Raw genomic sequence first — 54,400 nt, forward strand, 5'->3', positions numbered from 1 at the left:
AGAATGTCGGCTCCTATGCCATTGGCAAGGGCGACCTTTCGGCCGGCGGCAACTACACCATCGCCTATACCGGCTCGAACCTCGCCATCACGCCGGCGGCGCTGACGGTGGCGGCGAACGCCGCCTCGAAGGTCTATGGCGCCCTCGACCCGACGCTCGGTTACACGGTGAGCGGCTTCAAGTTCTCCGACAGCGCCGCGCTGCTGACCGGCGGCTTGAGCCGCGATGCCGGCGAGAATGTCGGCTCCTATGCCATTGGCAAGGGCGACCTTTCGGCCGGCGGCAACTACACCATCGCCTATACCGGCTCGGACCTCGCCATCACGCCCGCGGCGCTGACGGTGGCGGCCAATGCTGCCTCGAAGGTCTACGGCAACCTTGATCCGACGCTGGGCTACACGGTGAGCGGCTTCAAGTTCTCCGACGACGAGATGCTTCTGTCTGGAGCCTTGAGCCGCGCAGCGGGCGAGAACGTCGGCAATTACGCCATCGGCCAAGGCACCGTGTCGGCCGGCGACAACTACACGATCGCCTACACCGGCGCCAACCTCACCATCACCCCGGCGACGCTGATGGTCGCGGCTAACGCGGCCTCGAAGGTCTACGGCAACCTCGATCCGACGCTGGGCTACACGGCGAGCGGCTTCAAGTTCTCCGACGACGAGACGCTTCTGTCTGGAGCCTTGAGCCGCGCAGCGGGCGAGAACGTCGGCAATTACGCCATCGACCAAGGCACCTTGTCGGCCGGGGGCAACTATACGATCGCCTATGCCGACGCCGACCTTGCCATCACGCCGCGGGCGATCACCGTGACGGCGGACGACCATAGCCGCTTGCAGGGCCAGCCCGATCCGGCGCTGACGTGGACGGTGACCGGCGGCAGCCTGGCTTCCTTCGACACCGTCGCCGGTGTGTTCGGCGGGAACCTCGTACGCGATCAGGGCGAAGCGGCCGGGACCTATGCCGTTAACCAGGGTTCTCTCGGCACCAATTCGAACTACGCCCTGACCTTCGTCGCGGGCACCTTCACTATCGAGCCCGCTCAGGTCGCGGCGCAATACACCAACGCGCAGGTGCTCGAACGGCAGGGCGACCGGAGCGCGCCGCCGTTCCTGTCGCCGCTGCTCCTGTCGTCCCTGCTCCTGCCCGAGGCTGTCGATGGTGGTGCGACCGGAACATGCTCCACGGGTGTCCTCGGTCCGGAATGCGTTGCTTTCACCCATCCCGCCAATCGTGATCTTGGCCCCTACATGCGCGTGACGGAATAGGACCGCGAAATGGTGAAGATCAATATCAAGGGCGCATTGGTACGCGCCCTGGCGGCAAGGCTCGCGACGTTCCTTTTCCTGCCCGCTCTGTCCCTGCCGGCCTTCGGGCAGTCGGCGCTGGAGCGCAACCTTCCCGAGCAGACGGCGCCGAGGCCAGCAACCGTTTCGGTGGGAGAGGAGGACTATGGCAAGGGCGACGATACTCCCCTGGGTGTCACTGTCGCCGGGGTGCGGCTGATCGGCCAGGACGAGGCAGTGCAGACCGCTGCCCCCCGTGGTGTCACCGTTGGCACCGTGCCCGGCATCGCGCCCCAGGCCGCTATTGCGGCGCTTTCGCTGTTTGTCGGCAAGCCCCTGACGAAAGCGCTGATCGTGAGCATGCAGCGCGAACTGGCGGGCGTGTGGCGCAAGGCCGGTTTCCCCTTCGTCTCGGTGACCGTGCCACCACAGGAGATCACGTCCGGCGTGCTCACCTTGCGCGTCGTAGAGTTCCATGCCGGAAAGATCGCCGTCGAGGGGATGGCGGTCGAGCGCAATCTTGCCGGGCACGTCAGGCTGGTGCCGGGCGATCGCATCGACGCAGACGCGCTGGAAGAAGATCTCGGTTGGCTCAACCGCAACCCATATCGTCACGTCGAAGGCGCGTTCGCGCCGGGCGACGCCCTCGGCGCCAGCGACTTCACCCTGAAGGTGACCGAGGACAAGCCGTGGTCCGTCTTCGCCGAATACGCCAACACCGGCAGCGAGGCGACCGGCCGTGATCGCTGGTCGGTGGGCGGCGGAGCCTGGATCCCCGAACTGAACGATATGACCGTCTCCTATCGCTTCACCCGCTCGGGAGAGTTCTGGCACGATGGCGGTTTCGGCTCGCTCGACATTGCGCGACCGGGCTATCTCAGCCATGCCGCGCGCATCGATCTTCCGACATGGCCGCGCCAGGCCCTGTCGATCGCGCCGAACTTCGTCGAGACCAATGAAGTGATCGGGGGCACACCGTTCTCCTTCGACAACAGAACCTTCGAACTGCCAATCCTCTATAGAGGTGCGCTCTCAAACCTTTTGCCCGGCCGCCACTGGGGCGATGTCTATTTCGGCGTTGAACCCAAATGGGTAAAGCGCACCACCGCCTTTGGCGGCAATGAGGTTGCCAGCGGCACAGCTGGCCTGTTCAACATCGTGCTGGGCTGGGCTGGCGAATTCAGCGATGCCCATGGCAACACCACGATCGACGCCCGCATCAAGGCCAATCCCGGCGGCGTGGTGGGCAACAATACCAGCGCCGACTGGGCAGCCTTCACCGGTGGCCGTGTCACCGACGCGACCTATGTGATCGGTGGCCTCGACATCACGCGCAGGACAAGGCTGCCGCATGACTTCTTCTGGGTCAGCCAGCTTTCGGGATTGATCTCGAATCAAGCGCTGCCTGACACCGAGCGGATTAGCCCCGGCGGTTATTATGCCGTTCGCGGCTACAACATAGACGACCGGGGAGCCGATACAGGCTTTGTGTGGCGCAACGAACTGCGTCTGCCAGCCTTTTCGTTGCTGGAAAAGGCTGGAATGGGATTGGCCGACGGTGTTTCTCCTTTTGCCCTCGTCGATTTCGGTCATGGCTACGACTTTGCCGCCCATGGCCATCCGACGCTTGCCAGCACCGGCTTCGGCCTGGATTACGCAATTGGCCGCGGTTTCCTGGCCAACTTCACCGGCGCCGTCGCGCTGAATGATGCGGGGCAAACCCGATCGGGCGATTGGACTTTCAACGCCAACCTGCGCATCGCCTATTGATTTGCAGGCAGCGGCAATCTCCGTCGATGGACTTTGAGGCCCTTCAAACGCCTTCCTTGCCGATCGAATAGCAACCAACCTTTGGGTCTGATCGCCTAACCAGCTGAGTTTCCTGTGTTTTTCGTGGTGATCCCGACAGGAATCGAACCTGTGACCTACAGATTAGGAATCTGCCGCTCTATCCTACTGAGCTACGGGACCACGCGGCCAGACACATAGCCGCTTCGGATCGTTTCGCCAAGGGGCCGGCCGCATGCAATTCGGCCGGCTCCTTGCGCGGCGGGCCTCAGGCGGCCAGCGCGGTTTCCGCCAGTTTCACCCAGTAGCTCATGCCGTGCGGGATGGCTTCATCGTTGAAATCGTAGGCTGGGTTGTGAAGACCGGCTGTGTCGCCATTGCCGATGAAGATGAAGGCGCCGGGGCGGGCTTCCAGCATGTAGGAAAAATCCTCGCCGCCCATCACCGGCTGGATGCCGCGGTGGACATGGCTGTCGCCCGCGACATCGGCCGCCACGTCGCTGGCAAACACCGTCTCTTCGGCGTGGTTGAAGGTGACGGGATAATTTGCCTGGTAGTCCACTTCGATCCTGGCGCCGAACGCGGTCGCCAGTCCGTCGCAGATCGCGCGGATGCGCTCTTCGGATTTCTTGGCGATCTCCTTGCGCAAGGTGCGCACGGTGCCGGCGATCTCGGCCGATTCGGGAATGATGTTGTAGGCGTCGCCGGCATGGAATTTGGTCACCGATACCACCACGGCCTCGACCGGATCGGTACTGCGCGAGGCGATCGTCTGCAGCGCCCCGACCAGTTGGCTGGCGATGACGATCGGGTCGATCGTGCCATGCGGCATCGCGGCGTGGCCGCCGCGGCCTTTCACGGTGATGGTGAATTCGGCCGTCGCCGCCATGATCGGGCCCGGCCGGATGGCGAACTGGCCGACAGGCAGGCCCGGCATGTTGTGCATGCCGAACACTTTTGCGATGTCGAAGCGCTCCATCATGCCGTCCTTGACCATTTCGTTGCCACCGCCGCCGCCTTCCTCCGCCGGCTGGAAGATCACCGCCACGGAGCCGGCGAAATTGCGCGTCTCGGCGAGATATTTGGCGGCGCCCAGCAGCATCGCCGTGTGGCCGTCATGGCCGCAGGCGTGCATCTTGCCGGGAACGGTCGATGCATAGGCCTTGCCAGTGATCTCGTTGAGCGGCAGCGCGTCCATGTCGGCGCGCAGGCCGATGGTGGCGCCTTCGCCCTGGCGGCCGCGGATGATGCCAACGACGCCGGTCTTGCCGAGGCCGGTGACCACATCGTCACAACCGAACTCCGTCAGCTTTTCAGTGACGAAGGCGGCCGTCTTGAAGACGTCGAAATTGAGCTCCGGCGTCTGGTGCAGATGCCGACGCCAGCCGGCAACTTCGTCCTGCATTTCAGCGGCGCGGTTCAGGATTGGCATGATGGTTCCATTTCGTGGTTGGAGCAGCCAGGCTTCAGCCTGGTGTCTTGCAACTGGGCCCAGTGTTCTGCAATTGTGCCCGTTTTGCAATTGTGCCGGGTGTTTTGCAATTGTGATTGTCGGGTGCTTTGCCATGTTGGCGTCACATAGGGTAAATAGCACCGCAACGATGCGGTCCGTTTTTTGAGGGACGGACTCCTTATGCTGGCGGTCACGTAACGAAATCTTACGGAGCCAGGGGCGATCAGGGCAAGAGGCGATTTCGGATTCGATCATGCGGCACAGGCATTTCCTCAAACTATTCCCGGCTGGCGCAGTCGTGCTGTCGGTCCTGGTCGGGCCGGCGCTGGCCAATCCGGTGGTGGTCTTCGACCTGAAGAACGGCCAGATCCTGCAGCATCAGGATGCGTTCAAGCGCTGGTATCCGGCCTCGCTCAGCAAGCTGATGACCGCCTATGTGACCTTCCGGGCGATCGCGGCCGGCGAAGTCCAGCTTGATTCGCCGATCAAGGTGACCAAGCACTCCGCCGGCGAGCCGCCGAGCAAGATGGGTTTCAAGCCGGGCTCGGTGATGCGGCTGGACAATGCGCTGAAGATGATGCTGGTCAAATCGGCCAACGACATCGCCATGGCGGTCGGCGAGAATGTCGGCGGCTCGCAGGCCGCCTTCGCCGAGAGGATGAATGCCGAGGCGGCCCGGCTCGGCATGAACGGCACCCATTTCGTCAATCCGAACGGCCTCTACTCGCCCGACCAGTACACCACGGCACGCGACCTTTCGGTGCTGGTGATGGCGATCCGCCGCGAGTTCCCGCAATATGCGCCGTGGTTCTCCATCGAAGGGCTTGCGGTCGGCAAGAAGGCGATCCCGAACTACAACCTCCTGATCGGCCGCTATCCCGGCGCCGATGGCATGAAGACAGGCTTTGTCTGCCCCTCCGGCTTCAACATGATCGGTTCGGCGACGCGCAATGGGCGCACGCTGGTCGCGGTTGTGCTTGGCGAGAAATCGGCGGTCAGCCGTGCCGAGACCGCGGCAAGACTGCTCGACCAGGGATTTGACACGCAAGCCGCCGGCTCGGCCACTGTCGCCACCCTGGCGCCCTACGGTGACACGGTCTCGCCCAACGACATGCATGACGAGGTCTGCAAGAAAAAGACGCCTGAGGAGCAGTCCGAGGCGCCGCCGGCCGCCGCCGCCAAGGACGTGCCGAAATCGCCCTACCAGAAGAAGCTCGACCACGTGCCGACGCTTGTCGCCGTCGGCCTCGGCGGCGCCACAGGTCCGGCGCCGAAGGCGATGCTCGACCAGGGCGGCCAGGAATATGCCGACGTGCCGATTCCGAGCTGGCGGCCGGATCGGCCGGCGCCAACCGGCGCCGGTCCGGCCGTTGCCGGTTCCGCCGCGCAAGGCGATCAGCCGGCCAAGGTCGCGAACTAACCTGATGAGCGGATTCCCGATCCCTGTCTCGGTGCTGACCGGCTTCCTTGGAGCCGGCAAGACGACATTGCTCAACCGGCTCCTGAAAGATCCGGCGCTGGCCGATACGGCGGTCATCATCAACGAGTATGGCGAGGTGGCGATCGATCATCTGCTGGTGGAGCAGGCTTCCGACGGCATCATCCAGCTTTCGGACGGCTGCCTGTGCTGCACAGTGCGCGGCGAACTGGTCGACACGCTGGCCGACCTCGTCGACCGGCTGCAGACCGGCCGCATCGGCCGGCTTGCCCGCGTCATCGTCGAGACCACGGGCCTTGCCGACCCGGCGCCGGTGCTGCAGTCGATCATGGCGCATCCGGCGCTCGTCCAGGCCTTCAGGCTCGACGGCGTCATCACGCTGGTCGACGCGGTCAACGGCAATGCCACGCTCGATGCCCATGTCGAGGCGGTCAAGCAGGTTGCCGTCGCCGACCGCATCGTGCTCAGCAAGGTCGACCTGGCGACCGATGCCGGCGATCTCGACACGCTGCGGACGCGCCTGCGGCAGATCAATCCGGGCGCCGAACTGCTTGATGCCGGCAATTCAGCAACAGGCGTGGCGGCGCTGTTTGATTGCGGCCTCTATAATCCCGCCACCAAATCCGCCGACGTGCGGCGCTGGCTCGGCGAGGAAGCGGCGCATGACCATGGCCACGGCCACCACCATGACGGTCATGACCACGGGCATAACCACGATCATGATCACGGCCATCGCCACGATCAGCGCGTGCGCTCCTATTCGCTCGTCCATGATGGTCCGGTGCCGTTTTCAGCCATAGAAATGTTCCTCGATCTCTTGCGTTCGACGCATGGCGAGAAGCTGCTGCGAATGAAGGGCGTGATCGAGCTCAGGGAAGATCCGTCACGCCCGCTGGTCATCCACGGCGTGCAGAAGATCCTGCATCCGCCGGCGCGCCTGCCGGCCTGGCCCGACGGCCAGCGTGGCACACGGCTGGTGCTGATCACGCTCGATATGCCGGAAGACTATGTGCGACGGCTGTTCGCCGCCTTCACCGACCAGCCGTCGATCGACACGCCGGATCGGGCGGCGCTGGAAAACAATCCGCTGGCGATCGCCGGGCTTTGAATTGCTACGATCGCTGTTCGCCGCGCACGATCAGGAAGCGATGACCACCGGAAACGGCCGACGTTTCCACCAGATGATGGCCGCTGTCGGCACAGAATGCCGGTATGTCGATGACGGCCAGCGGATCGGTGGTCTCGAGCCAGAGTCGACTGCCCGGCTCCATCCCTGCCAGGCGCTTTTTCGCCTTGAGCACGGGAAGCGGGCAGTTCAGGCCCTTCAGGTCATAGATGGCGGTATCCACCAAGATCAAGCTCAGCCGCCGAACATGCCGAGCAGCTTGTTCTTCAGCTTTGTCACCCGGCTTTCATCAGCGCTTGCGGCCTGCGTTTCGGTGACCGGCGCGGCATCCGTGGGGGCCGCGATGGTGGCGGTGGCGACGGGAGCCTCCTTGGCGGCCTTGGCAGCTTCCTTTGCAGCAACGGCTTGCGCCTTGGCCGCTTCCTTTTCGGCCAGCGCCTGCGCCTTTGCGGCTTCCTTGGCCTGCTTGGCGGCCTCTATGGCGGCGAGCCGCTGCTCCTCGGCCTTCTGCTTGGCGGCTTTCTCGGCATCCAATGCCGCCATCTTGCGGCCGGCCGGCGAATCGATGCGACCCATGCGCGCCGTCTCGGTTACCGAGCCGTCGGAATTGAGCGACGGCGGATCGATCGGCACGCGCTCGCCGCGCGCCCGTCGCTTCGACCAGTCGGAGACGATGCTGGCTTCCTTGATGCCGGCAATGGTCGGCTTGGGCGGCGGCACGCTTGCCCTGAGCGCGCTGTTGAAGGCAGCGTCATAGGTGCTCTGGTAGGCGTTGTAGGCGCTCTTCAGCGAATCCGGCTGGGTGGTCGCCGGGCACGGCCCGGTCGGATCGAATGTCTGGCCGTCGGCGGCGACCTGGTTGAAGACGTAGCGCTTTTCGCAGACGTCGACCTTCGGGGGCACCTTGGTGATCTCGAAATTGTCGTAACCGACCTTCAGCATCTTCCAGAATTCATAGTTCGGGTCATTGCGATAACGCGCCATATTGGCGGCGGTCATGCGGAACGGGAAAGCCTGGATCTGGAATTCGGTCTGGCCGCCCTGGAAGGCGTCGCGGCCGAAGGCATAGATCTGCTCGATCTGCGCGTCGGTCATCGAGTAGCAGCCCGACGACGAGCAGGCGCCGTGCACCATCAGGTTCTGACCCGTGCGACCGTTGGCGCGGTCATAGGCGTTGGGAAAGCCTATGTTGAAGGACAGGTGATAGTTCGACCTGGGATTCATCTGCGACGGACGCACCGTGTAGAAGCCCTCCGGCGCCTGGCGGTCGCCCTCGGTGTATTTGGGCCCGAGCTTGCCCGACCATTTGCAGATGTCATAGGAAGCGACGAGACCGTAGCGGCCGTCTGTCTTGGCCTTCCAAATCTCCAGCTTGCCCTCTTCCTTGAAGATGCGCGCCATCACCGAAGAGGTGCGCACCATGCCCTTGGCCCTCATGTCGGCCAGGATTTTGTCCGGCAGCGGCTTGTTGGCTTCCGGGGCAAAGTCCTTCATCGACGAATCATTGCAGCCGGCTACGACTATCGAGGTGATGAGGACTCCGGTGCGGGCGAGCTTGGCAAACATGGATACGGCTATGTCTTTTCCCTCGGGCCAATGGCTTCAAAATGCCGGGCCCGCATGCTGAACACCCACGGACCGTAAGCCCGTTAACCTTGAAAATTCCTTACCGCAAGCCTCGGCCAACGCCTCACAGCAATTTCATTGAACCGAATGCGACGGCATTTTTGTGGCGGAATCGTGCCTTCCCGCCACTTTGCGGTGTCGGTGTCCATCGTGACCAGTCGCTAGAGGCTGCGGCCCATGGCCAGGTATTTCTCGCGGCGCTGTTCGCGGAAGTCGGTGTTGGCGCCGGCGAATTCCTTCATCGTCTTGGCGATGAGGTCGCCGGTCGCGGCAATCACTGTTTCGGGGGCGCGCTGGGCGCCACCCATCGGCTCGGGGATGATGGCGTCGATGATCTTCAGTTCCAGGAGATCCTGCGCGGTGATCTTCATGTTGGTCGCCGCGTCCTTGGACCGCGTGGTGTCGCGCCACAGGATCGAGGCGGCGCCCTCCGGAGAAATCACCGAATAGATGGCGTGCTCGAGCATGTAGACGCGGTTGGCGGTGGCGATGGCGATGGCGCCGCCCGAACCGCCTTCGCCGATGACCACCGAGATCGACGGTACTTTCAGCGCAAGGCAGGCCGAGGTCGAACGGGCAATGGCTTCGGCTTGGCCGCGCTCCTCGGCACCGACGCCGGGATAGGCGCCCGCCGTGTCGACCAGCGTCAGGAGCGGAATCTTGAAGCGGTCGGCGAGTTCCATCAGCCGCACGGCCTTGCGATAGCCCTCGGGACGTACCGAGCCGAAATTGTGCTTCAGGCGGCTTGTCGTGTCGGAGCCCTTTTCCTGGCCGATGATCGCGACTGGCTCGCCGCGGAAGCGGGCAAAGCCGCCGACAATCGCCTGGTCCTCGCCGAAATTGCGGTCGCCGGCGAGCGGCGTGAAGTCGCTGAACAGGCCTTTGATGTAGTCGACGCAGTGCGGCCTGTCGGAATGGCGCGCCACCTGCACCTTCTGCCACGGCGTCAGTGCCTTGTAGAGATCGCGCAGCGCGTCGCGCGATCGCTTCTCGAGCCTGGTGATCTCATCGGCGACATCGACCGCCTCGCCGTTCTCGGCAAGCTTTTTGAGCTCAAGGATCTTGAGTTCAAGATCCTGCACCGGCTTTTCGAAATCGAGGTAATTGTACATGCTTGAGCGGACCGATACGTCGGAAGGCAAGGACCGCGGAACCCTTGAAACCAGGGTCCCGGGCGGTGAAATGTCGTCCTCACATAGCGATATGAGGCCTAGTCGGCAAGCGGATGATGATCGTTGACCAGCCGCACCAGCCGCTCCTCCAGCACATGGGTGTAAATCTGTGTCGTCGATATGTCGGCATGACCGAGCAGCTGCTGCACCGCCCTGAGATCGGCGCCATTCTGCAGGAGATGGCTGGCGAAAGCATGGCGCAGCACATGCGGCGATATCTTGCCCGAAGCGATGCCGGCCCGCGCCGCCAGTCCTTTGAGGTCGCGGGCAAAGACCTGGCGCGAGAGGTAGCCGCTGTCCGATGCGGCCGGAAACAGGAACGGGCTGTCGGCGAAGGCCGGCACCCCGGCCCGGGCGGCCAGCCAGGTCCGCATCGCCGCGCGCGCCTTGGCCGACAGCGGCACCATGCGCTCCTTGTCGCCCTTGCCGCGCACCATGAAGAAACGGTCGTCGCGCCGCGCCACCGTCACCGGCAGGCCGACAAGTTCGGACACGCGCAGGCCCGTGGCGTAAAGCACCTCGACCAGCGCATGCAGGCGCAGGGCCGCCAGCCTGTCGCTATAGCCCAGCCCGGCATCGCCGGCTTCGGTCGCGGCGCGGTCGATCAGCCGGCCGGTCTCGGCCTCGCTCATCGTCTTGGGCAGCGGCCGACCTTTTTTCGGGCTGTCCAGCGTGCCGGTCGGGTCGTCGCCGCGCAGACCCTCGGCATAAAGGAATTTGAAGAACTGGCGGATCGCCGACAGTTTGCGCGCTTGCGAGGTCGGCGCGAAGCCGCGCGCGGCGATGTCGTCGAGATAGGCGCGGATATCGGCGGCTGTCGCACCGGCAAGCCCGCCATCGATCTCGCGCGAAGCGTCTTCGAGGTCGCGCCGGTAGGAGGAAAGCGTGTTTTCGGCAGCGCCCCGCTCGGCGCTCATCATTTCCAGGAAGGCCTCGATGCGGGCGGCGCTGTTCATCCTAGGGATCAGTTTCTCGGGTCAATTCTTCTTGGGATTCAGCTTGTCCGGGGGGATGCGCACGCTCATCTCCGCTTTTTTCGGCTCGACGAACATCACCAGTGCGAACATCGTACCATAGGCAATGCCGGCCAGAATCGCGAGGGTCACGACAAAGCGAAACAGTGTCGGCATCAATTTTCGCTCGTCTTCTTGTTCTGCGTTTCCAAACCCTGTGCCCTTATGGGACGCCAATCCGGCCAATTCAAGGAAGAAGCGGAGGCCTGTTAGCAACTTCTGATGCAGGCCCCATCCGCCCATATCGGGCTCCGGGCGCTCGGCACGCTTGACGCAAACCGGCTTTTCATGTCGATACGCCGGCAAAGAGGGCCCAAGAAACAGCTGATGAACGCGCACCAGGCAAATCCTCCAGGCGAGACCCATGCCGCGCTGCTTGGCCGGCTGGGCGGCAGGTCCATTGTCTTTGTCGGCCTGATGGGCGCCGGCAAGACGGCGATCGGCCGCAAGGTGTCGACCATGCTTTCGCTGCCCTTCATCGATAGCGACCAGGAGATTGAAAGCGTTTCGCGCATGACTGTGCCGGAGCTGTTCGAGCGCTATGGCGAGACCGAGTTCAGGGCGCTGGAGCAGCGTGTCATCCTGCGCGTGCTGGAAAATGGCCCGCAGGTTCTGTCGACCGGCGGCGGCGCCTTCATGAACGCGCAGACGCGCGAGGCCATCGCGGCCCATGGCGTGTCGGTGTGGCTGAAGGCCGACCTCGACCTTCTGATGGAACGGGTCTCCAAGAAGCAGAACCGGCCGCTGCTGAAGAGCGCCGATCCCCGCGCCGTGCTGGAGCGGCTGATGGGGGAGCGCTATCCGGTTTATGCGACCGCTGATGTCACCGTGCCGACCCGCGACGACCGCAAGGAGATCATCGCCGCCGAGGTGCTGGCCGCGCTGTGCCGGCATTTCGGCATCGAGGAAATCGCAGCGACGGGCGAGGTCGAATCGTGAGCGTGCCCGTCACCGTCGAAGTCGGACTTGGCGACCGGGCCTACGACATATTGATCGGTTCCGGTCTTCTGTCGCGCGCCGGTGAGGAGATTTCTCGCCGGCTGCCGGGCACGCGCGCCGCAGTCGTCACCGACGAGAATGTCGCCGCCGCGCATCTCGATACGCTGAAGGCCGGGCTTGAGAAGGGCGGCATCCAGCCCACCGTCATCACAATGCCACCCGGCGAGAAAACCAAGAGCTTCGCCCATCTCGAAGAGGTGGTCGATGGCGTTCTGGCAGCCAGGCTGGAGCGCGGCGACGTCGTCATCGCGCTTGGCGGCGGCGTGATCGGCGATCTCACCGGTTTTGCCGCCGGCATCGTGCGGCGCGGCATGAATTTCGTGCAGATCCCGACCTCGCTGCTGGCGCAGGTCGATTCCTCGGTCGGCGGCAAGACCGGCATCAACAGCCCGCGTGGCAAGAACCTTGTCGGCGTCTTCCTGCAGCCCAAGCTGGTGCTGGCCGACACTGAAGTGCTCGACACGCTGCCGATCCGCGAATTCCGCGCCGGCTATGCCGAACTCGCCAAATACGGGCTGATCGACCGGCCGGAATTTTTCGCCTGGCTGGAAGCGAACTGGAGACAAGTTTTCGCCGGCGGGCCGCAGAGGGCACAGGCGATTGCCGAGGCCTGCCGGGCCAAGGCCGATGTCGTCGCGCGCGACGAGTTCGAGACCGGCGACCGCGCGCTGCTCAATCTCGGGCACACGTTCGGTCACGCGCTCGAAGCCGCCACGCAGTATGATGGAGCCCGCCTCGTCCATGGCGAGGGGGTCGCCATCGGCATGGCGCTGGCGCATCGGTTCTCCTCGCGACTCAATCTGGCCAGTCCCGACGACGCGGCGCGCGTCGAGACGCATCTGCGCGCCGTCGGCCTGCCGTGGCGGATGTCCGATATTCCAGGTGACTTGCCCGATGCCGAGGCGCTGCTTTCCTTCATCGGCCAGGACAAGAAGGTATCGCGCGGGGCGCTGACCTTCATCCTGACGCGCGGTGTCGGCCAGGCCTTCATCGCCAAGGACGTGCCTGCTTCGGAAGTGCTGTCCTTCCTGAGGGAAAACCATCCCCCCAGCCGGAAAGCCGGCTGAGATGGACAACGAGACGGGCTGGATCGTCGTCGCCGTCCTGGCCATCGTCATCCTGCTGGTCGTTGCCGTGCGCACGCGTCTTCTCGCAATGTTCGGCTATGAGCTGTCGCGGATCGAGCCGCAGCGGTCGAGCCAGGACGAATTGCGTGGCGCGGTGGACGATTTCCGCCGCGACGGCCAGGTGGTGCGCGAGGACCGCGACCGAGTCGGCGGCCTGTTCGATCTCGAAGAGCTCGAAGTCTCCGATATCATGGTGCACCGCACCAACATGCGATCGGTGAATGCCGACAATGCGCCGGAAGCGGTTGTGCGCGAGATCCTGCAGAGCCCACACACGCGCATGCCGTTGTGGAAGGGCTCGCTCGACAATATCGTCGGCGTGCTGCACGCCAAGGATCTGTTGCGCGCGCTGAACGAAGTCGGCAATGATTTTTCCAGGATCGACGTGATGAAGATCGCCTCGAAACCCTGGTTCGTGCCCGACACCACGACGCTGCAGGAGCAGCTCAACGCCTTCCTGCGCCGCAAGGCGCATTTCGCCATCGTCGTCGACGAATATGGCGAGGTCGAGGGACTGGTGACCCTGGAGGACATCATCGAGGAGATCGTTGGCGAAATCGCCGACGAGCACGATGTCGACATACAGGGCGTCAAGCAGGAGGCGGACGGCTCCGTTGTCGTCGACGGCACGGTGCCGATCCGCGACCTGAACCGGGCGCTCGACTGGAACCTGCCAGACGAGGAGGCGACCACCATCGCCGGCCTCGTCATCCATGAGACACAGTCGATACCAGAGGAGAAGCAGGCCTTCACCTTTCACGGCAAGCGCTTCATCGTCATGAAGCGCGACAAGAACCGGATCGCCAGGATCAGGATCAGGCCGGTCGCATAGCACCGCGGCAGGCCACGTTACCGATCCTTCATTGGAACTTCGCGTCGTCCCGGTGCATTTTGCGCCGGGCGGTCAGGAGAAGATGATGATCGATCGGCGAACCCTGTTTTTGGCCTCGATGGCGGCTTTTCTGCCGGCCACGGCATTCGCGCGCCAATCCTCGCTCTCTCCCAAAACCTTCGATTACGGGCCGGCCAAGCTCGACATCTACGCGCCCGACGGCGCGAACGGACTGCCAGTCGTCTTTTTCGTCCACGGCGGCGCCTGGGAATTCGGCAAACGCAGCCAGGTGGGCGCCAAGCCGGCATTCCTGCTCGCCAACGGTTTCTGCTTCGTTTCGATCGACTACCGCATGCTGCCCGAGGCCGATGTCGCCACCCAGGCCGCCGATGTGGAAAAGGCCTATGCCTATGTCAGGGCCAACATCGCCGGGCATGGCGGCGATCCCAAGCGCATTGTCGGCATGGGCCATTCGGCGGGTTGCCATCTGATTGCCTTGACCGGCATGCGCGGCGGGCTGCCCGGCGTCGCCGGCCTGCTCCTTGACGACACCAGGGCCTATGACCTGGCGGCGCTCGAGAAAAATGGCGGCATGGTGCGGGCCTATGCGCGGGTCTTTTCCGATCGCTCGCAATGGGCGGCACTCTCGCCGGCCAGCTATGTCGACGGCCGCAAGCATCCGCCGACCTTCATCGCCTATTCGCGCGCCGAGGGCCGTGGCGAGGAGTCCAAGGCCTTTGCCGAGCGCCTGCGCGCCACGGGTACCGAGGTGACGCTGTTCGACGGCAGTGCCTATACGCATATGTCGATCAACCGCGATTTCGGCGAGGATGGTGACGCGCTGACCGCCGCCGCCCTGGCATTCCTGAAATCCGCGGCCGGCTGATCGCCGGCGACTTCCGCTCGTCCACTCCGGCAACTGGATCATGCCAAAAGCGGCGGCGGGATATTGCCGCGCGGACATCCACGGGTGCAATTGCTCCATCTGTTTGACGCAATCCGCAGCGCTACGCGCCTTTCCCGGGATTGCTCCTGACCGCGAATGGGAGAAAATTGCATGAATGGTGCCGATGTGCTGTGCGACGTGCTGCTGGCCAATGATGTGACGGTCTGCTTCGCCAATCCGGGCACCTCCGAGATGCATTTCGTTGCCGCGCTCGACCGCAAGCCGCAGATGCGTTGCGTGCTTGGCCTGTTCGAGGGCGTCGTGACGGGGGCGGCCGACGGCTATGCGCGCATGACCGACCGTCCGGCCGCGACTCTGCTGCATACTGGTCCGGGCCTGGCCAATGGGCTGGCCAACATGCACAATGCGCGCCGTGCCAGGACGCCAATGATTAACATCGTCGGCGACCATGCTTCCTACCACCTGCCCCTCGACGCGCCGCTCACCAGTGACATTGAAGGCCTTGCGGCGCCGATGTCCAACTGGGTGCGCCGGATCGAAGGACCAGCGGATGTCCAGCCGGCCACGGAAGCCGCCTTCCGCGCCTCGCTGACGCCGCCGGGGGTCACCACGCTGATCCTGCCGGCTGATGCTGCCTGGGGCGACGCCAACCCTGCCTCGCCGGGCAAGGTCGTGCTTTCTCCGCCGGCGGTCGACATGGATGCCGTGCGCGAGGCTGCCGCCGCGATCCGTGCCGCGCCGGGGCGGGTCGGCATGATCGTCCGCGGGCGTGCGGCGCGGGCCGATGCGCTCGAGATCGCCGGCCAGATCTCGACAGCCTGCGATGTCCGCCTGTTCAGTGAGGTGCTGATCGCGCGCATGCAGCGCGGTCGAGGGCGCGTGGCACCGACCCGCATTCCCTATCCGATCGATGCGGCGACGACGTTGCTGATGGATATCGATGTCCTGGTGCTGGTCGGCGGCAGCGAGCCGGTCGCCTTCTTCGCCTATCCGGGAAAACCGGGGCGGCTAGTTCGCGACGACTGCCAGGTGCTGACACTGGCCGCCCATGGCGATGATCTGCAGGCGGCGCTCGGAGCGCTTCGTGATGAACTCAGTGTCAAGCCGTCGCAGCAGACGGTGTTCGCGACCGCCTTTCCCGACGGGGCAGCGCCGCGCGGCCAACTCACGGAAGACGCCATCGCGCTGTCGGTAGCGCGCAAGCTTCCGGCCAATGCGATCGTCTGCGACGAGGCGGTCACTTCGGCCAGGCGTTTCTTCGCGCTATCGGCCTTTGCCGCGCCGCACGACTACATGATGGGCACCGGCGGATCGATCGGCGGCGGCATTCCGATGGCGACCGGAGCGGCCATCGCCTGTCCCGACCGCAAGGTGATCAACCTGGAGGCCGATGGCAGCGGCATGTACACGGTGCAGGGGCTGTGGACGCAGGCGCGGGAAAATCTCGACGTGGTGACGATCGTCTTTTCCAACCGCACCTACGCGATCCTGCATGGCGAGATGAAGAATGTCGGCGTCAACGCGATCGGCGAGAACGCCAGGCGCATGCTCGACCTCGACCATCCCGCGCTGGACTGGGTGTCGCTGGCCAAGGGCATGGGGGTGGAGGCGGCGCGCGCCGACACATGCGAGCGGTTCGACGCGCTTCTGGACAGTGCCCTGTCGCGGCGCGGCCCGTTCCTGATCGAAGCCGTGATCTGATTGTCCAACCGATGGGCGGGCGGGTCCGACCTACCAGCGCGTCTTCTCACCGGGCGCTGCCGGTTCGATCGCCAGCGCGTGCACGCCGGCCTTCAGTTCATCGGCCAGCAGTTCGTTGACGGCGCGGTGGCGGTCGATGCGGCTCATGCCGGTAAAGGCGGTTGAGACGACGCGGACGCGAAAATGCGTCTCGCCGGTGCCGTCATAGGTGCCATGATGGTCGGAGCCGTGGTGGTGGTGGCCGGCGTGGAGATGACTTTCGTTGATGATGACCAGCCGGTCCGGCGAAAATGCCTTGTTGAGCTTGTCTTCCATGGTTGCCTGTATGGACATTGCCGTCTCCCTTCACCACATATGGCTGGCGTACCAGCCCTGGGGCCGCTGTTTCGCAACTAAATCCGCCATTCGCCTGCATTAAGCCGCGATTCAGCGGTTAGGGCGATGATCGCGAAAATGTCAATTCTTGTTTCGCATCTGCGAACGCCCCATAAATGGGTGAGATGAAGCCGTATCCCAAATATTTCGAGAAGATTCGCGTCCGCCCGGACAAGGACGCGGAGCTGAAGTCGCACTCGCCGATCTGCCAGTGGGACGGCTGCAAGGAGCCGGGCACCCATCGCGCGCCGGTCGGACGCATGAAGGAGGGCGAGTATTTCCGCTTCTGCTTCGACCATGTGCGCGAGTACAACAAGGGCTTCAACTATTTCTCCGGCGTGCCGGATACCGAGGTGGCGCGCTTCCAGAAGGAAGCGATGACCGGCCACCGGCCGACCTGGAAGATGGGCGTCAACGGCGCCTCGACGCGCACCTCTCCCGGGATGGCGTCGCCCGATATGGCGCAGATGCGCTCCGGCCGCGCCGGCTACTACAACCGCATGCGCGACCCGTTCGACCTGTTCAAGGGACCGAAGGATCCGCGCGAGGCGCGCGAGCGCAAGGCCAAGCCGCTTGAGGCCAAGGCGCTGGAAACGCTTGGCCTTGATACAAAGGCGACTGGCAAGGATATCAAGGCGCGCTATAAGGAACTGGTGAAGCGTCACCATCCGGATGCGAATGGTGGCGACAGAGGTTCGGAAGACCGGTTCCGCGATGTGCTGCAAGCCTATCGCGTGCTCAAACAGGCGGGCCTGTGCTGAGCGACCCTATGGTTTGTGTCGTTTTCCAACTTTCATAAGGTTGGAAAAGGCTTTAAGACCGCCCCCGAACAAAATCGATTGCCGGCGAAACGGGACGTTTCGCCCGTGGAGACGTTGAGAGATATGAACAAGGTCGATCGCGACATCGCCAACCTGCCCGACACGACGGTGTCGGTTAAGGAGAAATTCGGCTTCGACTCCAAGATGGTGGTGCCGGCCTATTCGGTGACATCAGAACATGTGCCTGACGTCGATCCGGACTATCTGTTCGACAAGGCAACGACGCTGGCGATCCTCGCCGGCTTTGCCTACAACCGCCGCGTCATGGTGTCGGGCTATCACGGCACCGGCAAGTCGACCCATATCGAACAGGTCGCGGCCCGCCTCAACTGGCCCTGCGTGCGCGTCAACCTCGACAGCCATGTCAGCCGTATCGATCTCGTCGGCAAGGACGCGATCGTCGTCAAGGACGGGCTGCAGGTCACCGAATTCCGCGACGGCATCCTGCCCTGGGCCTACCAGCACAATGTCGCGCTCTGCTTCGACGAATATGACGCCGGCCGCCCGGATGTGATGTTCGTCATCCAGCGCGTGCTGGAATCCTCGGGCCGGCTGACGCTGCTCGACCAGAGCCGGGTCATCCGCCCGCATCCGGCGTTCCGCCTGTTCTCGACCGCCAACACGGTCGGCCTCGGCGACACCACCGGCCTCTATCACGGCACGCAGCAGATCAACCAGGCGCAGATGGACCGCTGGTCGATCGTCACCACGCTGAACTACCTGCCGCACGACAATGAAGTGAACATCGTGCTGGCAAAGGCCAAGCACTATCGCGACGGCAAGGGCAAGGACATCGTCAACAAGATGGTGCGCGTCGCCGACATGACGCGCTCGGCCTTCATCAATGGCGATCTGTCGACCGTGATGAGCCCGCGTACGGTCATCACCTGGGCCGAGAACGCCGAGATCTTCGGCAATATCGGCATGGCGTTCCGGCTGACCTTCCTCAACAAGTGCGACGAGCTCGAGCGCTCGGTGGTGGCCGAGTTCTATCAGCGCGCCTTCGGCGAGGATCTGCCCGAGAGTGCCGCCAACGTGGTGCTGGGCTAAGCAGAGCCTCGATGGCGGGTCCGGGCGACAACACGCGCAACAAGTCCAAGACGGGGTCTGAAGCCGACAGCTTCAAGCGCGCCGTCACCGTCTGCATGCGCGCCATTGCCGGCGACAAGGACATGGAAGTCGGCTTCGCCAAGGATCGGCCGGCGCTTGCCGGCAGCCGCGCGCGTTTGCCGGAACTGCCCAAAAAGGCCTCGAAGACCGATATCGCGATCACCCGCGGGCTCGGCGATTCCATGGCGCTGAAGCGCGCCTGCCACGATGCGCGCATCCACACCAAGCTGGCGCCGGAAGGCAAGGCGGCACGCGCTATCTATGACGCGGTCGAGCAGGCCCGCGTCGAGGCGATCGGCAGCCGCGCCATGCAGGGCGTCGCCGACAATATCGGCTCGATGCTGGAGGATAAATACGCCAAGGCCAACCTCGTCGACGTCAAGGACAAGGCCGATGCGCCGATCGAGGAAGCGCTGGCGCTGATGGTGCGCGAGAAGCTGACCGGCCGGCCGGTCCCGAAGAGCGGCGAGCGGCTGGTCGAACTCTGGCGGCCCTGGGTCGAGGAGAAGGCCAAGGCCGACCTCGACGGGCTGTCGGCCAAGCTCGACGACCAGCAGGCCTTCGCCCGCGTCGTGCGCGAAATGCTCGCCTCCATGGAAATGGCCGAGGAACTCGGCGACGACCAGGAGACGGAAGACTCCGAGGACAATGACGACAACCAGCCGCAAGGCGAGGAGCAGAGCGAGGAGGGCGGCGAAGAGGATTCCGGCTCCGAGCAGTCGCAGTCCGAGGATGCCGAGGCTTCGGCCGATGACGAGCAGTCGTCGGAAACCGAAGCCTCCGACGCCACCGCCGACGACCTGTCCGACGATGACGACGCCGATGCCGAGACCCCCGGTGAGGCTAGGCGCAACGACAATCCCTTCACCAATCTGCCGAAGGAAATCGACTACAAGGTCTACACCACCGCTTTCGACGAGACGGTCGGCGCCGAGGAGCTTTGCGAAGAGGAAGAGCTCGACCGGCTGCGCGCCTTCCTCGACAAGCAACTGGCCAATCTGTCGGGCGTGGTCGGGCGGCTCGCCAACCGTCTGCAACGCCGGCTGATGGCGCAGCAGAACCGGTCCTGGGATTTCGACCTGGAAGAGGGGTACCTCGATCCGGCGCGGCTGGTGCGCGTCGTCATCGACCCGATGCAGCCGCTGTCCTTCAAGCAGGAACGCGACACCAAATTCCGCGACACGGTTGTGACGCTGGTGCTCGACAATTCGGGCTCGATGCGCGGCCGGCCGATCACTGTCGCCGCCACCTGCGCCGACATATTGGCGCGCACGCTGGAACGCTGCGGTGTCTCGGTCGAGATCCTCGGCTTCACCACGCGGGCGTGGAAGGGCGGGCAGGCGCGCGAGAAGTGGCTGAAGGACGGCAAGCCGCCGAACCCCGGCCGCCTAAACGATCTGCGCCACATCATCTACAAGTCCGCCGACCATCCGTGGCGGCGGGCACGGCGCAATCTCGGCCTGATGATGCGCGAAGGCCTGCTCAAGGAAAACATCGACGGCGAGGCGCTGCTGTGGGCGCACAACCGGCTGATCGCCCGGCCAGAACAGCGCAAGATCCTGATGATGATCTCTGACGGCGCGCCGGTCGACGATTCGACGCTGTCGGTCAATCCGGGCAATTACCTTGAGCGGCACCTGCGCGCTGTCATCGAACTGATCGAGACGCGCTCGCCGGTGGAATTGCTCGCCATCGGCATCGGCCATGACGTCACGCGCTATTACCGCCGCGCCGTCACCATCGTCGATGCGGAGGAACTGGCCGGCGCCATGACCGAGCAGCTGGCCTCGCTGTTTGCCGAAGAAAGCGTACGCGACACGCGGCGCGGCGGCATGCGGCGCGCCGGATGATCCTTTCGCGGGGCGGGTTTCGGCAGACGCTTTTCGCTGCCATCGCCATGCTTGCCGGCGTGGCTTCGGCGCCAGCCGGTGCGGCTGGGCCGGCCCCGGTTGAGCCCATCGAGATTTCGGCCCGCCCGATCACCGAATTCCGCATTGGCCGGGCCGACAGGCAGTTCGGTCCGCTCGAATTCGTCGGCGGGCTGGAAATGACCTCGAAATCGCGCGATCTCGGCGCGCTGTCTGCCTTCCGCTTTCTGAAAGCGGGCAGCGATTTCATCGGCGTGGCCGACACCGGCTACTGGTTCTTCGGCACGGTGGCTCGTGATACCGACAGGCGACCCGTGGCCATCCAGAACTTCCGCATGCAGCAGATGGTCGACCAGGGCGGGCAGCCGATCGACGAGAAATGGGAAGTCGACGCCGAGGGCCTTGCGGTCAAGGATGGCATCGCCACGGTCGGTTTCGAGCGCAACCACCGCGTATCCCAGTTTAGGATCGACCCGACCAATATGAAGGCGCCATACCGGCAACTCGATTTCCAGGTGCCGGCGCGGGAGTTGCGCCAGAACCGCGGCTTCGAGACGGTCGCCCATGCCAATGCCAATGGCCAGCACGAAGGCGGTCTGGTCGTGGTCTCGGAAAAGAGCCTGGACAAGGCCGGCAATATCTATGCCGCTATCATCGAAGGGCCGCGCAAGGGCGTCTTCACCGTCAAGCGCAACGACGATTTCGACATCACCGATGGCGCCTTCCTGCCGGATGGCGACCTCTTGCTGCTGGAACGCAGTTTCACCATGGCGGGCGGGCTCAAGATGCGGCTAAGGCGCATCCATGGCGAGAGCGTCGAGAAGGGCGCCGTCGCCGACGGGCCGGTGCTGCTGGACGCCGACATGGGCTACCAGATCGACAATATGGAAGGTCTCGACGTCTGGACCCGCGATGACGGCGCGCTGATGGTGTCGCTGATCTCCGATGACAACCACTCGATCCTGCAGCGCAACCTCTACCTGGAATTCGTCCTCCACCAGGATTGAGCGCGGCCATACACGGCTTTTCGCTCACCCTCAGATGAGGCGGGCCCAGGCTTTTCGCCTGTACTGATCTGCGGCCGTTGCCGCTCGTTCTTCCTCGCGTCCTCGCCGCAACCTTCCGCTTTCGGGGCGTGGGAGGGTGTCAGGCTTTGTCAAGATACTTAAGTCAAGACTTGACAATTGCCGCCGCCAGGGCAATACTCAAGTCCATGCTTAACTATTCCGAGATCGACAGCATCCTTCGCGCTCTTGTCGAGCCGACCCGTCGCCAGATCCTGGAACGGTTGAGCCGCGGACCCGCCACCGTCAGTCAGCTGGCGGAGCCGTTCGGCATGACGTTTGCCGCCGTGCTGCAGCATCTGCAGGCGCTGGAAGCCTGCGGGCTGATCCGCAGTGAAAAGATCGGGCGGGTGCGCACCTGCCGGATCGAACCGGGTGGGCTTGCCCCGCTCGCCGACTGGATTGCCGAACGCCGCATACCGGCGGAACGCCACCTCGACCGGCTCGGTGAAATTCTGGCCGAGACGGACCAACCGCCTCCGAAAAACCAGGAACAGCAAAAGGACGAGAAGCAATGAACCAGATCGCCCCCGTGAAGGACGAGCATTCCGTCATCCACTCCACATTCACCATCGAGCGGACCTACCCGCAATCGCCGGCCAAAGTCTTCCATGCTTTTGCCGACAAGGCGACGGTGCGGCGCTGGCGGGTCGAAGGCGACGGTTTTACAATCGCCGAATTCAGCTTCGATTTCCGTGTCGGCGGTGGCGAGGTGTCGCGCTTCAGTTATGGCGGCGGCCCGGAGGTCAGGCTCGACGCCCAGTTCCAGGACATCGTTCCGGACCAGCGCATCGTGTTTTCCTACCGGATGGCGATCGGGCCGCAACCAATGTCGGTGTCGCTGACCACCGTCGAGCTGACGCCTACAGGCGATGGCACAAGGCTAACCTATACCGAGCAGGGCGCCGTCTTCGATGGTGTCGATTCCGCCAAGGGGCGGGAGGAGGGGACGCGCGGGCTGCTGGAGGCCCTTGCAGCGGAACTTCAGAGGTCAAAAACCTGACGCGGCGTGACGACGGCTTTGGTCAGGAGCCGTTGGCGGCGATCCAGATGACATGGCGCGCGCCACGCTTGCCGTTGGCGCGCGTGTTGACCTCCTCGACAGCGAAACCCGCCTGCTTGAGCCGCCGCGTGAAACCTGTATCCGGCCCCTGCGACCACACCGCCAACACGCCGCCTGGTTTGAGAGCACTGCGCGCGGCGCCAAGGCCCGCGAGGCTGTAGAGGGCGTCATTGCCCTTGTGGACGATGCCTTCGGGGCCATTGTCGACATCGAGCAGGATCGCGTCCCAGGCCGCTGGCCCGGACCGTATCGAGTGCCCGACATCGGTCTCCTGGACGGTGACGCGGGGATCGTCGAGACAACCGCCAAACACGTCCGCCATCGGGCCGCGCGCCCAGGCGACCACGGCGGGCACCAGTTCGGCGACAGTGACGCTGGCATCCTTGCCGAGTTCGGCAAGAGCAGCGCGCAGCGTGAAACCCATGCCAAGGCCGCCGATGAGGATCCTCGGCTGCCGATGGCCCGAAATCCTCTGGCATGACAGTTTCGCCAGCGCTTCCTCTGAGCCGCTGAGGCGGCTGTTCATCAGCTCGTTGGTGCCGAGCATGATCGAGAATTCGCTGCCGCGCCGCTTGAGGCGAAGTTCCTGCGCGCCGTCCGGAGTCTTCGCCGAATCGAGCTGGATCCAAGGTATCATGGGCTTTGTCTGACCATGATCTTTTCCGAAAACCGGTGGCCACCTTCCAGGAGCATGGTCTAAGCCGCCACCGCCGGCTGGCTCCAGCGGGCGGCGAGCAGCCGGTAGGGGATAAGCGCGACCACGGCAATGATCAATTTCACCGAAAGATCGCCCAGCGCCCAGGAAACCCAGCGCATGGCCTCGATATGGAAGACGCCCATCAGCGGCGCCGTTTCGAGCGCAAAGCTATCGTTCGGGCCAGCAAAGGCGAAGGCGGCCGAGAAAGCGACGGTGAAGAAGACCATCGTGTCGAACACCGATCCGACCAGCGTGCCGACGATCGGCGCCCGCCACCAGCTTTGCCGGCGCAGCCGGTTGAACACGGTCACGTCAAGCAATTGCGCGGACAGGAACGCCGCGCCTGAAGCAGCGGCGATGCGCGCCAGCCGGTCCGCGGCGGTCTCGAATTCGATCAGGCCATGGCGGAACAGGAAGGGCGGGACGAGGATCGAGCAGACCACCGCCGTCATGAAGCCGACAAAGACGATCCGGCGCGCCACGGCAGGCCCGTAGCGGCGGTTGGCGAGGTCGGTGACGAGGAACGAGAAGGGATAGGTGAAAGCGCCCCAGGTAAGCAGGTCCGCCAGCGACAGGCCGCCGATCTGGCCCTGCATCGGGAACTGCACCAGAATGTTCGACGCCACGACGACAAGCGCCATGGCGGCCACGAAGGGCAAATATCGCGAGAAGGAAGTCATTTTTTTATCCTGGGTAATGGAACCAGCGGAGCATCTGCCCATCGGGCGGTGCTCGCTTCGTAGCTGAGCATCGGATTGTCGAACCTTGCGGATCCATCCGACGCCCGCGGCCAACGAAATCTTGGCCAGAGGCCAACAAGAGGTCGGCCAGGGCGGTCGTCCCCCGCCTTTATCCGACGTTACGCGGCAGCCTGCTCGGCAAGCTTCTTGGCGATCTGCTTCTTCAGCAGGCGCGCGCGCTGCGACAATTCCTTGGCATCGGCCTTGGCCAGGAAGGCATCGAGGCCGCCGCGATGTTCGACCGAACGCAGCGCGTTGGCCGAGATGCGCAGGCGCACATTCTGGTTCAGCGCTTCCGAGATCAGCGTCACATTGACGAGGTTCGGCAGGAAGCGACGCTTGGTCTTGTTGTTGGCGTGGCTCACATTGTTGCCGGTCTGGACTGCCTTGGCAGTGAGTTCGCAGGTGCGGGACATAATTCTAACCTTCAGTTCTCTCGGGACCTGCCAAACCCTTGTGCCCACGCCGGGTGGCGCGCGGTTCTGGTCAGGCGGCCTTATGGAAAAAGTTGGCGTTCCATAGTTGCATTTCACCGGGGCGTCAAGCTCCGGCTTCCCCACGGAAGCGCCCGGCATTTCATATTAAGGCCGGATTTCACCCTATAAGCGGTCTTACAGGGACATGCCAGACCGGAGTTGCCCGCCTCCGGCCGAAAATCAAGGATCCGATCCCGCCATGCCTCGTTTGTCTCACGCACTTGTTTCGGTGCTTGCCATCGCCTTGCCGTCGGCCGCGTCCGCTGCCTCGCCGCAGTCCTTCAAAGGAGAATATACGGTCTCGTTCCTTGGCCTCACGATCGCAAGATCGACCTTCTCAAGCCATTATGAGAACGGCGCCTACGCGATCGACGGTACCGTGACGGCGGCCGGCCTCGCCAAGCTGTTCGACGACACGCGGGGTACGATCTCGTCCAAGGGCACGATTTCGGGCCAGAAGATGGTGCCGCAGGCATTTCGTGCCGATTACACCTCCGGCAAGAAGGCGTCCGCGATCGACATCCGCTTTACCAATGGCAACGTGACCTCGACGCAGGTCATCCCAGCGCCCGGCAAGCGCGACCCCAATGCCTGGGTGCCGATCGGTGCCGGCGACCTCGCCGCGGTGCTCGATCCAATGGCGGCGACCGTCATCCATGCCGACAGTCTCGACCAGGTCTGCGGCCGCAAGGTCAAGTTCTATGACGGCGAGATGCGCGCCGACCTGACGCTGACCTACGCCTCGAAAGGCAAGATCTCGGTGCCGGGCTACAAGGGCGATACCATCACCTGCCAGATGGGTTTCGAGCCGGTGGCGGGCTATCGCAAGGGACGCAAGGCGCTCAACTATCTCAAGAACAAAAGCCGCATGATGGTGACGTTTGCGCCGCTCGGCCAAACCGGAGTATATGCGCCGATCCACGCCACGGTCGGAACGCAGATCGGTACCTTGACCATCAGCGCCGGGCGTTTCGAAGCGGTACAATAGGCACGCCACCGGAAACAGAAGAGGGCGCGCCACGGGAGAAAAAATGGGGCGCGCAACACTGATCGGCTTTTCGGCGGTCGCCATGTGGGCGCTCTTGGCGCTGCTCACCGACGCATCCGGCAAGGTGCCGCCGTTCCTTTTGTCGGCAATCACCTTCTCGATCGGTACAGGGGTCGGTCTTGTCGCGCGTCTCCTGATGCCAACCGCCGACAGGAGCCAGAAGATACCACCCCAGGTCTGGGTCATCGGTATTGCCGGCCTGTTCGGCTACCACTTTTTCTATTTCACCGCCTTGCGCAACGCGCCGGCGGTGGAGGCGAGCCTGATCGCCTATCTGTGGCCGCTGCTGATCGTGCTGGGCTCGGCGCTGATGCCGGGCGAAAAACTGGCGTGGAACCATGTCGTCGGCGCGCTGCTCGGCCTCGCTGGCACCGTGCTCATCGTGACCAAGGGTGGCGGGTTGGCCTTCGACGCGCGCTACACGTTCGGCTACACCATGGCAGCCGTCTGCGCCCTGCTGTGGTCGTCCTATTCGCTCCTGTCGCGGCGCTTTCCGTCGGTACCGACCAGCATCGTCACCTGGTTCTGCGGGGCGACCGCCGTGCTGTCGCTCGTTTGCCATCTGGCGTTGGAGCAAACGATCCTGCCGGACGGCGCCGGCCAGTGGCTGGCGGTGCTTGGCCTTGGCCTGATGCCGGTGGGGGCTGCCTTCTATGCCTGGGACATCGGTGTCAAGCGCGGCAATATCCAGGTGCTGGGCGCGGCGAGCTATGCGGCGCCGCTGCTGTCGACACTGGTGCTGATCGCGGCCGGCGTCGCCGAGCCATCGCTGCGCATCCTGGCCGCCTGCGTGCTGATCACCGGCGGCGCGGCACTCGCGGCGAAGTCGCTGTTCCTGCGCAAGCCGGCGGCGATTGAGGGCGAGGCCGGCGCATCCGAAAGCGGAGCCGGGGCATGACGATGCCGTTTGCCGGCGGCATCGACGCCAACGCCAATGCAACGCTTATCTTTTCGCTGGTGGCGGCGGTGATCTACGCCTTCTCCTCAGGCATGGCGCCGACGCTCGCCCGCTCGGCGGCAAAGACGCTCGCGGTCGCGATGCTTGCCGTGTTGGCGGCGCTGCAAGGTGGCCCGCTGCTGCTGGTCGCCGCTCTTGCGCTCAGCGCCATTGGCGACGCGTTCCTGTCGCGCGACGGCGAGAAGGCGTTTCTCGGCGGTTTGGCCAGCTTTCTCGTCGCCCACATCGTCTATATCGCGCTGTTCCTGCGCAGCGGTGGCGGGCTGGCACTGCTTGGCGCAGAATCCTGGCGTGGGGCGATTGCCCTGGCATTGGCGGTATTCGTGATCGTCATGCTGGCCGCGCTCTGGCGCCGCGTCGGCCCCAGCCTGCGTGTTCCGATCGCCTGTTATGTCCTGGCGATCCTGGCGATGGGCATGGCGGCACTGACCACCAACAGCGCCTGGGTCATCGGCGGCGCGGTGCTGTTCATTGCATCGGACGGGCTGCTGGCCACGGAGAAATTCTTGGTCGCGGCGATCTCGCCACATCGCGGCTGGATGCGTTTGGCCGTCTGGGTCTTGTACTATGCCGCCCAGGTCGCGATTACGCTGGGTTTCCTGCTGGGTTAGGATTCCAGCCCGGCGCCGCCAGTTCGAAGGCGGCGAAATCAAACCCCGGCGCGACGGTGCAGCCGACCAGCGTCCAGTCGCCCAGGCTGCGCGCCGATTGCCACCAGCCGGCCGGCACGACGATCTGCGGCCGTTCGCCCGCCGCGAGTTCGATGCCCAGCACCTGCTCGATCACGGCTGCGCCTTCTTCCCACATCGACAGCGCCAGCGGCGCGCCGGCGTGGAAATGCCAGACCTCGGCGGCGTCCCTGACCCGATGCCATGCCGAAAGCTGGTGCTGTTCCAGCAGGAAATAGATCGCGGTCGAATGGCCACGCGCACCGCCGGCTTCGTCGCGAAATGTCTCCGCGTACCAGCCGCCTTCCGGATGCGGTTTCAGCCCAAGCAAAGCGATGATTTCCGCGGAACTCGTCATGGGGTCGACGATACCACCAGGCTTAGAAATTGTCCTTGCGCTTGCGGATTTCGGCGAACACCTCGGCATCCCCGGCCTTTTCCATGCCGAGATGCTTGCGGATCGCAGGATCGTGCCAGCGCAGGAAGGGATTGGTCGACAGTTCCTCGCCGATCGTCGTCGGCAGTGTCGGCTTGTTCTCGACCCGCAGTGCCTCGATCCTGGCTGCGCGCTCCCTCAATGCCGAATTGGTCGGGTCGACGGTCAGCGCGAAACGGGCGTTGGCGAGCGTATATTCGTGGCCGCAATAGATTGTCGTCGCGGCGGGAAGCGCGGCCAGTTTCTTCAGAGAATCATACATCACAGGCGGTTTGCATTCGAACAGCCGCCCGCAGCCGAGCGCGAACAGCGTATCGGCGGTGAACGCCACCTGCGATGCCGGCAGATGATAGGAGACGTGCCCGGCGGTATGGCCGGGGGTGGCGATCACCTCGATGCGCTCATCGCCGAGATGAAGGATTGAGCCTTCCTCGACGGTCTCGTCGATGCCGGGGATTTTGGCCTTTTCCGCCTCCGGGCCGACGATGCGCAGCTTGAAGCGCTCCTTCAGCGCCAGATTGGCCTCGACGTGATCCATATGATGATGCGTGGTCAGGATCATCGTCGGCGTCCAGCCGGTGCGCTTGATCGCGGCCAGGATCGGCGCCTCCTCGGGCGCGTCGATGATCGCGGTCTGCCCGCTCCTGGGGTCATGCACCAGCACGCCGAAATTGTCCGTGCGGCACATGAACTGCTCGATTTCGACCGCCATCGCATCTCTCCTTTTGTCGCCGCAGACATAGGGCGCCAGAGGACGGATGTCATCCATGGGATGACGAATGTCATTCCCGTGGACGATGAATCTCATCCTAGTATGTCGGGCGCCTCAGGGCCCTTTGTTGAATCCGGCCGATATCACGGCTACATCCCTGACATGCATTCCGACATCGTCGACCTTCGCTCCTTCTACTCGACAACGCTCGGCCGGTTCGCCGAACGCTCGATCACCATGGCTCTGTCCTCGATATGGGCCGCCGTGCCAAACGAGCGCCTGGTCGGTCTCGGCTATACCTTGCCCTGGCTGGAGCGTTTCGGCTCCGATGCCGAGCGGGTCTTCGCCTTCATGCCGGCGACGCAGGGCGCCGTGGTCTGGCCGGCAACAGGGCCGACGGCGACCGCGCTGGTCTTCGACGAGGAACTGCCGCTGGTCGATTCCTGCATCGACCGCATGTTGCTCGTCCATTCGCTCGAACATGTCGAAAACCCGCGCGAGACGCTGAACGAGATCTGGCGGGTGCTGTCGCCCGCCGGGCGTGTCGTCATCGTAGTGCCGAACCGGCGCGGGGTCTGGGCGCGCTTCGAGCACACGCCGTTCGGCAATGGCCGCCCTTTCTCGCGCGGGCAGCTGACGGAACTGCTGCGCGAGGCGAATTTCACGCCCGCGGCGTGGTCGGATGCGCTGTTCTTCCCGCCATCGCGGCGACGCTTCATGATGCGTTTCCACAACGTGCTGGAGCGCTTCGGCCGGCGGCTGTGGCCGATCTTTTCCGGTGTCATCGTCGTCGAGGCGCAGAAGCGGCTCTACCAGGGCGTGCCGGTGGTCCAGCGCGCGTCTCGCCGCGTCTTCGTGCCGGTGCTGTCGCCGCATGGCGCGACACGGCTCGGCCGCCGGGCCGAGGCCGGAGGCGCGGCAACGTCGGCTCGCCAGGTGAAACCTTCGTGATCAGCGCGGAAACTTTCCTCGCGCGGCATTTTTCCGGCCTATCTGTCGTGCACGGGCGGCGGCCGTCGGCTCTCTTCATCCGGTTTCAGCATCGCACCTGAACGCAAGGACTTCTGATATGGCTGATCAACTGGACAATCAGGCCACCGTTCAGCCGGTCGCCGTGGCCAGCAGCCTGCGCGATCAGGTCGCGACGATCAAGCAAGCGCTGGTGGTATCGCCGGTTCGCAGGTGGTTGCTGTGGACATCGGTCGGCATCATGGCCGTCATCGTCGCGACATCGATCGGCCAGGTCCTGCTCAATCGCTGGAACCAGCCCTTCTACGATGCGCTGGCGCGCCGTGACATGGCGGCCTTCCTGCACCAGCTCCTTGTCTTTGCCATGATCGCCGGTGGGCTGCTGGTGCTCAATATCGGCCAGACCTGGCTCAACCAGATGATCCGGCTGAAGCTGCGCGAGGCGCTGACGCTGGACCTGATCGACCAGTGGATGCGGCCGGCGCGCGCCTTCCGGCTGGCCAACGCCGGCGCCATCGGCGTCAATCCCGATCAGCGCATGCAGCAGGACGCGGCGCATCTGTCGGACCTGTCGACGGACCTCGGCGTCGGGCTCCTGCAGTCGCTCATCCTGCTCGTCTCCTTCGTCGGTGTGCTGTGGGAACTGTCCTCAGGTTTCGTCTTCCACGTCAACGGCTGGTCGCTGGCCATACCGGGCTACATGGTCTGGGCCGCGTTTCTCTACGCCGGCACCGCCTCCTGGCTGAGCTGGCTGGTCGGGCGCCCGCTCATCAGCCTGAACAGCGACCGCTACACGCGCGAAGCGGAGCTGCGCTCCTCGATGGTGCGCGTCAACGAGAATGTCGATGCCATCGCGCTCTACCATGGCGAGGACGATGCCAGGCGGCGGCTCGAACTCGACCTCGGCACGGTGCTGGGCGCCATGCGGCGCATCTATACCGCCCAGATCAACCTCTCCTGGGTGACCGATACCTATGGCTGGATCACCGTCGTGGCACCGATCCTGGTCGCTTCGCCGGTCTATTTCTCGGGCGATATCAGCTTTGGCGGGCTGATGATGGCGGTCGGCGCCTTCAACCAGGTCCACTCGTCGTTGCGCTGGTTCATCAACAATATCGGCAGCATCGCCGACTGGCGCGCCACGCTGATGCGCGTCGCCGATTTCCGTATCGCGCTCAATGAAACCGATGTGCTGCACGACACCGAAAAGCGCATCACCTTCGACCAAAATGCCAATGGCAGCCTGACCTTCGAGAAGCTCGAAGTGGCCTCGCCGGAGGGCTGCACAAAACTCTCCGACGAACATGTCGAAATCCGCCCCGGCGAGCGCGTCATGATCACCGGCGAGCCGGGCGCTGGCAAGACGCTGTTCTTCCGCGCCATCGCCGGGCTTTGGCCCTGGGGCGGCGGAAAGATCGGCCTGCCGGCGGGAGAAACCCTCATCTTCGTGCCACGTGTCCCGTATTTGCCCGCGGGCACCCTGCGCGAGGTGCTCAATCACGCCAACGGGCATGCGCCCGCGAGCGATGCCGACATTTCGGCGGTGCTGGCCGAGGTAGGTCTTGAACGGCTGTCGTCGTCGCTCGACCGTGTCGGGCGGTGGGACCATGAGTTGGGTGATGACGAACAGCGCTTGCTGGGCGTGGCCAGGCTCGCCCTGCGGCAGCCGAAATGGGTGATCATCGACGAAGCGATGGATGCGTTCGATGGACCCGCGCTGCGACGCGTGCTGGCGATGCTGGAAAAGCACCTGACGGGAGCCACGATCATCAATATCGGGCGCGGCCAGCACAACAATCAGTTCTTTCCGCGCGGTTTGACGATCGTGAAGGATTCCGCTGCGCCGGCGCTGAAACCCGCCCGTGTCAGGGCCGGCGCCATCGATCCGCCACCCGCCGTTCGCCGCAAGAAGTAGGCTGTTTCTCCGGCTGCCTGCGCAAAACCTTATTTTGCCGTGATCGCGGCGGAAGATTTTCAGGGGAAACAACCCTGGCGCCGCCATGTTTGATGCTCTTCTGATTGCCTGTCTCACCTGCGCGCAGGCTGCGCCCATTGCCTCGCCACCGGCGCTGGCGGTCGATGTCGAACTGGTCCTGGCGGTCGACATCTCGTTGTCGATGGATGAGAAGGAGTTCGCGTTGCAACGCGCCGGCTATGTCGAGGCGCTGCGGCATCCCGACTTCATCCAGGCCGTCCGGTCCGGCAATACGGGCCGCATCGCGCTCGCCTATTTCGAATGGGCGGGCACCGTGCGCGATGACGCGATCATCGGCTGGCAGATCATCGATAGCGCGCAAAGCGCCAACAGCTTTGCCGACAAGGTGGCGGCGCGCCCGTTCCGGAGTTTTCGCGGCACCTCGATTTCCACCGCGCTTGCCTTCGGTGCCGGGCTTTTCGACAGGACGAACTTCGCCGGCGAACGCAGCGTCATCGATATATCGGGCGATGGTCCCAACAATATCGGGCCGCCGGTCACCGCCACGCGCGACGCGGCCATCGCCAAAGGCATCGTCATCAACGGCCTGCCGATCCTGATCAACCCGTCGCCGACCTTCAGCCATCTCGACCAGTATTATGCGCAGTGCGTGACCGGCGGGCCTGGCTCCTTCGTGCTGCCGATCCACGCGGCCGCCGAATTTTCCACCGCCATCCGGCGCAAGCTGATCCTCGAAGTGAGCGGCATTCAAGACAAGGCCGAGATCATTCCCGTCGAAGCGGACGCGCCGATCGACTGCCTGAAGGGCGAACGGGACAGGCGATTCCTGTCGGATCCCTATTTCCCGGAACTCGACCGGTAGGCTTGGCGGAGCCGGCCGGGCGCCGTGAAACGCCGATTTTGGGCCTCCACGCCCCAATAGGGATGCGGTTTCGCTCGCGCTCAAGGGTGATTCGTGCGCGGTGGATCGATGTCGGCCTATTACCTCAGGCGTAATCGAGTCTCGTCACTCCCTTTGGCAATCTGCAGCCACGAGGTCGGCAAATCGGCCTCGCTCGACAAGGGAGTTACGTCATGGCCGCTTACGCCGTTGCCCATATGCGCCAGGTCAGTATGGGTCCGCAGATCGTCGAATATCTGTACAGGATCGATGCCACGCTGGAACCTTTCAGCGGCCGCTTCCTGGTCCATGGCGGCAATCTGGAGGTGATCGAGAACGATTGGCCGGGCAACCTCATCATCATCGAGTTTCCCGACCGGCGGCAGATGCGCCGGTGGTATGATTCGCCCGCTTATCAGGCAATACTGGCCCTGCGCACGGACAATTCCCAATCCGATGTGGTGTTCGCCGACGGTGTCGACCATCCGCACAAGGCCACGGATGTCCTGGGCTAGACGTTCCGTGCCTTACCGCTTCAGCAAGAACACCGCCTGCTGGCCGAAGAAATTCCAGAACCACCAGGGCATCGACAGGCCGATCCTCTGGCCGGCGGCGTCGAGCGCGGTCGCCTTTTCCACCGTCGCGCCAAGTTCCTCGCACAGGTTGACGAAGTCACGGATGGTGCAGAAATGGATGTTGGGCGTGTCGTACCAGGAGTAGGGCAGGTCCTGGGTCACCGGCATGCGGCCCTTGACGAACAGCGACAGGCGCACCCGCCAATGGCCGAAATTGGGGAAAGAGACGATCGCCCTGTTGCCGATCCTGAGCAATTCGTCGAGCACCAGTTTCGGGTTGCGGGTCGCCTGCAAGGTCTGCGACAGGACGACGAAGTCAAAACCCTTGTCGGGATAGAATTCGAGATCCTTGTCGGCATCGCCCTGGATGACAGAGAGGCCGCGCGCCACACATTCGTTGACGCCGCGCTGCGACAGTTCAAGCCCGCGACCGTCGACCTGTTTGGTTTCCTGCAGCAATTCAAGCAAGGAGCCGTCGCCCGATCCCACGTCGAGCACGCGCGACTGTGGCGGGATAAGGTTGGCGACGACCTCGAGGTCGACGCGCTGGCTGCCGTTGACGCTCATGATATCGCCTCCTGTGTGGCGCATGATCCCGATCCTGAAAGTCCGCGACGTTCCGGGGTCATGCGCTCAGCCCTCTGGCGCGGGCCGCCGAGCCGATGAAGCCGTTGATGGCGGCGAACAGTTCCGGCTCGTCGAGCAGGAAGGCGTCATGGCCGCGATCGGTCTCGATCTCGACGAAGGATACCGAGGCGCCGGCGGCGTTGAGCGCGTGCACGATGGAGCGGCTCTCCTCGGTCGGAAACAGCCAGTCCGATGTGAACGACACCAGGCAGAAGCGGGTCTTGGTGCCGGCAAAGGCATCCGCCAGCCTGCCGCCATGATCGGCGGCGAGGTCGAAATAATCCATCGACCGCGTCATGTAGAGATAGGAGTTTGCGTCGAAGCGGTCGACGAAGGTCATGCCTTGGTGGCGCAGATAGCTTTCTATCTGGAAGTCGGCGTCGAAGCCGAAAGTCAGGTGGTCGCGATCCTGCAGATTGCGGCCGAATTTACGGTGCAAAGCTGCTTCCGACAGATAGGTGATGTGGGCCGCCATGCGCGCCACCGCCAGGCCCTTTTCCGGGCGCTTGCCGTGCTCGAAATATTTGCCGCCGTGCCAGTCCGGATCGGCCATGACGGCCTGCCGGCCGACTTCATGGAAGGCGATGTTCTGCGAGGAATGGCGGGCACCCGTGGCGATCGGCAGCGCCGAAAAGACACGCTCGGGGTAGCTCGACGCCCATTCCAGCACCTGCATGCCGCCCATCGAGCCGCCAAGCACGCAAAACAGCTTTTCGATGCCGAAATGATCGATCAGCATCTGCTGCGCACGCACCATGTCGCGAATGGTGATGACAGGCAGGTCGAGCCCATAGGGCTTGCCGGTGACGGGGTTGGTCGAGGCCGGACCGGTGGAGCCCAGGCAGCCACCGATCACGTTGGAGCAGATGACGAAGAAACGGTTGGTGTCGATGATCCTGGCGGGGCCGATCAGCACTTCCCACCAGCCCGGCTTGCCGGTCACCGGGTTGGTGTTGGCGACATGCTGGTCGCCGGTCAGCGCATGGCAGACGAGAATGGCATTGGAGCGGGCATCGTTCAGCGTGCCATAGGTCTGGTAGGCGATCTGGAACGGCGACAAAAGCGTGCCGGCGTCGAGCTTGAGCGGCTGGTCGGGCCCGAAGCGCAACACCGGGCTCGACGGTTGGTCGGCCTCGTTGTTGGTCTTTCCTGCACGCGGAGCGGCCATTCACGTACTCACTTGCTGCATCATGGCCGACGAAAAATCGCCGCCGATGCGTTTTGTCCGGCCGGCCGCGGACAATAAAAAACCGGCATTGCCTTCGCAAAGCCGGTTACGTCACGCAAACGGCCCTTTAGCGAATTGTTTAACGTGGCTGCAAGCCGACCGGCCAAATCACCACGGAACTGTCACTGTCCTTCTAGAACTCGCCCGCCTCGCCGTCAATGCCGGAGCCCGGGCCGGAAACCGGGCCGGCTGCTGGCCCCACCGCCGCCTCTCGACATTGCCGGCCATGACTTGTATTTCCGCTGCGGCCTCCGGATGGAGGCATTTTCGACGGATTTTGCAAAAAATGAACCAGACACCGGATCAGGCACGTCCAACCCCGCGCGCGGGCATCATGGACATAGACGCCTATGTGCCCGGCAAGAGCACGGCGCCGGCCGGTGTCGCCAAGGTCTACAAGCTGTCGTCGAACGAGAACCCGCTCGGTCCGTCACCGAAGGCGATCGAGGCCGCGCGCGACGTCGCCGCCAGGCTCGACGTCTATCCCGACGGCACCGCCAGGCGGCTGCGCGAGGCGATCGCCGAGGTGCATGGCCTCAACGCGCAGAACATTATCTGCTCCAACGGCTCCGACGAGATCCTCGGCCTGTTGGCACAGACCTATCTGGCGCCAGGCGATGAGGCCATATTCACCGAACACGCCTTCATGGTCTACAAGATCTACATCCAGTCGGCCGGTGCCGCGCCGATCGCGGTCAAGGAGACCGACGAGCGCGCCGACATCGATGCAATGCTGGCCGCCGTCACGCCGAGAACCAAGATCGTGTTCCTCGCCAATCCCAACAATCCGACCGGCACCTATGTGCCGTTCCAGGAGGTGCGCCGCCTGCATGCCGGCCTGCCCAAACATGTGCTGCTGGTGCTCGACGCGGCCTATGCCGAATATGTCCGCCGCAACGACTACGAAGCCGGCATCGAACTGGTCGGCAGCGCCGAGAACGTGGTGATGACGCGCACCTTCTCCAAGATCGGCCTTGGCGGAGCGCGGATCGGCTGGATGTACGGGCCGATGCACATCGTCGACGCCATCAACCGCGTGCGCGGTCCCTTCAATGTCAATGCGACTGCGATCGAGGCCGGCATCGCCGCGATCCGCGACCGCGCCCATGTCGAGCGCAGCGTGGCGCATAACGAGACCTGGCTCACCTGGCTGAGCGCAGAGATGACCGGGCTTGGGTTGCGGGTAACGCCCAGCGTCGGCAATTTCCTCCTCATTCATTTTCCCGACGACCAGAAGCATTCGGCGGCGGCGGCGGACGATTACCTGACCGCGCGCGGTTACATACTGCGGCGCGTTTCCGGCTACGGCTTCCCCAACGCGCTGCGCATGACCGTTGGCACCGAAGAGGCCAATCGCGGCGTCGTTGCCGCGCTCACGACATTCCTGAAAAGCTAGAACGCCCGAAAGCTCTAACGCCATGACATCACCGATGTTTGAAAAGATCGCGCTGGTCGGCATCGGCCTGATCGGCTCGTCGCTGGCCCGCGTCATCCGCCGCGAGGGCCTTGCCGGCCACGTTGCCATCTCGACCCGCAGCGCGGCGACGCTGGCGCGGGCGCGGGAGCTTGGGCTGGGTGATTCCTATACGACCGATGCGAGGGAAGCGGTCCGCGACGCCGATCTGATCATCGTCTCGGTGCCGGTCGGCTCGTCCGGCGCGGTGGCGCAGGAGATCGCGCCGGCGCTGAAGAAGGGCGCGATCCTCACCGATGTCGGCTCGACCAAGGCCTCCGTCATCGCGCAGATGCAGCCGCATGTGCCCGATGGCGTCCATTTCATTCCGGGCCATCCGCTGGCGGGTACCGAGAAATCCGGACCGGATGCCGGTTTCGCCGACCTGTTCGACAATCGCTGGTGCATCTTCACGCCGCTGCCGGGCACCGATCCGGACGCGCTGGAGAAGCTGTCGGAATTCTGGCGCCGCTGCGGCGCCAACATCGACACGATGGACCCACAGCATCACGACATGACGCTCGCCATCGTTTCGCATTTGCCGCACATTATCGCCTACAACATCGTCGGCACCGCCGACGATCTGGAATCGGTGACCAAGACGGAAGTGATCAAATATTCCGCCTCCGGCTTTCGCGACTTCACGCGCCTGGCCGCCTCCGACCCGACCATGTGGCGGGACGTGTGTCTGCACAACAAGGATGCCATCCTCGAAATGCTGGCGCGGTTCTCGGAAGACCTGGCGTTCCTGCAGCGGGCGATCCGCTGGGGCGACGGCGAGAAGCTGTTCGACCTGTTCACCCGCACCCGCGCGGTGCGCCGCTCGATCATCGAGGCGGGCCAGGACATTGATGTGCCCGATTTCGGCCGTCAGGCGATCGAGCACCCGTCGAAGAATTAGGCTGTTTCAGGCCATGTCGCCGCGACCATGGCCAGTGTCTCGGCCCGATCCGGCGCGCCGAGCCTGCCGCCGAAGCGCAGGCACTTGAGCGCGGCGGCGGCGCTGGCAAAGCGCATGGCCTGCTCGACCGGCATGGCTTCCGCCAGCCCGACGGCAAAGGCGCCGTGAAAGACGTCGCCGGCGGCGAGCGTGTCGACCGCCCTGATCCTTGGCGCCGCGACATGGCGGGATGATCCCGCCGCGCGATCGAACCACCAGGTGCCCGCCGCGCCGCCGGTGACCGCGACGAGGGCGTCGGTGCGGGAGGCGAGGTCAGTGCAAGCGATCCCCAGATCCATCGCCTGGCCGCATATGATGCGAACCGCCGGCTCCGAGGCGACGATGTGCGAAGCCAGCGGCAACAGCTGCTCCAGCACCGCCAGCGGCGCGGTATCGGCGTCGAGAATCGCAGGCCGGCCGGCGGCGCGTGCCGCCTTCAGGGCAAGGGCCGCCGCACCCGGCCAGCGCACGTCGGCCAGCACGGCATCGAATGCCGCGATGTCGGCGAAAGGCAAAGAATCGGGATCGGTCTGGGCCAAACTGTCATAGAAAGGCACGATGATGCGTTCGCCATGGGCGTCGACCAGGATCGATGCCAGCGCCGAGCGGGCGCCGCTGACGCGGCGCACATAGCTGCAGTCGACGCCTTCGGCCTCGATCCCGGCAATCAGTTGATCGCCGACCGGATCATCGCCGGCACTCGCCCACAGCGACACGTCGGCGCCCAGGCGATGCGCGGCGCAGGCCGCGCTGGTGGCCATGCCAGAGGCGATCTGGACGCCGTCGGAGGCGATGAATTTTCCCTGATGCGCGGGCAGCGTCTCGACACGCAGAATGGTGTCCAGCGTCAGCGCGCCGACACTCAGGAGCCTCGCTGGTCTTGCCATGGCAGCGCTATTGAACCGGCTTGATCTTGCCGAGCGGGATGAAGCCGAGCGAGGCCTTGCCCTTGACCACCTTCAGCGGCATCGATGGTTCGCTGCCGAGCAGCGCCAGAGCGGCAAAACCCTGTTCGATCGCGTTCTTCTGCTCGGGCATGGCGCCGGCAAGGATGGAGGCGACAGCCTTCGGATCCTTGATCCTGATCATCAGGTCGGCGTCGACAAGGCCTTCGGCATCGACCGACAACGGCCCGGAAACGGTAACCTTCGCCGTGCCCGACGACAAATCGAGGTTGCGAATATCGACCCTCTGGCCGCGCAGGCTCTTCACCTGCGTTCCGATCAATGCGACGCCGTTCTTCAGCGTGGCATCGCCGCTGGCATCGAGCGCCGGCAGCACGCGCCCGCCGATCGCATCCGGGTCGATCTCCAGATCGGTGAAGCTGCCGACATAGTCGAGATCCACGCCGTTCGGCTGCAACTGGCCGGCCGCCCTGCCGGCGCTGAACAATTCCACCGGATCGGTGTCGTCGGCCGGATCGGTCTGGCCGGACAGCCCCTCCGCCTGCAGCGCGATGCGCCGCGGCAGCGGCCATGACAGTTTCACGTTGGCCTGCAGATTGTCCCAGTCGATCCACAGCGGCACCATGCCGGGGACGGAGGTCCTGAGCGGGCCGCGCAGATCGGCGACCGGCGACAAAGGCTGGATGATCTGGGCGACGGCATTGAAGGAGCCGGCCGAGGCCGCGATGTTCTTGGCATCGTCCTCATACGCCAAATTGTCGCAAGAGACGGCAAAGCTCAGGGGATAGCCGCTGACCTGGAGATTGGCGCAGCCGGCTTCGATGCCGCTCTTGTTGAGCGTGGCAACCGCCTTGTCGGCTTCAGCCCGCACCCTGCCGGCCAGATAGAACCAGCCGCCGCTATAGATGGCAAACAGCACAACGACGAACGTCACAAGCCAGAACAGGCCGCGACGGGACTTTGGTTGGCGTTCGTCACTTGACGTCATGCTTTGGCTCTCATTAACGCATGGGTATTGGCGGACGGACCTTCGATTCCGACAACACTTGGCAGACAGAGACGAATAGGTAGCCGGGGACGGTTGGAAAAAACACCGGTTTCCGGTGCGGTGGTGCCATTCTTTTTGCAATCAGGCGCGGCGATATGGGCGATTTTTGGGTGTTTGGCTACGGTTCGCTGATCTGGCGGCCGGGTTTCGCGCATATCGAGACACGACGCGCCCAGCTGCACGGCTACCGCCGCTCGCTCTGCGTCTATTCCTTCGTGCATCGCGGCACGCGCCAGCGGCCCGGATTGGTGCTCGGCCTCGACCGTGGCGGCTCCTGCGTCGGCCTGGCTTTCCGTGTGCCCGGGGAATTGCGCGACGAGGTCATCGCCTATCTGCGCGAGCGTGAACTCGTCACATCGGTCTATCTCGAGCGCACCCTCAAGGTCCGGCTCGACGGCGGCGGTACGGTCGAAGCCGTGGCCTACATCGTCGACCGCAAACATGAGCAATATGCCGGCGCGCTGGACGCGGCGGAGGCGGCGGCGGTCGTGCGCGGCGCGGTCGGCCAGTCCGGCAACAATGAGGATTATGTTCTCAGCACGCTGAAGCATCTGGAAGCGCTCGGCATTCGCGACCATTGGCTGGAGGAGGTGGCGCGGGGGATAGCGCCTTTGTGAAGCGCTGGCTCTGCGGAAAAAGGCGGCCAGGCCTTTGATCTCGACGGGGCACGACCTAGCTTAGGGTCCGAACCCAGCCAGCGGGCGGCATCCGCCCGGTCTCAATCATCACGGAGATTCGTCTTGCAGAAACGCCGTCTCGGTCGCACCGACCTTTCCATCGCGCCGCTGGTTCTGGGCGGCAACGTCTTCGGCTGGACCGCCGACGAGAAGACCTCGTTCGACCTGCTTGATCGCTTCGTCGGCGGCGGACTCAACGCGATCGATACTGCGGACGCCTATTCGCGCTGGGTGCCGGGCAACGAGGGGGGTGAATCGGAAACCATCATCGGCAAATGGATGAAGGACCGTGGCAACCGCGACAAGGTCGTGGTGATCACCAAGGTCGGCTCGGATATGGGGCAGGGCCACAAGGATCTGTCCGCCGCCTATATCGAGAAGGCCGTCGAAGCGTCGCTGAAGCGGCTGCAAACCGATTTCATCGACCTCTATCTGTCCCATTGGCCGGATCCGGCCACGCCCTATGAGGAAACCCTCGGCGCCTACGAGAAGCTGCTTGCTAAGGGTAAGGTCCGCCATATCGGCTGCTCGAACCTCGACGCCGGCCAGTTGCGCGCCGCACTCGATGTGGCGAGCCTGCGCAGCCTGCCGCGCTACGAGGTGCTGCAGCCGGAATACAATCTCTACGATCGTTCCTCCTTCGACGGGCCGTTGCGCGATCTGTGCGTGGCCGAGGATATCGGCGTCATCACTTATTTCAGCCTGGCCAAGGGTTTTCTGAGCGGCAAATACCGCAGCGAGGCCGATCTTGGCCAAAGCGAGCGCGGCGGCGGGGTCAAGGACTACCTCAATGCGCGCGGCATGCGCATTCTGGCCGCTCTCGATGCCATATCCGCCAAGCATTCGGCGAAGCAGGCGGAAGTCGCCCTTGCCTGGGTTATCGCGCGGCCAGGCGTCACCGCGCCGATTGCCAGCGCCACCAAGCCCAGTCAGATGGACAGCCTGATCAAGGCGGCGTCGTTGAAATTGACCGCCGACGACATGGCCGAACTCGACAGAGCGAGCGGCTGAGGTTTCGGTCGTCGCTGTACGCACGAACGTCCAAGACCATGCCCCTGTCTTGCCATAGCGTCCTGCGCTCGTGGCAAGACAGGGGGCGCAATGACTGAACCGCTTCTCTCGCAACCGCAACTCTGGCGTCCGCTGCTCGCTCTGGTCTTGGCCGCCACGGTGGTCATGGGCAGTCCGGGTCCGGCAACGATAAGCGTTACGGCTGTTGGCGCGGCCTTCGGCCTGCGTGATTCGCTACACTACACCTGCGGGATCGTTCTTGGCACGGCCGCCGTCTTGCTCGTTGTGGCGACAGGGATCGTGGCGGTGCTCGGGTCGATGCCGAGGCTGGCGCCGGTGCTGGTTGTCGCGTCCGCCGCCTACATCCTCTATCTCGCCTTCAAGATCGCTACGGCACCGCCCTTGGCGGCGCGCACGGCCGAGGCCGCGCGACCGACCTGGCTGGCCGGGTTTCTGCTGGCGGTCGCCAACCCGAAAGCCTATGTGGCGATCGCCGCTGTGTTTGCCGGCGCCTCGTCGAAGCAGGGTGCGGCAGAGCTTGGCCCATGGCTGAAGCTGGCGGTTCTGGCAGGGATGATCGTTGTCATCCACGCAGTGTGGCTTCTCGCCGGTGCGGCGTTCGCGCGCTTCCTGCGCAGGCCTGTCACTTCCCGGATCATCAACCTGGTTTTTGCCGCGACACTGGTGCTGACCACGGTGCTGGCTGTCTACGGCTGATTGCCCGGCTGGAGGGCCTTCATGGCTTCGCGCCGAGTTCCCGCAGCCGCTTCACCGCCGCTGGCGGCAGGGCCGGCGGGTTGGGTGCGCGCGATGCCTCGATGAGAAGCTGATCGCAGGCGGCTTCCGTCTCGCCGATCAGCCGCGCCATGAACTCGTCCTTGCCGAGGCCCGGCGGAATCGGCGGCAGGAACCGCGCCTTGATGGTGCCGGGATAGCGCAGGAACTTGCGGCGCGGCCAATAGAGGCCGGCGACATGGGCGACCGGCACCACCGGAACACCAAGCTGCGCGTAGATTTCGACGATGCCGTATTTGTAGGCGGGCTCGTCGCCCGGCGCCCGGCGCGTGCCCTCGGGATAGATGATCAGCTGGCGTGGGTTGCGCGCCATCTCTTCCTTGGTCGCCGCGACCACCGCCTTCAGCGCCTTGGAGCGGCTGCCGCGATCGACCGGGATCATGCGCATCTTCATGATGTACCAGCCGAAGAACGGGATCCAGGTCAACTCGCGCTTGAGGATGTAGAGCGGGTCCTCGAGGAAAGGAAAGAAGGCGATGGCATCCCAGAACGACTGGTGCTTCGGCGCCAGGATGAAGGAGCCTTCGGGCAGGTTTTCCTGCCCGGTGATGTCGTTTCTGGTGCCGGCGATCTTGTCATAGAGCCACATGCAGCTGCGCGACCAGAATTTCGGCACGAACCAGGCGCGGTGGCGGGGCGACAGGAAATAGTATGGGGTCCAGAGGATCATCTGGACGATCAGATTGACGTAGAAGACGAAGTTGAACGCCAGCGATCTGACATAGAGCATGGGGGAGGTCCGGTGAGGAAGTGTGCGTTGGTTACACCAAGCAGCGGCAAAAAGGAAACAGGGCGATGCGGCTCATACTACCAGGTCGCCTGCGCCAGACGTTCCCTCAGGCGTGGGGCGGCAAAGTCGAGGAATGCGCGCAGTTTCACCGGTAGCCGGCCCTGGCCGGCGTGCACCAGGTTTACCGGCCACGGCTCGGGCTCGAAATCCCTGAGCACGGGCCGCAACGTTCCTGAGCGTACAGCGGCGACGATCTGGTAGGAAAGCACGCGCGTCATCCCGACACCGGCAATAGCGGCATCGATCGCCGCCTCCGCTGTATTGACCCGCAGCCTTGAGCGGACCGGGACAGGAACGTCGGCCTTTTCCACTGCGAAGGTCCAGGTGGCGAGTGAGCCAAGGCCTTCGAAGGTGACGCAGCTGTGCGTCTCGAGATCTCCCGGGGTCTTCGGCGTGCCATGCTCGGACAGATAGGCGGGACTTGCACAGACAACATGACGGATCGAGCCGACACCGATGGCAACCATGCGCGAGTCCGGCAGCCGGCCGATGCGGATGGCGAGGTCGATATGATCCTCGGCCAACTGGACTATCCTGTCGCCAAGCGTCAGGCGGATATCCACTTGCGGGTACGCGGCGAGAAACGCGGTGACGATCGGCAGCACGTGCAGTCGGCCGAAGACGATCGGCGCGGTGATGATCAATTCGCCGGTCGGGGCGCTGTATTCGCCGCCGGCAACGCGTTCGGCCTCGCCGACCTCGTCGAGGATGCGGCGGCAGGCGGCAAGATAGGCGTCGCCTGCGTCGGTCAGCGTCAGCCGGCGTGTCGAGCGGTTCAGCAGACGTGTCTGGAGATGCCGTTCCAGATCTGAGACCTTGCGGCTGACGGTCGCAAGCGGAACGCCCGAACGGCGTGCGGCGGCCGAAAGGCTGCCGGCCTCCACCGTCGCGACGAAAAGGGACATGGCCTCGAGGCGATCCATCGTTTCTTCCAGAAATTGGAAGGATTGATTGCAAATATGCCATCTACATCCGGCAAGTGGAAGAGCGCAAATAGGCGGTGTGACCAACAGGGATATCGCAATGCCGCGCATCACCACGCCATCGTCCATCGCCGCCGCTCCCACGGCAACGCAACCCATGCTGCAGGCTGTAGAGAAGCAACTCGGCGTCGTGCCGAACCTGTTTCGAATGGTTGCCAACAGTCCAGCCGCGCTCGAAGGCTATCTCGGCATGTCGGGGGCGCTGGCCAAGGGCCGGTTGCCTGCGTCGACACGCGAGCGCATCGCGCTGGCGGTCGCCGAGATCAATGGCTGCAACTACTGCCTGTCCGCACACACCTACCTTGGCAAGAACCTCGCCCGGCTCGACGATGCCGAGATGCTCGCCAACCGCCACGGTGGCTCCACGGACCCCAAGGCGGGCGCGGCGGTGCGTTTTGCCGCCAGGGTTGCGCATAGTCGCGGCCATATCGGCGACGAGGATCTCTCCGCCGTCAGGCTGGCAGGCTACGACGATGGAGAGATCATCGAGATCGTCCAGCATGTCGCCCTGAACGTCTGGACCAACTATATCAATGAAGTCGCCCAGGCCGAGATCGATTTTCCGGTTGTTTCTATCCGCGATGCTGCCTGAATCCGGAAAGGGCAGGCGGTGTCCGCCGGTCCCACCCTTCACGCCGCAGAGGATTCCCATGTCTGAAAGCCGCCCGCCGCTTCCGCCCTTCACCGCCGAAACAGCCGCGCAGAAGGCGCGCATGGCCGAGGATGCCTGGAATTCACGCGATCCGGCGCGGGTCGCGCTTGCCTACACGACCGACAGCCGCTGGCGCAACCGCGCTGAATTCCTGCAAGGTCGCGATGCCATCCAGGCTTTCCTGACGCGCAAATGGAGCCGCGAGCTCGATTATCGACTGATCAAGGAAGTCTGGGCTTTCCACGGCAACCGCATCGCCGTGCGCTTCGCCTATGAATGGCACGACGACAGCGGTTCATGGTTCCGCAGCCATGGCAACGAGAACTGGGAGTTCGATGAGCACGGGCTGATGCGCCTGCGCATCGCGAGCATCAACGACCTGCCGATCGCGGAAGCCGACCGTAAATATCACTGGCCGCTCGGGCGCCGCCCGGATGACCACCCAACATTGTCGGAGCTTGGGCTTTAGAGCAATTCCGGGAAAATTGCGAAACGGTTTCCCACCAGGAATTGCGCCAACCGCCGCAAGCCCGCCCCACGCAAGGAGGCTTTCGATGAACGCACATGCTTTCGCCAGCGACGTCGCCTTCACGCCGACCGTCAAGGCGATCCAGACGCGCAAGGGGTCGCGCCAGTCCTACTCCCGCGTCGAGGAGCGCGGCGGCTGGCAATCGGTGATCACGCCGGATCTGGCCGCCTTCATCGAGATGCAGACCAGCGTCTTCCTGTCGACGGCCAATGGCGATGGCCAGCCCTATATCCAGCATCGCGGCGGGCCGGCGGGCTTTCTCAAGGTGCTCGACGAAAAGACGGTCGGCTTCGTGGATTTTTCCGGCAACAGGCAGTTCATCACCCAGGGCAACCTGGCCGACAACCCACGCGCCTTCCTGTTCCTGATCGACTATATGCTGCGCCAGCGCATCAAGATCTGGGGTACGGCGCGCGTCATGGAAGACGATGCCGAGTTGATGGCCAAGCTGATGCCGCAGGATTACAAGGCGCGGCCCGAGCAGGTCATCCTGTTCACCGTCTCGGCCTGGGATGCCAACTGCCCGCAACATATTCCGCAGCGTTTCGAGGCCGCTGATGTTGCGGCGGCGCTTGGCGAACGCGACAAGCGAATCCAGCACCTCGAGCAGGAGGTAGCGCGCCTGAAGCAGGCGTCGACGGGGACACACAAGGAATGACGGCACGGCCTAGGGGTCAGCCGCCGGCGGCGGTCTCGGCCAGTGCGATGCCGTCCGGGGTCGGTTTCACCGGCACGATGCCGCGTGCCAGCGCCAGCAGATATTTGTTGTACTCGGTGAACAGCACGCGCAAGGCCTGCGGCTTGGTCAGCCAGCCACCATTGTCGAGGTTGGAATTCACGACCGGATAGGGCTCCAGCTTGGCGCCATGCAGAAGCCGGCTCATCTCAAGCAGGCTGCGCGGCATGTGGTAGTTGTTGGTGACGAGGATCACCGTGTTGTAGGCGTGGCTTTCGACCCATTTGGCGCTTTCCTCGGCATTTCCGATCGTGTCGAGCGCGGCGCGGTCGATGTCGACGCAGCAGGAAAACAGCTTCTTGTCGCCGCCTGTCGCCACCTGGAGCTGGCGCCGGCTCGCCGAAGGATGCACGCCACTGATCAACAGGCGCTCGCCTTTGCCCGACGCCAGCAGCTCCATCGCGGCATCGAGACGGGACTGGCCGCCGGTGAGCACGATGATGGCGTCGGCCTTGGCTGGATTGGCGGGCGTGGTCAGATGGCTGACCTTGTTGGCGAACCAGCCGAAGCCGCCGGCAAACAGCAATGCGAGGACGAGAAGAGAGAGCGCGGATATCCGAAGTGCGGTCTTCAGACGGCTGATCGGGCCGTGGTCGCGCAAACGAGCAACCACCACTGGCATCTGCCCAGCCGTCCCGGTCGAATCCCGCACGTCCATGGCCATATGGTTAATCCTGAAATGCGGCCTTTGGTAGGTAAAAGACGCACTTTGCGTTACGCCGTTTCTCCATCCGTGATCACCGTGCTTTCGACCTCGCCAAAGCATGTTCCCTTCTCACGCGTCGGGTTGGCGAACGTCGATGTCGCTGAGATAGGCGACGACGGTGGCATGCGAGGTTGCCGCCGTCAGCGCGCCGATCACCAGCACCATGAGGACGACGCCGAGATAACCCGCGGAGCCGATGGCGAAATTGCCGAACAAGGCGGTTGCCTGGTCGGCCTGCGGCGTTGCCATGTTGCGTGACGACCACCAGGAAAAGACGATGAAGACAAGCACCGCCGCCGCGCCGCCGGCGGCCGCGCCCTTCATGCCGGTGACCAGGAAATGCCGGCGGAATTCGCGCGCGATGAAGCGCGCCTCGGCGCCGACGAAATGCAGCACCTCGATGATGTGGCCGTTGCCGGCCATGGCGCCGCGCGTGGCAAAAACCACCGTCAGCACGGTCGCCGACAGCATCAGCGCCAGCACGGCAATGCCGATCGTCACCGTGGTTCGCGCCATCGCCACCAGCCGGTCGACCCAGGTTCGGTGATCGTCGAGCGACGCGCTTGGCAGCTTCGGCGTGATCGCGGCGCGCATGGCGGCGAAGTCGGGCGGGCTGTTCTCGTCGATGGTGACGATGATCAGACGCGGCACTGGCAGGTCGTCGATGTTGAGGCCCGAACCCAGCCATGGCTCCAGCAGCCTGGCGGTCGCCTCGCGATCGATGATCCTTGTCGACTTCACGCCGGGGAATTCGCCGGCGATCCGCGAGGCCTGGGTGAGGGCGGCCTCCATGTCGAGGCCGTCGACCGGCTTGATCTGGATCGTCGCCTCGCGCGAGATCTGGTTTTCCCAGACCGAGGCGGTGTCGCGCACCAGCGTCACCGCGCCAAAGGTCAGGCAGGACAGGAAGGTCATGATGGCGATGACCAGGACCAGCGCCCGGCCGGCAATGTTCTGAGCCGGCACAATCGGCGCCATCCGGCGCTGCGCACGCGGCCGTGCCACAGTTGCCTCGGCGTCCTGCTCTTGCTCTTCGAAATGTTCGGCGGACAGGTCAGTCATAGATATCCAGCCTTCCGCCGGCCAGGATCATGCGGCGCGCGTCGACCTGTTCCATCAGGCCAAGATCATGGGTGGCGATCACCACGGCGGTGCCGAGACGATTGAGCTCGATGAAGAGCCGCAGCAGCCGCCGCGCCAGCGGGGGATCGACATTGCCGGTCGGCTCGTCGGCCAGCAGGATCTCGGGCTGCTCGATCAGCGCCCGCGCGATCGCGGCGCGCTGCTTCTCGCCGCCCGACAGGACCGGTGGCAGCACATGCATGCGCTCGCCCAGCCCCACCCATTTCAGCAGCTCGGTGACATCGGTGCGGTAGCTCGCCTCCTCGCGCCCGCGCACGCGCAACGGCAATGCGACGTTCTCATAAGTGGTCATGTGGTCGAGCAGGCGAAAATCCTGGAACACCACGCCGATGCGGCGCCGCAGGTGCGGCAGTTCGGTGCGCGAGATGCGCGAGCGGTCCTTGCCGAAGATGGTGATCAGGCCGCGTGTCGGCTTCAGCGACATGAACAGCAGGCGCAGCAAGGTCGTCTTGCCGGCACCCGAAGGCCCGCTCAGGAACTGGAAGGAGCGCTCCGGTATATGCAAGGAAATGTCACGGAGGATTTCCGGACCCATGCCATAGCGGAGGCCGACATTTTCGAAGCGAATCAATTTCGACGACCTGAAGTTCCTAGAGCATGATGCCGAAAAGTGTGACGCGGTTTTCGGACGACATCATGCTCTGTCTCTTTTAGAACCAGTGGCGAGCCATCCCGTTCTGGGAAAAGACCATCGGCCGGCATGGTTAACCGGCGGTTAATTCCTGTGCTGTTTCGGCGTGTCACGACGGCTCCGGTGGGGAAGCGTTAACCATTTATGTTTACGCAAAAGAAACGAAAAGCGAACACGCGCAATAACGGGGCCATGATGGCTGACGAACGAACCGCGCGCCCGGTTTCCGGCGAAATCATGACCGATCCCCCGGCAATTGCCGTGGCGGACCGGATCGCGCGCGGTCCGGCGGCCGATATCGTCGATGCGGACTATGAAGTGATGCCGCGCTTTGTCCCTACGGTGGAAAGCGTTTCACCGCCACCGCGCCTGATCGTCACGCCGTCCATCGAGGGCATGGACATGCTGCGCAAACCGGAAGCGCCGGCGGAACGGCCGCCGGCCGCCCGTGGCGGGCCGATTTTCTGGATCGCCGGCATCGGTGCCGCCCTTGCCGCCTTCTGGGTCTCCGGCGGACATGCGCTGGTACGCCAGGCACCGTTCCTGTCTGGCGCGCAGGCGTCTGCGCTGACCATTTCAGGCGTCACCTCACGCGTCGACGCCTCGGGAGCCAATCCGGTGCTGTTCGTCGATGGCGAGGCCGCCAATGACGGGACGGGGCCGGTGACAATGCCACCGCTTGAAATCCGGGTGACTGGCAATGACGGGCGCACAACCCGCTATACGTTGGGGACATCCGGCCATTCGCTGGCGTCGGGTGAAAGATTCGGCTTTGCCAGCCGGCTCGACGTGCCTAAGAACGGCGTAAGAACCGTTTTGGTTACTTTCGCAGAGTAGGCGATCACCGGGGAAGACCACCAATGCCCATCGTACGCGACAAGGACATCGAAGTCCTGTTTTCGGCGTCGGCGATCGCCCGGCGCAATCTCGAACTCGCCAAGGAGATCGCCGGGCACGACTATCATGATCTGCTGGTGATTTCGGTGCTGAAGGGCTCGTTCATCTTCGCCGCCGACCTGATCCGCGCCATGCATGATGTCGGCCTGTCGCCGGAGGTCGAGTTCATCTTCATTTCCAGCTATGGCGCTGGCACCACCAGCGGCGAGGTGAGGGTGCTGCGCGACATCGACAATGAAGTCGCCGGCCGCGACGTGCTGTTGATCGACGACATTCTCGAATCGGGCAAGACGCTGACCTTCACCCGCGACCTGATGCTGGCGCGTGGGGCCAAAAGCTGTGCCATCGCCGTGCTGCTCGACAAGCGCATGCGCCGCCAGACCGCTCTCACCGCCGACTATGTAGGCTTCGACTGCCCCGATTACTTCGTCGTCGGCTACGGCATGGATGTCGCGCACGCCTTCCGTGAATTGCCGTTTGTCGGTGTTGTGAAAGGCGATGCGTGAGGCGAGCGCCTCGCGGCGGCGAATTTTTGAAAAAGGCCTTAACGGCGTCGGGAAAATTAACGCCTGTCGAGCGTCGGGGCTTTCAGGAAAAGTCAACTTTTGCCCGCCAAATATGCCGGCCATGGCAAAGCTTCTGATCGTCGAGGACGATGAATCCGTCCGCACCCTCGCAGCCCGCGCGCTCGAACGCGCCGGCCACGCAATCGATATCGCGGCGGACGGCGCTCAAGGCCTGGCGCTGATACGCGCCGCGAATGGCGGCTATGATCTCGTCGTCTCTGATATCCGCATGCCGGAGATGGACGGCATCGAGATGGCGATCGCGGCTGCTGCCCTCTTCCCGGCGATGAAGATCATGCTGATGACCGGCTACGCCGACCAGCGCGAGCGCGCCGAGGAGTTGAACGGCATCATCCTCGACGTCGTGCAAAAGCCCTTCACACTGGCCGAAATCCGCTCGCGCGTCGAACGGGCGCTGATCTGCTTCGCCTGATCAGACCGGACCGGCAGTTGCCAGCCCGGGGGCTCGGCTCCTGCGCCGTTCCGTGTTGAGCGCCAGCAGGCCGGCGCCGATGATGAGGGCCGCGCCGATCACGGTCGTCGACCTGGGTACCTCGGCGAAGAACAGAAAGCCCCAGAGCGGCGACCACAAAATGCCGGTGTATTCGAAGGTGGCGACCCGATTGGCCGGTGCCAGCCTGTAGCCCTGCGACAGAAGGATCATGCCGGCGGAGGCGACGAAGCCGCAGGCGGCCATCTTGAGGAAATCCGGTAGCGTCGGCCATATCCACGGCCGCACCAGGAACTCAAGGCTCGGATGGACGGCGTGGGTTATGCCGGCCAGGTGGAATGTTCCGGCAACCACGGCCGCACCGATGAGATAGGCGCCGTTCTGGTAGAAGGCCATGACCGTGGACGATTCGGTATCGCCGATCTTGCGCGCCATCAACTGCGAGAACCCATAGAGCAGGGCCGACCCCAGCGACAGCAGCGCCGCCCAGTCGAACAGTCCCGCGCCTGGACGCACCATCACGATGACGCCAAGCAGTCCGATCAGCACTGTCGCCAGCGTCCGCCAGGACACGCGTTCGCCAAGGTAAGGTCCGGCCAGCGCCATGATGAACAGCGGAGCCATGAAATAAAGCGCCACGGCGTCAGCCAGCGGCAACGCGGCGATGGCCAGATAATACACCGTGTAGGAGGTGAACTGGATGAAGGCGCGTATCGTCAGCAGGCCGAACCGCTTCGACAGGATTGCCGGCAGCCCGACATCGGCGTGGACGAGGATGATCAGGATGGGCAAGGCGACGATCGAGCGGATCGCCATCACTTCGGTCACCGGATAGGAGCTCGACACGGCTTTGACGAGTGGGTCCTGCAGCGAGAAAACCAGCACGCCCAGGCACAGGCTCAGGATGCCGCGCACCATCCTATTCTGCATTTAGGTTTCCGGCTCCCGCGCGTATGGCCCGAAGCTGTCGCTTGCGGAGTAAAAAGAACCCGCCACCTTTTCGGGCAGCGGGCACGAGTGAGGACTCTTTGATTGGTCCGCGGCCGATTTCGCGGCCGCTTATCCAATGGGTATTGCGACTATCATACGGCGTTTGACATGTTGCAAACGAATTGGAATGATATCAGCAATCAAATTTTCTTATGATGGACATCATGCGCCCGACCCTCGACAGCGACCTCCTGCGCACCTTCGTCGCCATCGCCGAGGCAGGCAATTTCACCAGGGCGGCCGAGCAGGCCGGCCGCACCCAGTCGGCGGTGTCGATGCAGATGAAGAAGCTCGAAGAACTGATCGGCGACAGCCTGTTCGAGCGCGGCTCGCGCGGCGTCGCGCTGACGCGGCGCGGCGGCGAACTCATCGTCAACGCCCGCCGCATCGTCTCCCTGCTCGACGAAACGGCGGCGTCGATGGCGGCCGCGCCGCTCGGCGGACCGGTGCGCATCGGCATTCCGGAGGAATATGGCCACGCCATCCTGTCGCGCGCGCTCGGCGCATTTTCGAAGCGCCACACCAAGGTCGAGGTCACCGTGCGCTACGCGCATTCGGAGGCGCAGCTGGCGGCGCTTGCCGCCGGCGAACTCGATCTGTGCGTGGTGTTTGAATGGCAGGACCCGGCCGGCGGCGAAGTGCTGATGCACGACCCGACCGTGTGGGTGACGTCGGCCCTGCATCACATGCACGAGGAACGGCCGGTGCCGATCGCGCTCTACAACCGGGTCAGCTGGTGCAAGGACTTCGCCATCAAGTCGCTGGAGCAGCGCGGGCTTGCCTATCGTGTCGCCTATACCAGCGACACCACCGGCGGCCTGAAGCTTGCCGTCACCTCGGGACTGGCGATCGCGCCGATATCGCGCAGCAACATTCCCGACGGCTGCCGCGAACTGACGTCCGCCGATGGATTCGGCGACATCGACTCCTCCAATGTGGTGATGCATCGCAACTCGAATGCATCAGGCGAGGCGATCGACGGCATGCAGGAGGCGATCCGCGAAGCGTTCGTCAACCGGCAAGGTCAGCCTCTTGCATCCTCATAAAAGGTGAGGCGGTTGCCGAACGGATCGTTGACCGTGACCTCCTTCGTCTTCCAGGGCGTCTCCTCCAACCCCGGCCTGGCAAAGCGGTACTTTCTTTCGGTCAACTCGCGGTGGAGCCCCGCGATGTCGGCCGTCTCGATCCGGACATGAGAGCCCGGCGCGCCGTCGCCATGATGTTCGCTCAGATGCAAGACACAGCCGTCGCGGTAAACGCCTGTGTAAAGCGGCGTGTTGTCTTCGAAGCGGTGTTCGAACTGCACCTCGAAACCGAGAAAACCGACGTAGAATTCATGCGCCTTGGCGACATCGAAGATGCGCAGGATGGGCGTGACAGTACCGAGCTTCGGCATGGTGCTGTGACCGTTCGGGCGGGATTTGGGAGCGGCGGTTCCTATTTCAGCTCAAGCAGCCGTTCCAGATAGCTGCGCTCGATGTCGGGGCTGAGCGCGTTGCCGAGCCGCTTGCGGATCGCTTCCAGGATCTGTCGGGCGCGCTGGACGTCGATCTCGTCGGGCACCTTCACCGAATCGCCGAAATCGGGACCCTGGCTGGCGCGCGGCCGGCCGAGCGGGTCGCGGTCGGCATTCTGCTGGCGGCCACCCTCCTGGCTGCCGCCCTCGTCGCCCTGCATGGCCTGCATCTGCTTCATCATGTCCTTGGCGCCCTTGCGCAGCGCCTCGAGTGCCCGGCCCTGGTGACCGACGGCCTCGTCGCCCTGGCCCTCGCCAAGCGCCTGCTCGGCGCTGCCCATGGACTTGCCCGCCTCGCCAAATCCTTCATTGGGCTCCATGCCCATGCCTTCGAGACTCTTCTTCAGCTTGTCGAGATCGCTCTTCAGCTGGCCCTGGCCTTCCTGCAACTGCTTCAGCGCATCGGCGAATTCCTGCGGCGTCATCGGCTTCTGTCTGGCGAGCGGGTCGCGGTCCTGGCCGACGCCGGGCTTGTCCTGGTCCTCGCCACCATCCTGGCCAAGCTGCTCGTCTCGGTTCTTTCCGCGCTGGCGTTCGCCGCGCCGCATCTGGTCCATGCGGAAGGTGTCGTTCATCATCTCCTGCTGGCGCCGCAGGATCTCGCCGAGCTTATCCATCTGCTGGCGCATCTGGCTGTCCTGCTCGCCGCCCTGCTGCTGACGGCCGGCCTGGAGATTGTTCATCATGTCCTGCAACTGCGACAGCAATTGCTGCGCCTTGTCGCGATCGCCCGACTTCGCCAGGTTTTCGATCTGATCCATCATCCGGTCGATGTCGCTCTGGCGCAGTTCCTGGCCGTTCTGCTGCATCTGCGGCGCGTTCGGGTTCTGCTTGGCGCGTTCGGCGAATTCCTGCAGGAACTGGTTCATCGCCTCGCGCAGTTCCTTCATCGCCTTTTCGATTTCCTGGTCGCTGGCGCCGTTCTTGATGGCGTCCTGCAGCGCTTGCTGCGCCTGGCGCAGCCGCTTCTCGGCCGCCGAGAGGTTGCCCTCCTCGATGCCAAGCGCGATTTCCCAGAGATAGCCGACCTCGCCGCGCAGCTGATCGTCATTCCCGGCCAGCTTCAGCCGGCTGCGCGCGCTCATGATGGCGAGGTAGTGCGACATGTTGTCGAACGTGTCTTCCGGCCGCAGCGTAATGGCGTCGATCAGGTCGAGTACGCGCGGCTTGGCATTGGCGTCGAGCGCCAGAAGGCGCCGCTGTTCGATCACCGCACGCGCCAGCGGGTTGGCGAACGGGCGTTCTGGCATAACAAGCGTCTTGGTCTCGCTGGACGCGGTGTGTCCGGCATCGTCGGTGGCGACCAGCGTCAGCTTGATGCTGCTGCCGGCCCAGACATGTTCGGTCAGGTCTTTCGTCGTCTTGGCGGCATTCGACTTGCCGCCGCGGCGCGGCAGCGTCAGCGGCATTTCGGGCGGGCCGTAGAGCGCATGCGCATCCGGCGCCTGCGGGTCGGCCAGCGCGAACACCGCCTTGGCGGTGGCGGCGCCATAGTCGTCATCGATCTGGTAGTTGAGTTCGAAGGCGCCGTTGGCGGCGCGCTTTGGCTCGCCGACGAAGCGGATCTGCGGCGGCTTGTCCGGGATCACCGCGAAGGCCCAGCGGCCAAGCTGATCCTCGCCCGATTTCAACGTCAGCGTGCCATCGCCGGTCAGCTTGCCGGTGAATTGGCGCACCCTCGAAGATGAGTTGGCGGACGGCGCCGCCGGGGTTGCGGCAGGCTTGGCCGTCGCGGCGGCCGGGTCGATGGCGCGCGAATTGCCATCCTTGTCGGCATAGGCCAGCGTTTCCTCGCCCGAGCCGCCGGTGACGCGCAAGGAGACATCGCTGCCCTCAGGCACATGAAACGTTGGCGTCGCCTGGTTGGCGTCGGCGGTCAGGAAAACCGGCGGCTTGCCGGTGTAGGCCGGCGGCGTCACCCACGCATCGATGCGCGGCGGCACGGCATCATGCGCACCGTGGGCGCTGAAGCCGTCGGCTATCCTGCCGCCGGTCGGCCCGAAGGAGAAGGCAAAGGCGGTCACGAGCAGCAGCGCCGCCACAGCGCGCAACCCCCAGGGGTCGCGCTCCGGCACGCGCGTGCGCGGCAGGTCGGCGCCGAGGCCGTCGAGCTTTGCGGCCATGCGCTTCTGATGTTCGCGCCACAACGCCTGCGAGAAGCTGCTCTCCCGGCCGCTTGGCCGGTCGGTCTGCACCAGCACGGGGCTGTGCAGCAGCCTGTTGGCGGCCTCGATGCGGCGATCGACCTCGGCGGCCGAGGGC

The 54,400-nt window shown here is 64.2% G+C and carries 58 protein-coding genes, 1 tRNA gene and 1 riboswitch (1 of these 60 running past the window's edge); of the genes, 34 read left to right on the forward strand and 25 right to left on the reverse strand.

The features are described 5' to 3' along the window. Both AC07SZ_RS14475 and AC07SZ_RS14480 read left to right on the forward strand, forming a co-directional pair. Window positions 1-1,268: MBG domain-containing protein (locus tag AC07SZ_RS14475; RefSeq protein ID WP_494914773.1), on the forward strand; the 1,268-nt coding region annotated here is incomplete at its 5' end. Window positions 1,269-1,277: 9 nt separating this feature from the next. Continuing rightward, complete coding sequence (locus AC07SZ_RS14480; protein WP_494914774.1) at window positions 1,278-3,056, forward strand: ShlB/FhaC/HecB family hemolysin secretion/activation protein; 1,779 nt, start codon at window positions 1,278-1,280, stop codon at window positions 3,054-3,056. A 124-nt stretch (window positions 3,057-3,180) separates the two neighbouring features. On the opposite strand, the gene AC07SZ_RS14485 is transcribed toward AC07SZ_RS14480, so the two are convergent. Together AC07SZ_RS14485 and AC07SZ_RS14490 are read right to left on the reverse strand one after the other, a co-directional pair. Beyond that, a tRNA-Arg gene (locus tag AC07SZ_RS14485) sits at window positions 3,181-3,257 on the reverse strand. A gap of 85 nt (window positions 3,258-3,342) precedes the next feature. Next, window positions 3,343-4,506 (reverse strand): M20 aminoacylase family protein, encoded by a 1,164-nt coding sequence (locus AC07SZ_RS14490; RefSeq protein WP_494914776.1) that lies wholly within the window; start codon window positions 4,504-4,506, stop codon window positions 3,343-3,345. A 274-nt stretch (window positions 4,507-4,780) separates the two neighbouring features. On the opposite strand from AC07SZ_RS14490, the gene AC07SZ_RS14495 reads away from it, so the two are divergent. Continuing rightward, window positions 4,781-5,947 (forward strand): serine hydrolase, encoded by a 1,167-nt coding sequence (locus tag AC07SZ_RS14495; protein ID WP_494914777.1) that lies wholly within the window; start codon window positions 4,781-4,783, stop codon window positions 5,945-5,947. A gap of 4 nt (window positions 5,948-5,951) precedes the next feature. Next, window positions 5,952-7,073, forward strand: a complete 1,122-nt coding sequence (locus tag AC07SZ_RS14500; protein WP_172372024.1) for a CobW family GTP-binding protein — start codon at window positions 5,952-5,954, stop codon at window positions 7,071-7,073. A 4-nt stretch (window positions 7,074-7,077) separates the two neighbouring features. On the opposite strand, the gene AC07SZ_RS14505 is transcribed toward AC07SZ_RS14500, so the two are convergent. The 5 genes from AC07SZ_RS14505 to AC07SZ_RS14525 all read right to left on the reverse strand — a co-directional run bounded on the left by AC07SZ_RS14505 (window position 7,078) and on the right by AC07SZ_RS14525 (window position 11,019). Then, a complete protein-coding gene (locus AC07SZ_RS14505; protein ID WP_172375021.1) occupies window positions 7,078-7,320 on the reverse strand; it encodes a sulfurtransferase TusA family protein in 243 nt (80 codons plus the stop codon). 5 nt (window positions 7,321-7,325) lie between these two features. After that, entirely contained in the window at window positions 7,326-8,657 is a 1,332-nt protein-coding gene (locus AC07SZ_RS14510) for a L,D-transpeptidase family protein (protein ID WP_172372025.1), read from the reverse strand. A gap of 221 nt (window positions 8,658-8,878) precedes the next feature. Continuing rightward, on the reverse strand, window positions 8,879-9,829 hold the full coding sequence (locus tag AC07SZ_RS14515) for an acetyl-CoA carboxylase carboxyltransferase subunit alpha (RefSeq protein ID WP_056575990.1): 951 nt from the start codon (window positions 9,827-9,829) through the stop codon (window positions 8,879-8,881). A 98-nt stretch (window positions 9,830-9,927) separates the two neighbouring features. Next, on the reverse strand, window positions 9,928-10,845 hold the full coding sequence (locus AC07SZ_RS14520) for a site-specific tyrosine recombinase XerD (RefSeq protein WP_494914778.1): 918 nt from the start codon (window positions 10,843-10,845) through the stop codon (window positions 9,928-9,930). 21 nt (window positions 10,846-10,866) lie between these two features. Beyond that, on the reverse strand, window positions 10,867-11,019 hold the full coding sequence (locus AC07SZ_RS14525) for a hypothetical protein (protein ID WP_056575994.1): 153 nt from the start codon (window positions 11,017-11,019) through the stop codon (window positions 10,867-10,869). Between the two features lie 210 nt (window positions 11,020-11,229). Between AC07SZ_RS14525 and AC07SZ_RS14530 the strand changes: the two genes are divergently transcribed. The 5 genes from AC07SZ_RS14530 to AC07SZ_RS14550 all read left to right on the forward strand — a co-directional run bounded on the left by AC07SZ_RS14530 (window position 11,230) and on the right by AC07SZ_RS14550 (window position 16,468). Then, a complete protein-coding gene (locus tag AC07SZ_RS14530) occupies window positions 11,230-11,841 on the forward strand; it encodes a shikimate kinase (RefSeq protein WP_172372027.1) in 612 nt (203 codons plus the stop codon). Then, window positions 11,838-12,968, forward strand: coding sequence for a 3-dehydroquinate synthase (gene aroB, locus AC07SZ_RS14535; protein WP_494914780.1), 1,131 nt, complete (start codon window positions 11,838-11,840; stop codon window positions 12,966-12,968). The genes AC07SZ_RS14530 and aroB overlap by 4 nt, the downstream gene beginning before the upstream one ends. 1 nt (window position 12,969) lies before the next feature. Beyond that, complete coding sequence (locus AC07SZ_RS14540) at window positions 12,970-13,860, forward strand: HlyC/CorC family transporter (RefSeq protein ID WP_140772411.1); 891 nt, start codon at window positions 12,970-12,972, stop codon at window positions 13,858-13,860. Between the two features lie 85 nt (window positions 13,861-13,945). Continuing rightward, the gene (locus tag AC07SZ_RS14545; protein ID WP_056576572.1) at window positions 13,946-14,746 is read left to right on the forward strand and encodes an alpha/beta hydrolase; all 801 of its coding nucleotides are present in this window, start codon (window positions 13,946-13,948) and stop codon (window positions 14,744-14,746) included. 171 nt (window positions 14,747-14,917) lie between these two features. Further along, complete coding sequence (locus tag AC07SZ_RS14550) at window positions 14,918-16,468, forward strand: acetolactate synthase large subunit (RefSeq protein WP_172372032.1); 1,551 nt, start codon at window positions 14,918-14,920, stop codon at window positions 16,466-16,468. Between the two features lie 30 nt (window positions 16,469-16,498). On the opposite strand, the gene AC07SZ_RS14555 is transcribed toward AC07SZ_RS14550, so the two are convergent. Beyond that, window positions 16,499-16,801 (reverse strand): BolA family protein, encoded by a 303-nt coding sequence (locus AC07SZ_RS14555; protein ID WP_056575999.1) that lies wholly within the window; start codon window positions 16,799-16,801, stop codon window positions 16,499-16,501. A 158-nt stretch (window positions 16,802-16,959) separates the two neighbouring features. Between AC07SZ_RS14555 and AC07SZ_RS14560 the strand changes: the two genes are divergently transcribed. The 6 genes from AC07SZ_RS14560 (at window position 16,960) to AC07SZ_RS14585 (ending at window position 22,709) form a co-directional block, all read left to right on the forward strand. Then, on the forward strand, window positions 16,960-17,604 hold the full coding sequence (locus tag AC07SZ_RS14560; protein ID WP_056576000.1) for a J domain-containing protein: 645 nt from the start codon (window positions 16,960-16,962) through the stop codon (window positions 17,602-17,604). 123 nt (window positions 17,605-17,727) lie between these two features. Beyond that, window positions 17,728-18,714 carry a cobaltochelatase subunit CobS gene (cobS, locus tag AC07SZ_RS14565; RefSeq protein WP_056576002.1) on the forward strand — a complete coding sequence of 329 codons (987 nt, stop codon included), beginning with the start codon at window positions 17,728-17,730 and terminating at the stop codon, window positions 18,712-18,714. A gap of 11 nt (window positions 18,715-18,725) precedes the next feature. After that, complete coding sequence (cobT, locus tag AC07SZ_RS14570; RefSeq protein ID WP_056576004.1) at window positions 18,726-20,624, forward strand: cobaltochelatase subunit CobT; 1,899 nt, start codon at window positions 18,726-18,728, stop codon at window positions 20,622-20,624. Then, window positions 20,621-21,649 (forward strand): esterase-like activity of phytase family protein, encoded by a 1,029-nt coding sequence (locus AC07SZ_RS14575; protein WP_494914782.1) that lies wholly within the window; start codon window positions 20,621-20,623, stop codon window positions 21,647-21,649. Before cobT ends, AC07SZ_RS14575 begins: the two co-directional genes overlap by 4 nt. A gap of 206 nt (window positions 21,650-21,855) precedes the next feature. After that, window positions 21,856-22,224 (forward strand): ArsR/SmtB family transcription factor, encoded by a 369-nt coding sequence (locus AC07SZ_RS14580; protein ID WP_172375025.1) that lies wholly within the window; start codon window positions 21,856-21,858, stop codon window positions 22,222-22,224. Then, a complete protein-coding gene (locus tag AC07SZ_RS14585) occupies window positions 22,221-22,709 on the forward strand; it encodes an SRPBCC family protein (RefSeq protein WP_494914784.1) in 489 nt (162 codons plus the stop codon). The genes AC07SZ_RS14580 and AC07SZ_RS14585 overlap by 4 nt, the downstream gene beginning before the upstream one ends. 22 nt (window positions 22,710-22,731) lie before the next feature. Here AC07SZ_RS14585 and AC07SZ_RS14590 read toward each other — a convergent pair whose 3' ends face one another. The 3 genes from AC07SZ_RS14590 to rpmB all read right to left on the reverse strand — a co-directional run bounded on the left by AC07SZ_RS14590 (window position 22,732) and on the right by rpmB (window position 24,622). Next, window positions 22,732-23,406: a spermidine synthase gene (locus AC07SZ_RS14590; RefSeq protein ID WP_172372039.1), complete on the reverse strand. Its 675-nt coding sequence runs from the start codon at window positions 23,404-23,406 to the stop codon at window positions 22,732-22,734. A gap of 59 nt (window positions 23,407-23,465) precedes the next feature. Continuing rightward, window positions 23,466-24,146: a queuosine precursor transporter gene (locus AC07SZ_RS14595; RefSeq protein WP_172348375.1), complete on the reverse strand. Its 681-nt coding sequence runs from the start codon at window positions 24,144-24,146 to the stop codon at window positions 23,466-23,468. Window positions 24,147-24,325: 179 nt separating this feature from the next. Continuing rightward, entirely contained in the window at window positions 24,326-24,622 is a 297-nt protein-coding gene (gene rpmB / locus AC07SZ_RS14600; RefSeq protein ID WP_056576014.1) for a 50S ribosomal protein L28, read from the reverse strand. A 259-nt stretch (window positions 24,623-24,881) separates the two neighbouring features. On the opposite strand from rpmB, the gene AC07SZ_RS14605 reads away from it, so the two are divergent. The 3 genes from AC07SZ_RS14605 to AC07SZ_RS14615 are packed head-to-tail and all read left to right on the forward strand — an operon-like array spanning window position 24,882 to window position 27,299. After that, a complete protein-coding gene (locus AC07SZ_RS14605; RefSeq protein WP_172372042.1) occupies window positions 24,882-25,670 on the forward strand; it encodes a DUF3108 domain-containing protein in 789 nt (262 codons plus the stop codon). Between the two features lie 43 nt (window positions 25,671-25,713). After that, the gene (gene yddG / locus AC07SZ_RS14610; RefSeq protein WP_172372044.1) at window positions 25,714-26,628 is read left to right on the forward strand and encodes an aromatic amino acid exporter YddG; all 915 of its coding nucleotides are present in this window, start codon (window positions 25,714-25,716) and stop codon (window positions 26,626-26,628) included. Continuing rightward, entirely contained in the window at window positions 26,625-27,299 is a 675-nt protein-coding gene (locus AC07SZ_RS14615; protein ID WP_494914786.1) for a lysoplasmalogenase family protein, read from the forward strand. The genes yddG and AC07SZ_RS14615 overlap by 4 nt, the downstream gene beginning before the upstream one ends. Here AC07SZ_RS14615 and AC07SZ_RS14620 read toward each other — a convergent pair. Both AC07SZ_RS14620 and gloB read right to left on the reverse strand, forming a co-directional pair. Further along, on the reverse strand, window positions 27,274-27,714 hold the full coding sequence (locus AC07SZ_RS14620) for a cupin domain-containing protein (RefSeq protein ID WP_494914788.1): 441 nt from the start codon (window positions 27,712-27,714) through the stop codon (window positions 27,274-27,276). The genes AC07SZ_RS14615 and AC07SZ_RS14620 overlap by 26 nt on opposite strands. A gap of 22 nt (window positions 27,715-27,736) precedes the next feature. After that, window positions 27,737-28,504 (reverse strand): hydroxyacylglutathione hydrolase, encoded by a 768-nt coding sequence (gene gloB, locus AC07SZ_RS14625; RefSeq protein WP_056576579.1) that lies wholly within the window; start codon window positions 28,502-28,504, stop codon window positions 27,737-27,739. 162 nt (window positions 28,505-28,666) lie between these two features. On the opposite strand from gloB, the gene AC07SZ_RS14630 reads away from it, so the two are divergent. From AC07SZ_RS14630 to AC07SZ_RS14645, 4 genes are all read left to right on the forward strand, one after another. Further along, window positions 28,667-29,455, forward strand: coding sequence for a class I SAM-dependent methyltransferase (locus AC07SZ_RS14630; protein ID WP_056576031.1), 789 nt, complete (start codon window positions 28,667-28,669; stop codon window positions 29,453-29,455). 118 nt (window positions 29,456-29,573) lie between these two features. Beyond that, window positions 29,574-31,388 carry an ABC transporter ATP-binding protein/permease gene (locus AC07SZ_RS14635; protein ID WP_056576033.1) on the forward strand — a complete coding sequence of 605 codons (1,815 nt, stop codon included), beginning with the start codon at window positions 29,574-29,576 and terminating at the stop codon, window positions 31,386-31,388. Window positions 31,389-31,473: 85 nt separating this feature from the next. After that, on the forward strand, window positions 31,474-32,271 hold the full coding sequence (locus AC07SZ_RS14640; protein ID WP_056576036.1) for a DUF1194 domain-containing protein: 798 nt from the start codon (window positions 31,474-31,476) through the stop codon (window positions 32,269-32,271). A 212-nt stretch (window positions 32,272-32,483) separates the two neighbouring features. Next, entirely contained in the window at window positions 32,484-32,804 is a 321-nt protein-coding gene (locus tag AC07SZ_RS14645; protein WP_056576039.1) for a DUF1330 domain-containing protein, read from the forward strand. Between the two features lie 12 nt (window positions 32,805-32,816). On the opposite strand, the gene metW is transcribed toward AC07SZ_RS14645, so the two are convergent. Beyond that, window positions 32,817-33,431, reverse strand: a complete 615-nt coding sequence (gene metW, locus AC07SZ_RS14650; RefSeq protein WP_056576582.1) for a methionine biosynthesis protein MetW — start codon at window positions 33,429-33,431, stop codon at window positions 32,817-32,819. Window positions 33,432-33,489: 58 nt separating this feature from the next. Next, window positions 33,490-34,659 carry a homoserine O-acetyltransferase MetX gene (metX, locus tag AC07SZ_RS14655; protein ID WP_494914790.1) on the reverse strand — a complete coding sequence of 390 codons (1,170 nt, stop codon included), beginning with the start codon at window positions 34,657-34,659 and terminating at the stop codon, window positions 33,490-33,492. Window positions 34,660-34,766: 107 nt separating this feature from the next. Then, a riboswitch (SAM riboswitch) is annotated at window positions 34,767-34,844 on the reverse strand. A gap of 161 nt (window positions 34,845-35,005) precedes the next feature. On the opposite strand from metX, the gene hisC reads away from it, so the two are divergent. Next, window positions 35,006-36,115 carry a histidinol-phosphate transaminase gene (gene hisC, locus AC07SZ_RS14660; RefSeq protein ID WP_172372054.1) on the forward strand — a complete coding sequence of 370 codons (1,110 nt, stop codon included), beginning with the start codon at window positions 35,006-35,008 and terminating at the stop codon, window positions 36,113-36,115. Between the two features lie 22 nt (window positions 36,116-36,137). Next, window positions 36,138-37,073, forward strand: coding sequence for a prephenate/arogenate dehydrogenase family protein (locus tag AC07SZ_RS14665; RefSeq protein WP_494914792.1), 936 nt, complete (start codon window positions 36,138-36,140; stop codon window positions 37,071-37,073). Here AC07SZ_RS14665 and AC07SZ_RS14670 read toward each other — a convergent pair. Continuing rightward, a complete protein-coding gene (locus AC07SZ_RS14670) occupies window positions 37,070-37,999 on the reverse strand; it encodes a sugar kinase (RefSeq protein WP_494914793.1) in 930 nt (309 codons plus the stop codon). The genes AC07SZ_RS14665 and AC07SZ_RS14670 overlap by 4 nt on opposite strands. Window positions 38,000-38,006: 7 nt before the next feature. Further along, window positions 38,007-39,005 (reverse strand): DUF2125 domain-containing protein, encoded by a 999-nt coding sequence (locus AC07SZ_RS14675; protein ID WP_056576052.1) that lies wholly within the window; start codon window positions 39,003-39,005, stop codon window positions 38,007-38,009. Window positions 39,006-39,160: 155 nt separating this feature from the next. On the opposite strand from AC07SZ_RS14675, the gene AC07SZ_RS14680 reads away from it, so the two are divergent. From AC07SZ_RS14680 to AC07SZ_RS14690, 3 genes are all read left to right on the forward strand, one after another. Then, a complete protein-coding gene (locus AC07SZ_RS14680) occupies window positions 39,161-39,682 on the forward strand; it encodes a gamma-glutamylcyclotransferase (RefSeq protein ID WP_056576055.1) in 522 nt (173 codons plus the stop codon). A 123-nt stretch (window positions 39,683-39,805) separates the two neighbouring features. Next, complete coding sequence (locus AC07SZ_RS14685; protein ID WP_056576058.1) at window positions 39,806-40,753, forward strand: aldo/keto reductase; 948 nt, start codon at window positions 39,806-39,808, stop codon at window positions 40,751-40,753. Between the two features lie 90 nt (window positions 40,754-40,843). Further along, window positions 40,844-41,470: a LysE family translocator gene (locus tag AC07SZ_RS14690; protein WP_494914796.1), complete on the forward strand. Its 627-nt coding sequence runs from the start codon at window positions 40,844-40,846 to the stop codon at window positions 41,468-41,470. A 19-nt stretch (window positions 41,471-41,489) separates the two neighbouring features. Here AC07SZ_RS14690 and AC07SZ_RS14695 read toward each other — a convergent pair whose 3' ends face one another. Both AC07SZ_RS14695 and AC07SZ_RS14700 read right to left on the reverse strand, forming a co-directional pair. Then, window positions 41,490-42,278: a lysophospholipid acyltransferase family protein gene (locus AC07SZ_RS14695; protein WP_172372055.1), complete on the reverse strand. Its 789-nt coding sequence runs from the start codon at window positions 42,276-42,278 to the stop codon at window positions 41,490-41,492. A 77-nt stretch (window positions 42,279-42,355) separates the two neighbouring features. Further along, a complete protein-coding gene (locus AC07SZ_RS14700; protein ID WP_494915176.1) occupies window positions 42,356-43,261 on the reverse strand; it encodes a LysR family transcriptional regulator in 906 nt (301 codons plus the stop codon). A 100-nt stretch (window positions 43,262-43,361) separates the two neighbouring features. On the opposite strand from AC07SZ_RS14700, the gene AC07SZ_RS14705 reads away from it, so the two are divergent. The 3 genes from AC07SZ_RS14705 (at window position 43,362) to AC07SZ_RS14715 (ending at window position 45,160) form a co-directional block, all read left to right on the forward strand. After that, window positions 43,362-43,913: a carboxymuconolactone decarboxylase family protein gene (locus AC07SZ_RS14705; protein ID WP_494914799.1), complete on the forward strand. Its 552-nt coding sequence runs from the start codon at window positions 43,362-43,364 to the stop codon at window positions 43,911-43,913. A gap of 58 nt (window positions 43,914-43,971) precedes the next feature. After that, window positions 43,972-44,442 carry a nuclear transport factor 2 family protein gene (locus AC07SZ_RS14710; protein WP_494914801.1) on the forward strand — a complete coding sequence of 157 codons (471 nt, stop codon included), beginning with the start codon at window positions 43,972-43,974 and terminating at the stop codon, window positions 44,440-44,442. Window positions 44,443-44,527: 85 nt separating this feature from the next. Then, on the forward strand, window positions 44,528-45,160 hold the full coding sequence (locus AC07SZ_RS14715) for a pyridoxamine 5'-phosphate oxidase family protein (RefSeq protein ID WP_494914803.1): 633 nt from the start codon (window positions 44,528-44,530) through the stop codon (window positions 45,158-45,160). Between the two features lie 16 nt (window positions 45,161-45,176). Here AC07SZ_RS14715 and AC07SZ_RS14720 read toward each other — a convergent pair whose 3' ends face one another. From AC07SZ_RS14720 to ftsE, 3 genes are all read right to left on the reverse strand, one after another. After that, window positions 45,177-45,902, reverse strand: coding sequence for a YdcF family protein (locus AC07SZ_RS14720; RefSeq protein WP_494914805.1), 726 nt, complete (start codon window positions 45,900-45,902; stop codon window positions 45,177-45,179). 111 nt (window positions 45,903-46,013) lie between these two features. Beyond that, the gene (locus tag AC07SZ_RS14725; RefSeq protein ID WP_056576079.1) at window positions 46,014-47,006 is read right to left on the reverse strand and encodes a cell division protein FtsX; all 993 of its coding nucleotides are present in this window, start codon (window positions 47,004-47,006) and stop codon (window positions 46,014-46,016) included. Beyond that, the gene (ftsE, locus tag AC07SZ_RS14730) at window positions 46,999-47,658 is read right to left on the reverse strand and encodes a cell division ATP-binding protein FtsE (RefSeq protein ID WP_010911739.1); all 660 of its coding nucleotides are present in this window, start codon (window positions 47,656-47,658) and stop codon (window positions 46,999-47,001) included. Before ftsE ends, AC07SZ_RS14725 begins: the two co-directional genes overlap by 8 nt. A gap of 252 nt (window positions 47,659-47,910) precedes the next feature. Here ftsE and AC07SZ_RS14735 point away from each other — a divergent pair, with 252 nt between their 5' ends. From AC07SZ_RS14735 to AC07SZ_RS14745, 3 genes are all read left to right on the forward strand, one after another. Beyond that, the gene (locus AC07SZ_RS14735) at window positions 47,911-48,555 is read left to right on the forward strand and encodes a hypothetical protein (protein WP_172372056.1); all 645 of its coding nucleotides are present in this window, start codon (window positions 47,911-47,913) and stop codon (window positions 48,553-48,555) included. Window positions 48,556-48,578: 23 nt separating this feature from the next. Continuing rightward, the gene (hpt, locus tag AC07SZ_RS14740) at window positions 48,579-49,121 is read left to right on the forward strand and encodes a hypoxanthine phosphoribosyltransferase (RefSeq protein ID WP_056576087.1); all 543 of its coding nucleotides are present in this window, start codon (window positions 48,579-48,581) and stop codon (window positions 49,119-49,121) included. Between the two features lie 121 nt (window positions 49,122-49,242). After that, window positions 49,243-49,614 (forward strand): response regulator, encoded by a 372-nt coding sequence (locus tag AC07SZ_RS14745; RefSeq protein WP_172372057.1) that lies wholly within the window; start codon window positions 49,243-49,245, stop codon window positions 49,612-49,614. On the opposite strand, the gene AC07SZ_RS14750 is transcribed toward AC07SZ_RS14745, so the two are convergent. After that, window positions 49,615-50,562 (reverse strand): DMT family transporter, encoded by a 948-nt coding sequence (locus tag AC07SZ_RS14750; protein ID WP_494914808.1) that lies wholly within the window; start codon window positions 50,560-50,562, stop codon window positions 49,615-49,617. 224 nt (window positions 50,563-50,786) lie between these two features. Here AC07SZ_RS14750 and AC07SZ_RS14755 point away from each other — a divergent pair, with 224 nt between their 5' ends. Continuing rightward, window positions 50,787-51,668, forward strand: coding sequence for a LysR family transcriptional regulator (locus AC07SZ_RS14755; RefSeq protein WP_494914810.1), 882 nt, complete (start codon window positions 50,787-50,789; stop codon window positions 51,666-51,668). Here the strand turns inward: AC07SZ_RS14755 and AC07SZ_RS14760 are convergent. Together AC07SZ_RS14760 and AC07SZ_RS14765 are read right to left on the reverse strand one after the other, a co-directional pair. Beyond that, complete coding sequence (locus AC07SZ_RS14760) at window positions 51,647-52,018, reverse strand: glyoxalase superfamily protein (RefSeq protein ID WP_494914812.1); 372 nt, start codon at window positions 52,016-52,018, stop codon at window positions 51,647-51,649. The genes AC07SZ_RS14755 and AC07SZ_RS14760 overlap by 22 nt on opposite strands. 41 nt (window positions 52,019-52,059) lie before the next feature. Further along, window positions 52,060-54,400, reverse strand: partial view of a TIGR02302 family protein gene (locus AC07SZ_RS14765; protein ID WP_494914813.1) — the 3' portion only. Its footprint extends 260 nt past the window's final position; the window shows 2,341 of its 2,601 coding nt (coding positions 261-2,601); the start codon falls outside the window, past its right edge — the gene reads right to left on this strand; the stop codon is at window positions 52,060-52,062.

The sequence above is a fragment of the Mesorhizobium sp. GW821-FHT07A06 genome (genome assembly GCF_059419085.1).

Bases quoted from the DNA above. Each gene is read 5' to 3' on its own strand.
- AC07SZ_RS14630 (WP_056576031.1), top strand. From the start codon at position 28,667: ATGCATTCCGACATCGTCGACCTTCGCTCCTTCTACTCGACAACGCTC.
- AC07SZ_RS14545 (WP_056576572.1), top strand. From the start codon at position 13,946: ATGATCGATCGGCGAACCCTGTTTTTGGCCTCGATGGCGGCTTTTCTG.
- cobT (WP_056576004.1), top strand. From the start codon at position 18,726: ATGGCGGGTCCGGGCGACAACACGCGCAACAAGTCCAAGACGGGGTCT.
- AC07SZ_RS14670 (WP_494914793.1), bottom strand. From the start codon at position 37,999: ATGGCAAGACCAGCGAGGCTCCTGAGTGTCGGCGCGCTGACGCTGGAC.
- AC07SZ_RS14700 (WP_494915176.1), bottom strand. From the start codon at position 43,261: ATGGATCGCCTCGAGGCCATGTCCCTTTTCGTCGCGACGGTGGAGGCC.
- AC07SZ_RS14595 (WP_172348375.1), bottom strand. From the start codon at position 24,146: ATGACTTCCTTCTCGCGATATTTGCCCTTCGTGGCCGCCATGGCGCTT.
- cobS (WP_056576002.1), top strand. From the start codon at position 17,728: ATGAACAAGGTCGATCGCGACATCGCCAACCTGCCCGACACGACGGTG.
- AC07SZ_RS14500 (WP_172372024.1), top strand. From the start codon at position 5,952: ATGAGCGGATTCCCGATCCCTGTCTCGGTGCTGACCGGCTTCCTTGGA.
- AC07SZ_RS14755 (WP_494914810.1), top strand. From the start codon at position 50,787: ATGCGCCCGACCCTCGACAGCGACCTCCTGCGCACCTTCGTCGCCATC.
- hisC (WP_172372054.1), top strand. From the start codon at position 35,006: ATGAACCAGACACCGGATCAGGCACGTCCAACCCCGCGCGCGGGCATC.
- metX (WP_494914790.1), bottom strand. From the start codon at position 34,659: ATGGCCGCTCCGCGTGCAGGAAAGACCAACAACGAGGCCGACCAACCG.
- AC07SZ_RS14690 (WP_494914796.1), top strand. From the start codon at position 40,844: ATGACTGAACCGCTTCTCTCGCAACCGCAACTCTGGCGTCCGCTGCTC.
- AC07SZ_RS14525 (WP_056575994.1), bottom strand. From the start codon at position 11,019: ATGCCGACACTGTTTCGCTTTGTCGTGACCCTCGCGATTCTGGCCGGC.
- AC07SZ_RS14520 (WP_494914778.1), bottom strand. From the start codon at position 10,845: ATGAACAGCGCCGCCCGCATCGAGGCCTTCCTGGAAATGATGAGCGCC.
- AC07SZ_RS14585 (WP_494914784.1), top strand. From the start codon at position 22,221: ATGAACCAGATCGCCCCCGTGAAGGACGAGCATTCCGTCATCCACTCC.
- AC07SZ_RS14590 (WP_172372039.1), bottom strand. From the start codon at position 23,406: ATGATACCTTGGATCCAGCTCGATTCGGCGAAGACTCCGGACGGCGCG.
- AC07SZ_RS14680 (WP_056576055.1), top strand. From the start codon at position 39,161: ATGGGCGATTTTTGGGTGTTTGGCTACGGTTCGCTGATCTGGCGGCCG.
- rpmB (WP_056576014.1), bottom strand. From the start codon at position 24,622: ATGTCCCGCACCTGCGAACTCACTGCCAAGGCAGTCCAGACCGGCAAC.
- AC07SZ_RS14635 (WP_056576033.1), top strand. From the start codon at position 29,574: ATGGCTGATCAACTGGACAATCAGGCCACCGTTCAGCCGGTCGCCGTG.
- AC07SZ_RS14710 (WP_494914801.1), top strand. From the start codon at position 43,972: ATGTCTGAAAGCCGCCCGCCGCTTCCGCCCTTCACCGCCGAAACAGCC.
- AC07SZ_RS14550 (WP_172372032.1), top strand. From the start codon at position 14,918: ATGAATGGTGCCGATGTGCTGTGCGACGTGCTGCTGGCCAATGATGTG.
- AC07SZ_RS14675 (WP_056576052.1), bottom strand. From the start codon at position 39,005: ATGACGTCAAGTGACGAACGCCAACCAAAGTCCCGTCGCGGCCTGTTC.
- AC07SZ_RS14620 (WP_494914788.1), bottom strand. From the start codon at position 27,714: ATGACGAGTTCCGCGGAAATCATCGCTTTGCTTGGGCTGAAACCGCAT.
- AC07SZ_RS14640 (WP_056576036.1), top strand. From the start codon at position 31,474: ATGTTTGATGCTCTTCTGATTGCCTGTCTCACCTGCGCGCAGGCTGCG.
- gloB (WP_056576579.1), bottom strand. From the start codon at position 28,504: ATGGCGGTCGAAATCGAGCAGTTCATGTGCCGCACGGACAATTTCGGC.
- AC07SZ_RS14560 (WP_056576000.1), top strand. From the start codon at position 16,960: ATGGGTGAGATGAAGCCGTATCCCAAATATTTCGAGAAGATTCGCGTC.
- AC07SZ_RS14480 (WP_494914774.1), top strand. From the start codon at position 1,278: ATGGTGAAGATCAATATCAAGGGCGCATTGGTACGCGCCCTGGCGGCA.
- AC07SZ_RS14725 (WP_056576079.1), bottom strand. From the start codon at position 47,006: ATGACTGACCTGTCCGCCGAACATTTCGAAGAGCAAGAGCAGGACGCC.
- hpt (WP_056576087.1), top strand. From the start codon at position 48,579: ATGCCCATCGTACGCGACAAGGACATCGAAGTCCTGTTTTCGGCGTCG.
- AC07SZ_RS14515 (WP_056575990.1), bottom strand. From the start codon at position 9,829: ATGTACAATTACCTCGATTTCGAAAAGCCGGTGCAGGATCTTGAACTC.
- AC07SZ_RS14645 (WP_056576039.1), top strand. From the start codon at position 32,484: ATGGCCGCTTACGCCGTTGCCCATATGCGCCAGGTCAGTATGGGTCCG.
- AC07SZ_RS14745 (WP_172372057.1), top strand. From the start codon at position 49,243: ATGGCAAAGCTTCTGATCGTCGAGGACGATGAATCCGTCCGCACCCTC.
- AC07SZ_RS14530 (WP_172372027.1), top strand. From the start codon at position 11,230: ATGAACGCGCACCAGGCAAATCCTCCAGGCGAGACCCATGCCGCGCTG.
- AC07SZ_RS14495 (WP_494914777.1), top strand. From the start codon at position 4,781: ATGCGGCACAGGCATTTCCTCAAACTATTCCCGGCTGGCGCAGTCGTG.
- AC07SZ_RS14720 (WP_494914805.1), bottom strand. From the start codon at position 45,902: ATGGCCATGGACGTGCGGGATTCGACCGGGACGGCTGGGCAGATGCCA.
- AC07SZ_RS14615 (WP_494914786.1), top strand. From the start codon at position 26,625: ATGACGATGCCGTTTGCCGGCGGCATCGACGCCAACGCCAATGCAACG.
- AC07SZ_RS14510 (WP_172372025.1), bottom strand. From the start codon at position 8,657: ATGTTTGCCAAGCTCGCCCGCACCGGAGTCCTCATCACCTCGATAGTC.
- AC07SZ_RS14555 (WP_056575999.1), bottom strand. From the start codon at position 16,801: ATGTCCATACAGGCAACCATGGAAGACAAGCTCAACAAGGCATTTTCG.
- AC07SZ_RS14665 (WP_494914792.1), top strand. From the start codon at position 36,138: ATGACATCACCGATGTTTGAAAAGATCGCGCTGGTCGGCATCGGCCTG.
- AC07SZ_RS14540 (WP_140772411.1), top strand. From the start codon at position 12,970: ATGGACAACGAGACGGGCTGGATCGTCGTCGCCGTCCTGGCCATCGTC.
- AC07SZ_RS14735 (WP_172372056.1), top strand. From the start codon at position 47,911: ATGATGGCTGACGAACGAACCGCGCGCCCGGTTTCCGGCGAAATCATG.
- AC07SZ_RS14705 (WP_494914799.1), top strand. From the start codon at position 43,362: ATGCCGCGCATCACCACGCCATCGTCCATCGCCGCCGCTCCCACGGCA.
- AC07SZ_RS14760 (WP_494914812.1), bottom strand. From the start codon at position 52,018: ATGCCGAAGCTCGGTACTGTCACGCCCATCCTGCGCATCTTCGATGTC.
- AC07SZ_RS14605 (WP_172372042.1), top strand. From the start codon at position 24,882: ATGCCTCGTTTGTCTCACGCACTTGTTTCGGTGCTTGCCATCGCCTTG.
- AC07SZ_RS14575 (WP_494914782.1), top strand. From the start codon at position 20,621: ATGATCCTTTCGCGGGGCGGGTTTCGGCAGACGCTTTTCGCTGCCATC.
- AC07SZ_RS14490 (WP_494914776.1), bottom strand. From the start codon at position 4,506: ATGCCAATCCTGAACCGCGCCGCTGAAATGCAGGACGAAGTTGCCGGC.
- AC07SZ_RS14715 (WP_494914803.1), top strand. From the start codon at position 44,528: ATGAACGCACATGCTTTCGCCAGCGACGTCGCCTTCACGCCGACCGTC.
- AC07SZ_RS14695 (WP_172372055.1), bottom strand. From the start codon at position 42,278: ATGCTCTATGTCAGATCGCTGGCGTTCAACTTCGTCTTCTACGTCAAT.
- metW (WP_056576582.1), bottom strand. From the start codon at position 33,431: ATGAGCGTCAACGGCAGCCAGCGCGTCGACCTCGAGGTCGTCGCCAAC.
- yddG (WP_172372044.1), top strand. From the start codon at position 25,714: ATGGGGCGCGCAACACTGATCGGCTTTTCGGCGGTCGCCATGTGGGCG.
- AC07SZ_RS14750 (WP_494914808.1), bottom strand. From the start codon at position 50,562: ATGCAGAATAGGATGGTGCGCGGCATCCTGAGCCTGTGCCTGGGCGTG.
- AC07SZ_RS14580 (WP_172375025.1), top strand. From the start codon at position 21,856: ATGCTTAACTATTCCGAGATCGACAGCATCCTTCGCGCTCTTGTCGAG.